The 56,960-nt window shown below is 62.9% G+C and carries 54 protein-coding genes and 1 pseudogene (2 of these 55 only partly in view); 23 read left to right on the top strand and 32 right to left on the bottom strand.

Translation table 11 applies throughout. The features are described 5' to 3' along the window. A protein-coding gene (gene alaS / locus G4D79_RS20355) for an alanine--tRNA ligase (protein ID WP_030536427.1) crosses the window boundary here: on the bottom strand, positions 1–440 show its beginning. The gene continues 2,233 nt to the left of window position 1, outside the view; only the first 440 of its 2,673 coding nucleotides appear in the window; it begins with the start codon at positions 438–440; the stop codon falls past the left edge of the window. 77 nt (positions 441–517) lie between these two features. Next, positions 518–1,957 carry a replication-associated recombination protein A gene (locus G4D79_RS20360; protein WP_370852743.1) on the bottom strand — a complete coding sequence of 480 codons (1,440 nt, stop codon included), beginning with the start codon at positions 1,955–1,957 and terminating at the stop codon, positions 518–520. A gap of 96 nt (positions 1,958–2,053) precedes the next feature. Between G4D79_RS20360 and G4D79_RS20365 the strand changes: the two genes are divergently transcribed. Then, positions 2,054–2,434, top strand: coding sequence for a nuclear transport factor 2 family protein (locus tag G4D79_RS20365; protein ID WP_003944973.1), 381 nt, complete (start codon positions 2,054–2,056; stop codon positions 2,432–2,434). A 71-nt stretch (positions 2,435–2,505) separates the two neighbouring features. Here G4D79_RS20365 and G4D79_RS20370 read toward each other — a convergent pair whose 3' ends face one another. The 3 genes from G4D79_RS20370 to aspS all read right to left on the bottom strand — a co-directional run bounded on the left by G4D79_RS20370 (position 2,506) and on the right by aspS (position 6,671). After that, positions 2,506–3,687: a kinase gene (locus tag G4D79_RS20370; protein ID WP_047270379.1), complete on the bottom strand. Its 1,182-nt coding sequence runs from the start codon at positions 3,685–3,687 to the stop codon at positions 2,506–2,508. A gap of 191 nt (positions 3,688–3,878) precedes the next feature. After that, positions 3,879–4,844 carry a DUF389 domain-containing protein gene (locus G4D79_RS20375; protein ID WP_214514311.1) on the bottom strand — a complete coding sequence of 322 codons (966 nt, stop codon included), beginning with the start codon at positions 4,842–4,844 and terminating at the stop codon, positions 3,879–3,881. A gap of 18 nt (positions 4,845–4,862) precedes the next feature. Continuing rightward, positions 4,863–6,671 carry an aspartate--tRNA ligase gene (gene aspS, locus G4D79_RS20380; protein WP_050656336.1) on the bottom strand — a complete coding sequence of 603 codons (1,809 nt, stop codon included), beginning with the start codon at positions 6,669–6,671 and terminating at the stop codon, positions 4,863–4,865. Between the two features lie 163 nt (positions 6,672–6,834). Between aspS and G4D79_RS20385 the strand changes: the two genes are divergently transcribed. The 3 genes from G4D79_RS20385 to G4D79_RS20395 all read left to right on the top strand — a co-directional run bounded on the left by G4D79_RS20385 (position 6,835) and on the right by G4D79_RS20395 (position 9,181). Next, positions 6,835–7,758 carry a neutral zinc metallopeptidase gene (locus tag G4D79_RS20385; RefSeq protein WP_042448761.1) on the top strand — a complete coding sequence of 308 codons (924 nt, stop codon included), beginning with the start codon at positions 6,835–6,837 and terminating at the stop codon, positions 7,756–7,758. Between the two features lie 74 nt (positions 7,759–7,832). Next, positions 7,833–8,462 (top strand): helix-turn-helix domain-containing protein, encoded by a 630-nt coding sequence (locus G4D79_RS20390; protein ID WP_007728048.1) that lies wholly within the window; start codon positions 7,833–7,835, stop codon positions 8,460–8,462. A gap of 2 nt (positions 8,463–8,464) precedes the next feature. Continuing rightward, positions 8,465–9,181 carry an SRPBCC domain-containing protein gene (locus G4D79_RS20395; RefSeq protein WP_214514312.1) on the top strand — a complete coding sequence of 239 codons (717 nt, stop codon included), beginning with the start codon at positions 8,465–8,467 and terminating at the stop codon, positions 9,179–9,181. A 4-nt stretch (positions 9,182–9,185) separates the two neighbouring features. On the opposite strand, the gene G4D79_RS20400 is transcribed toward G4D79_RS20395, so the two are convergent. From G4D79_RS20400 to G4D79_RS20415, 4 genes are all read right to left on the bottom strand, one after another. Continuing rightward, entirely contained in the window at positions 9,186–10,586 is a 1,401-nt protein-coding gene (locus G4D79_RS20400; RefSeq protein WP_003944964.1) for a DUF2252 domain-containing protein, read from the bottom strand. 31 nt (positions 10,587–10,617) lie between these two features. Further along, positions 10,618–11,037, bottom strand: coding sequence for a DUF1622 domain-containing protein (locus G4D79_RS20405; RefSeq protein WP_007728052.1), 420 nt, complete (start codon positions 11,035–11,037; stop codon positions 10,618–10,620). 51 nt (positions 11,038–11,088) lie between these two features. Continuing rightward, positions 11,089–12,120, bottom strand: coding sequence for an ABC transporter substrate-binding protein (locus tag G4D79_RS20410; protein ID WP_308252596.1), 1,032 nt, complete (start codon positions 12,118–12,120; stop codon positions 11,089–11,091). Positions 12,121–12,221: 101 nt separating this feature from the next. Next, positions 12,222–12,575, bottom strand: coding sequence for a zinc ribbon domain-containing protein YjdM (locus G4D79_RS20415; RefSeq protein WP_172403451.1), 354 nt, complete (start codon positions 12,573–12,575; stop codon positions 12,222–12,224). Between the two features lie 104 nt (positions 12,576–12,679). Here G4D79_RS20415 and G4D79_RS20420 point away from each other — a divergent pair, with 104 nt between their 5' ends. The 4 genes and pseudogenes from G4D79_RS20420 to G4D79_RS34630 form a co-directional block, all read left to right on the top strand. Next, entirely contained in the window at positions 12,680–13,312 is a 633-nt protein-coding gene (locus tag G4D79_RS20420) for a TetR/AcrR family transcriptional regulator (RefSeq protein ID WP_003944787.1), read from the top strand. A 41-nt stretch (positions 13,313–13,353) separates the two neighbouring features. Further along, positions 13,354–14,925 carry an MDR family MFS transporter gene (locus G4D79_RS20425; RefSeq protein ID WP_003944867.1) on the top strand — a complete coding sequence of 524 codons (1,572 nt, stop codon included), beginning with the start codon at positions 13,354–13,356 and terminating at the stop codon, positions 14,923–14,925. A 17-nt stretch (positions 14,926–14,942) separates the two neighbouring features. After that, positions 14,943–15,539: a CHAP domain-containing protein gene (locus G4D79_RS20430; protein WP_214514313.1), complete on the top strand. Its 597-nt coding sequence runs from the start codon at positions 14,943–14,945 to the stop codon at positions 15,537–15,539. Between the two features lie 293 nt (positions 15,540–15,832). Next, a pseudogene (locus G4D79_RS34630) lies at positions 15,833–16,156 on the top strand (HD domain-containing protein); the annotation flags it as partial. Positions 16,157–16,476: 320 nt separating this feature from the next. On the opposite strand, the gene G4D79_RS20440 reads toward G4D79_RS34630, so the two are convergent. Continuing rightward, positions 16,477–16,848 carry a cupin domain-containing protein gene (locus G4D79_RS20440; RefSeq protein WP_003945018.1) on the bottom strand — a complete coding sequence of 124 codons (372 nt, stop codon included), beginning with the start codon at positions 16,846–16,848 and terminating at the stop codon, positions 16,477–16,479. Positions 16,849–16,937: 89 nt separating this feature from the next. Between G4D79_RS20440 and G4D79_RS20445 the strand changes: the two genes are divergently transcribed. Then, complete coding sequence (locus G4D79_RS20445; protein ID WP_042448738.1) at positions 16,938–17,756, top strand: AraC family transcriptional regulator; 819 nt, start codon at positions 16,938–16,940, stop codon at positions 17,754–17,756. 95 nt (positions 17,757–17,851) lie between these two features. Here G4D79_RS20445 and G4D79_RS20450 read toward each other — a convergent pair whose 3' ends face one another. Both G4D79_RS20450 and G4D79_RS20455 read right to left on the bottom strand, forming a co-directional pair. Next, on the bottom strand, positions 17,852–18,307 hold the full coding sequence (locus tag G4D79_RS20450) for a hypothetical protein (protein ID WP_250887553.1): 456 nt from the start codon (positions 18,305–18,307) through the stop codon (positions 17,852–17,854). Continuing rightward, positions 18,304–19,359 (bottom strand): LacI family DNA-binding transcriptional regulator, encoded by a 1,056-nt coding sequence (locus G4D79_RS20455; protein WP_250887554.1) that lies wholly within the window; start codon positions 19,357–19,359, stop codon positions 18,304–18,306. The genes G4D79_RS20450 and G4D79_RS20455 overlap by 4 nt, the downstream gene beginning before the upstream one ends. A 70-nt stretch (positions 19,360–19,429) precedes the next feature. Here G4D79_RS20455 and G4D79_RS20460 point away from each other — a divergent pair, with 70 nt between their 5' ends. Then, positions 19,430–20,659: an MFS transporter gene (locus G4D79_RS20460; protein ID WP_039972887.1), complete on the top strand. Its 1,230-nt coding sequence runs from the start codon at positions 19,430–19,432 to the stop codon at positions 20,657–20,659. Here the strand turns inward: G4D79_RS20460 and G4D79_RS20465 are convergent. Genes G4D79_RS20465 through G4D79_RS20480 form a run of 4 tightly spaced genes read right to left on the bottom strand, consistent with a single transcriptional unit; the run spans position 20,620 to position 26,364 of the window. Then, positions 20,620–21,288, bottom strand: coding sequence for a bifunctional 2-polyprenyl-6-hydroxyphenol methylase/3-demethylubiquinol 3-O-methyltransferase UbiG (locus G4D79_RS20465; protein ID WP_007728073.1), 669 nt, complete (start codon positions 21,286–21,288; stop codon positions 20,620–20,622). The two genes, G4D79_RS20460 and G4D79_RS20465, sit on opposite strands and share 40 nt — an antisense overlap. A 36-nt stretch (positions 21,289–21,324) precedes the next feature. Further along, on the bottom strand, positions 21,325–23,868 hold the full coding sequence (locus G4D79_RS20470; protein WP_214514316.1) for a polynucleotide kinase-phosphatase: 2,544 nt from the start codon (positions 23,866–23,868) through the stop codon (positions 21,325–21,327). Next, positions 23,865–25,289 (bottom strand): 3' terminal RNA ribose 2'-O-methyltransferase Hen1, encoded by a 1,425-nt coding sequence (locus G4D79_RS20475; protein WP_214514317.1) that lies wholly within the window; start codon positions 25,287–25,289, stop codon positions 23,865–23,867. Before G4D79_RS20475 ends, G4D79_RS20470 begins: the two co-directional genes overlap by 4 nt. A 37-nt stretch (positions 25,290–25,326) precedes the next feature. Continuing rightward, positions 25,327–26,364: an Rv2578c family radical SAM protein gene (locus G4D79_RS20480; protein ID WP_003944842.1), complete on the bottom strand. Its 1,038-nt coding sequence runs from the start codon at positions 26,362–26,364 to the stop codon at positions 25,327–25,329. A 98-nt stretch (positions 26,365–26,462) separates the two neighbouring features. Between G4D79_RS20480 and G4D79_RS20485 the strand changes: the two genes are divergently transcribed. Genes G4D79_RS20485 through G4D79_RS20500 form a run of 4 tightly spaced genes read left to right on the top strand, consistent with a single transcriptional unit; the run spans position 26,463 to position 30,028 of the window. Continuing rightward, a complete protein-coding gene (locus tag G4D79_RS20485; protein WP_019748335.1) occupies positions 26,463–26,828 on the top strand; it encodes a RidA family protein in 366 nt (121 codons plus the stop codon). 53 nt (positions 26,829–26,881) lie between these two features. Beyond that, entirely contained in the window at positions 26,882–27,766 is an 885-nt protein-coding gene (locus G4D79_RS20490; RefSeq protein WP_214514629.1) for a DUF5995 family protein, read from the top strand. 49 nt (positions 27,767–27,815) lie between these two features. After that, complete coding sequence (locus tag G4D79_RS20495) at positions 27,816–29,249, top strand: putative nucleotidyltransferase substrate binding domain-containing protein (RefSeq protein ID WP_250887555.1); 1,434 nt, start codon at positions 27,816–27,818, stop codon at positions 29,247–29,249. Continuing rightward, positions 29,246–30,028 (top strand): Fic family protein, encoded by a 783-nt coding sequence (locus G4D79_RS20500; RefSeq protein WP_075833101.1) that lies wholly within the window; start codon positions 29,246–29,248, stop codon positions 30,026–30,028. Before G4D79_RS20495 ends, G4D79_RS20500 begins: the two co-directional genes overlap by 4 nt. Before the next feature lie 115 nt (positions 30,029–30,143). Here G4D79_RS20500 and G4D79_RS20505 read toward each other — a convergent pair whose 3' ends face one another. Genes G4D79_RS20505 through G4D79_RS20520 form a run of 4 tightly spaced genes read right to left on the bottom strand, consistent with a single transcriptional unit; the run spans position 30,144 to position 35,168 of the window. Continuing rightward, positions 30,144–32,126, bottom strand: a complete 1,983-nt coding sequence (locus G4D79_RS20505; RefSeq protein WP_214514318.1) for a 5-oxoprolinase/urea amidolyase family protein — start codon at positions 32,124–32,126, stop codon at positions 30,144–30,146. After that, positions 32,123–32,776: an urea amidolyase associated protein UAAP2 gene (locus tag G4D79_RS20510; protein WP_007728099.1), complete on the bottom strand. Its 654-nt coding sequence runs from the start codon at positions 32,774–32,776 to the stop codon at positions 32,123–32,125. The genes G4D79_RS20505 and G4D79_RS20510 overlap by 4 nt, the downstream gene beginning before the upstream one ends. Beyond that, on the bottom strand, positions 32,773–33,606 hold the full coding sequence (locus G4D79_RS20515) for an urea amidolyase associated protein UAAP1 (RefSeq protein ID WP_030536446.1): 834 nt from the start codon (positions 33,604–33,606) through the stop codon (positions 32,773–32,775). The genes G4D79_RS20510 and G4D79_RS20515 overlap by 4 nt, the downstream gene beginning before the upstream one ends. A gap of 2 nt (positions 33,607–33,608) precedes the next feature. Continuing rightward, positions 33,609–35,168, bottom strand: coding sequence for an amino acid permease (locus G4D79_RS20520; RefSeq protein ID WP_042951823.1), 1,560 nt, complete (start codon positions 35,166–35,168; stop codon positions 33,609–33,611). Between the two features lie 197 nt (positions 35,169–35,365). Between G4D79_RS20520 and G4D79_RS20525 the strand changes: the two genes are divergently transcribed. After that, positions 35,366–36,097, top strand: a complete 732-nt coding sequence (locus G4D79_RS20525; protein WP_214514319.1) for a TetR/AcrR family transcriptional regulator — start codon at positions 35,366–35,368, stop codon at positions 36,095–36,097. 12 nt (positions 36,098–36,109) lie between these two features. Here G4D79_RS20525 and G4D79_RS20530 read toward each other — a convergent pair whose 3' ends face one another. Next, complete coding sequence (locus tag G4D79_RS20530) at positions 36,110–36,664, bottom strand: transglycosylase family protein (RefSeq protein ID WP_003944949.1); 555 nt, start codon at positions 36,662–36,664, stop codon at positions 36,110–36,112. Positions 36,665–37,106: 442 nt separating this feature from the next. Here G4D79_RS20530 and G4D79_RS20535 point away from each other — a divergent pair, with 442 nt between their 5' ends. Beyond that, positions 37,107–37,754 carry a hypothetical protein gene (locus G4D79_RS20535; protein ID WP_083057267.1) on the top strand — a complete coding sequence of 216 codons (648 nt, stop codon included), beginning with the start codon at positions 37,107–37,109 and terminating at the stop codon, positions 37,752–37,754. A gap of 17 nt (positions 37,755–37,771) precedes the next feature. Here the strand turns inward: G4D79_RS20535 and G4D79_RS20540 are convergent, their stop codons facing one another. From G4D79_RS20540 to G4D79_RS20550, 3 genes are read right to left on the bottom strand one after another with little or no spacing between them, the layout of a single operon-like run. After that, positions 37,772–39,454: an ATP-binding cassette domain-containing protein gene (locus G4D79_RS20540; RefSeq protein WP_030536450.1), complete on the bottom strand. Its 1,683-nt coding sequence runs from the start codon at positions 39,452–39,454 to the stop codon at positions 37,772–37,774. Positions 39,455–39,469: 15 nt separating this feature from the next. Continuing rightward, on the bottom strand, positions 39,470–41,218 hold the full coding sequence (gene kstD / locus G4D79_RS20545; RefSeq protein WP_214514320.1) for a 3-oxosteroid 1-dehydrogenase: 1,749 nt from the start codon (positions 41,216–41,218) through the stop codon (positions 39,470–39,472). Next, on the bottom strand, positions 41,218–41,838 hold the full coding sequence (locus tag G4D79_RS20550) for a TetR/AcrR family transcriptional regulator (protein WP_250887556.1): 621 nt from the start codon (positions 41,836–41,838) through the stop codon (positions 41,218–41,220). Before G4D79_RS20550 ends, kstD begins: the two co-directional genes overlap by 1 nt. A 466-nt stretch (positions 41,839–42,304) precedes the next feature. Here G4D79_RS20550 and G4D79_RS20555 point away from each other — a divergent pair, with 466 nt between their 5' ends. The 3 genes from G4D79_RS20555 (at position 42,305) to G4D79_RS20565 (ending at position 45,207) form a co-directional block, all read left to right on the top strand. Beyond that, a complete protein-coding gene (locus G4D79_RS20555) occupies positions 42,305–43,360 on the top strand; it encodes a serine/threonine protein phosphatase (protein WP_214514321.1) in 1,056 nt (351 codons plus the stop codon). An 81-nt stretch (positions 43,361–43,441) separates the two neighbouring features. Next, complete coding sequence (locus tag G4D79_RS20560) at positions 43,442–44,416, top strand: ABC transporter ATP-binding protein (protein WP_042919882.1); 975 nt, start codon at positions 43,442–43,444, stop codon at positions 44,414–44,416. After that, positions 44,416–45,207, top strand: coding sequence for an ABC transporter permease subunit (locus G4D79_RS20565; protein ID WP_003943323.1), 792 nt, complete (start codon positions 44,416–44,418; stop codon positions 45,205–45,207). Before G4D79_RS20560 ends, G4D79_RS20565 begins: the two co-directional genes overlap by 1 nt. Before the next feature lie 199 nt (positions 45,208–45,406). On the opposite strand, the gene otsB is transcribed toward G4D79_RS20565, so the two are convergent. Next, positions 45,407–46,195, bottom strand: a complete 789-nt coding sequence (gene otsB, locus G4D79_RS20570) for a trehalose-phosphatase (protein WP_228232714.1) — start codon at positions 46,193–46,195, stop codon at positions 45,407–45,409. A 173-nt stretch (positions 46,196–46,368) separates the two neighbouring features. Between otsB and G4D79_RS20575 the strand changes: the two genes are divergently transcribed. Next, complete coding sequence (locus tag G4D79_RS20575; protein ID WP_037130770.1) at positions 46,369–46,698, top strand: type VII secretion target; 330 nt, start codon at positions 46,369–46,371, stop codon at positions 46,696–46,698. Further along, entirely contained in the window at positions 46,695–47,930 is a 1,236-nt protein-coding gene (locus G4D79_RS20580) for a hypothetical protein (RefSeq protein WP_308252597.1), read from the top strand. Before G4D79_RS20575 ends, G4D79_RS20580 begins: the two co-directional genes overlap by 4 nt. Before the next feature lie 12 nt (positions 47,931–47,942). Here the strand turns inward: G4D79_RS20580 and G4D79_RS20585 are convergent, their stop codons facing one another. The 4 genes from G4D79_RS20585 to G4D79_RS20600 all read right to left on the bottom strand — a co-directional run bounded on the left by G4D79_RS20585 (position 47,943) and on the right by G4D79_RS20600 (position 51,585). Next, positions 47,943–48,932, bottom strand: a complete 990-nt coding sequence (locus G4D79_RS20585; RefSeq protein WP_204855792.1) for a malate dehydrogenase — start codon at positions 48,930–48,932, stop codon at positions 47,943–47,945. A gap of 66 nt (positions 48,933–48,998) precedes the next feature. After that, complete coding sequence (locus tag G4D79_RS20590) at positions 48,999–49,628, bottom strand: hypothetical protein (protein WP_007732974.1); 630 nt, start codon at positions 49,626–49,628, stop codon at positions 48,999–49,001. After that, a complete protein-coding gene (gene hisS / locus G4D79_RS20595) occupies positions 49,618–50,889 on the bottom strand; it encodes a histidine--tRNA ligase (protein ID WP_007732972.1) in 1,272 nt (423 codons plus the stop codon). The genes G4D79_RS20590 and hisS overlap by 11 nt, the downstream gene beginning before the upstream one ends. Positions 50,890–50,904: 15 nt before the next feature. Next, the gene (locus G4D79_RS20600) at positions 50,905–51,585 is read right to left on the bottom strand and encodes an MBL fold metallo-hydrolase (protein WP_214514322.1); all 681 of its coding nucleotides are present in this window, start codon (positions 51,583–51,585) and stop codon (positions 50,905–50,907) included. A gap of 195 nt (positions 51,586–51,780) precedes the next feature. Here G4D79_RS20600 and G4D79_RS20605 point away from each other — a divergent pair, with 195 nt between their 5' ends. Both G4D79_RS20605 and G4D79_RS20610 read left to right on the top strand, forming a co-directional pair. Beyond that, positions 51,781–52,662, top strand: a complete 882-nt coding sequence (locus G4D79_RS20605; RefSeq protein ID WP_214514323.1) for a peptidylprolyl isomerase — start codon at positions 51,781–51,783, stop codon at positions 52,660–52,662. After that, positions 52,662–53,474: a peptidylprolyl isomerase gene (locus G4D79_RS20610; protein ID WP_370333875.1), complete on the top strand. Its 813-nt coding sequence runs from the start codon at positions 52,662–52,664 to the stop codon at positions 53,472–53,474. Before G4D79_RS20605 ends, G4D79_RS20610 begins: the two co-directional genes overlap by 1 nt. A 52-nt stretch (positions 53,475–53,526) precedes the next feature. Here the strand turns inward: G4D79_RS20610 and G4D79_RS20615 are convergent, their stop codons facing one another. From G4D79_RS20615 to G4D79_RS20625, 3 genes are all read right to left on the bottom strand, one after another. Next, positions 53,527–55,938: a bifunctional (p)ppGpp synthetase/guanosine-3',5'-bis(diphosphate) 3'-pyrophosphohydrolase gene (locus G4D79_RS20615; protein WP_003943344.1), complete on the bottom strand. Its 2,412-nt coding sequence runs from the start codon at positions 55,936–55,938 to the stop codon at positions 53,527–53,529. A gap of 98 nt (positions 55,939–56,036) precedes the next feature. Next, on the bottom strand, positions 56,037–56,615 hold the full coding sequence (locus G4D79_RS20620) for an adenine phosphoribosyltransferase (protein ID WP_165638376.1): 579 nt from the start codon (positions 56,613–56,615) through the stop codon (positions 56,037–56,039). Then, positions 56,612–56,960, bottom strand: partial view of an ABC transporter substrate-binding protein gene (locus G4D79_RS20625; protein ID WP_214514324.1) — the end only. It continues 1,382 nt past the right edge of the window; 349 of the gene's 1,731 nt are visible here — the last part of the coding sequence; the start codon falls outside the window, past its right edge — the gene reads right to left on this strand; its stop codon occupies positions 56,612–56,614. The genes G4D79_RS20620 and G4D79_RS20625 overlap by 4 nt, the downstream gene beginning before the upstream one ends.

A 56,960-nucleotide genomic window follows, 5' to 3' on the forward strand; every position in this document is an offset into this window, starting at 1 on the left:
TCGGGCACTCCTACCTCGTCGCGCCAGATCGAGAATGCTTCGTCGTCGTCGAGGTAGACGGTGGCCCACAGGCGCGTGGGATCGATGCCGTATCCGCCGTCCTCGACCGAACCTGTCAGCAACTGCCAGGCGTGGGAGATGGCTTCCTTCTTGAAGTAGTCACCGAAGGAGAAGTTGCCCGCCATCTGGAAGAAGGTGTTGTGGCGGGTGGTGATGCCGACCTCTTCGATGTCCAGGGTGCGGACGCACTTCTGCACGGACGTCGCCCGTGAGTAGGACGGCGTCTGCTGCCCGAGGAAGAACGGCACGAACGGAACCATGCCCGCGTTGACGAACAGAAGGTTCGGGTCGTCGAGAATCAGCGAGGCGCTGGGCACCTCGGTGTGGCCGGCCTTGACGAAGTGGTCGAGGAATCGCCTGCGGATCTCGTGGGTTTGCACTAACCGGTCCTTACCTTCAAGAGCGTCGAGCTATGGGTGTCCAGACTAACGCGTCGGCCGGTGGAACCTGGCAGGCGTCAGCCACGAACTATTCGGCGAAGTTTGCTCACCCGATCGGCGATCTCCCGCTCGTTGCCGTGCGCGGTGGGCTGGTAATAGTCGACACCTACCAGATCGTCCGGTGGATACTGTTGCCGCAGAACACCATCACGTGTGTCGTGCGGGTACTTGTATCCGACTGCGTTGCCCAATTGCTCGGCGCCCTTGTAGTGCCCGTCACGCAGGTGCGGCGGTACCAGTCCGGATTTTCCGGCGGCCACGTCGGCCATGGCCGCGCCGAGTGCGGCGATGACCGCACCCGATTTGGGAGCCGTCGCCAGATGAATGGTGGCCTGTGCCAGCGCCAGACGAGCCTCCGGCATACCGATCAGCTGCACTGCCTGCGCCGCGGCGGTGGCAGTCTGCAGCGCCATCGGATCAGCCATGCCGATGTCTTCGCTGGCGTGAACCACCAGACGCCGTGCGATGAAGCGAGGGTCTTCGCCCGCGGTCAGCATCCGTGCGAGGTAGTGCAGGGCGGCGTCGACGTCTGATCCACGAATGCTCTTGATGAATGCACTGATGACGTCGTAGTGCTGATCTCCGGCACGGTCGTACCGAACCGCGGCCTTGTCGACACTGGCCTCGACGGTCGCGAGGTCGAGCACCACCGGGCCCGAAGCGTCACCGGCCGTGTCCAGTGCAGCTCCGGCGGCAGCCTCGAGTGCCGTCAGGGCTCGGCGGGCGTCGCCGGCCGCCAGACGAACGAGGTGTTCCATCGCGTCGTCGTCGATCGTGATCGCTCCGCCGAACCCGCGTTCGTCGGCGACAGCGCGCTCGAGCAGTTCCTGGACATCCGCAGCGGTGAGCGATTGCAGTTGCAGGACCAACGAGCGCGACAACAGAGCGGAGACGACCGAGAACGACGGGTTCTCGGTGGTCGCGCCGACCAAGAGCACGATGCGGTTCTCGACCGCGGCGAGCAAGGCGTCCTGCTGGGTCTTGGAGAAGCGATGAACCTCGTCGATGAACAAGACGGTTTGTTCGCCGTTCAGCAGGCGGCGGCGCGCGAGTTCGATGACACCGCGGACTTCTTTGACTCCGGCGGACAGAGCCGACAGAGCCTCGAACCGGCGGCCGGTAGCACCCGAGATCAACGATGCGAGCGTGGTCTTGCCGGTGCCGGGAGGTCCGTACAGAAGTACCGATGCGGCGCCGGACCCCTCGACCATTCTGCGGAGTGGCGCGCCGGGCCCGAGTAAGTGCTGTTGACCGACAACTTCACCAAGAGTGAGCGGACGCATGCGGACAGCCAGAGGAGCTCCGGGCGGCACCGAGGACAGGGCGCGCTCGGCTACAGACACGACATCTGGTTCGTCGACGATCGCGGATTCCTCCGGAGTTGCCTCGAACAGGCCGTCTTCCGCCACCACGCCGTCTTTCGCCCCCACACTGTCTTCCGCTTGCCAATCGCTCACGAATCGACGCTACTAGAGACCACCGACGCCCGACACAATCCGCTGTTCCGCCAGCCCTCACCCAGTCGTGAATCCGCATTGGATAGCGTTGTCGCCATGAGCACCTCCGAGATCGCCACCGTCCTCGCGTGGCACGATGCACTCAACTCCCAAGACGTCGACACTCTGCTGCAGTTGTCGAGTGACGACATCGAGGTAGGCGGCCCCAAGGGCGCGAGCCAGGGACTCGCTGCCCTGCGCGAGTGGGCCACCAACGCCGGCATCACGCTCGTCCCCGGAAAGATGTACGTCCACCACGGCGTGGTCGTCGTCGAACAGACCGCAACGTGGGCGGCCGAACCGGACAAGTCCGCGACCCTGGCCTCTGCTTTCCGAGTCGTGGCCGACCAGGTGACGTCGACGTTCCGGCATCCCGATCTGGCGACGGCGCTCGCGGCGACGGACCTGTCCGAGAACGATCTGGTCTCCGACAACTGAGCGGACTCGACCGAGAAAGGGCGCTCGTGCTTCGTGCACGGGCGCCCTTCAGTGTGTGATCGGTCAGGGCCTCAGCTGAACTCGGTCCGCAGCGCCGCCACGACGTCGCGGGCGTGTGCCTCGACGGCGGCGTTGCCGGCGAGCTGAGCCGAGCGTGCGAGCCTGGCCCAGCGTCCGACCAGTGCGTCGGCGCGTGGAATCGAGAGATAATGTTCGCGGACGGCGGCGATACGCGAATGATCCTCGGGCAGGTACAGATAGGTACTGAGCCAGACCCAGATGAGTTGGGCCTCGACAATCCGGCGGCCCAATTCGGCCTCGTCGGCCAGGGCGGGCCACATCCCCACTACCTCGGCCCGCCAGGCATCGACCATCGCCGACGCCCGCTCTTCGGTCAGGTCGATGTTGCACAGGCAACCGGGGAAAGACACCAACGCGTAGGTGATGTCGAGGAGGGCATCGCGGTAGCCACCCCACTCGTAGTCGAGGAACTGCACGCCGTCGTCGTTGACGATGATGTTGTCGGGGCACAGGTCCGACGGACTGAAGGCACGGAACCGGCCACCGCTGAACAGTGTCTGCGCATGCTGAACCTGCTCGAGAATGTCCGAACTCACATCGATGCCGAGACTTTCCACCAGCATCGCGGGAACACCGGCCACGGCACGTCCCACCTGATCCGCAACTTCATCGGAGCAATGGGCAACCTCGGCTCGACGCAGCAGTGCGGTGAAGTCGTCCTCCCGGCCGACGGTCGCGGCGTGCATGCGTCCCATTGCCTGAGCCATGGCCATCAACGTGTAAGTGACGGTGTCCGGGTCGGAGTCTTCGAGTCGGACGCTGATTGCGGTGGCGTCGCCGAGATCACTCAGGATCAGGAGGCGAGCATCGAGGTCGGACGCCAACAGTTCGGCGCCGGGGCGTGCGTCCTTGGCAAGCGCGTTGGCGAACTGATACGACACCGCTTCACGAAGGAATGCGGTCTCGACGTCGAAGTCACCTTCGGACGCGGCCGGGAGCGCAATCGCTGTTTTGGTAGCTCCCTGGAAGTTGTCGCGGACCTGCTTGATCACCAAAGTTCGGGGCAGGGAGAACGGGTTCTCGGCGACGCGAACGCGCAGCACGACGGTGCGGCCACTCCCCCCGAGATCTACGGGATCCACCAGGGTTACGGGTGCCCCTGTGCGGCGTGTCAGCAACTGCTCAGCAGCTGCGACGACTTCGGAAACGGGGTCTGCCAGTAATGCGGTCATCACCGACCAACTTACCCGTTAGTGACTCCGATCATGCCCAGCTCGTCCGCTCGCAGCGGAGAATTCAAGGCCTCACAGCAACAGAAATTGCCGACTACCTGCGGCGATGACAAAAGTCCCCAATCGCCACATCGGCACACAGTTCTCTCGAGAATTTTGCTGTCGGTGAGCAGAACTCCGAACCTGCGACGTCATGGAGTCTTGTCCTCGTCGACAAATCGAGAAATGCCTTTCAACGCTGCTTCGAATTCCTCGTCGGCCCGGGTTCTGAGCCAGAGAACAAGCACGCAGGCAGTGACGATCCCGAGCAGGTTGACAGCCAGTTGCAGAGACGACAACCCGGCGATCCGCCATTCTCCGTTTGCTGCCGCAACCACCGCGAAACCGGCGGCAGGAACCGTGGTGACAGAGATGAACACCCCGACCAAGGCAGCGGACTTCGACGAGACGAGTGCCAGCATCCCAGCCGCACCGGCAAGAAGCGCGACGACAAACGAAATGGGCCCGACCTTGTATACGAAATCGACCTCGTGGAGTGACTCGAGACTGACGACGTCCATCCATCCGAAGAACTTCACCACGAACGTTGCGGCAAGCGTCACGCCCATCGCGATGGGGAATCCGACGGCAAGCGCGAGAATCGAACGCCGACGCAACCGTCGATCCCGCCGTACGAGTGCGACTGCCAAAGCAGCCAGCGGACCGAACTCCGGACCGACGACCATGGCGCCGACGATCGTGATCTGAGAGTCGGTGACGACGCCGATCGCGGCCAGCAGACACGCAATGGTCAGGAACGCGACGAACAATCCGTTGAGAGTCGACTCTTCGCGAGTGCGGGACAGCAATTCCTCCCACACGACGGAATCCGCGGGATCACCAGGCACGTCACGCTCGGCTTTGCGCGCCGCCGCCGACAACACCGTCTCGACCGGTACGAGCGTCATTCCGCCGTCCTCGGCGACGCCGAGTTCGTTCAGGGCATCGACGACGTCGTTTGCCGCCTCACGGGCGACGTCGGCCTCCACCATGTCGCCGGCAGGATGAACCGCGACGTCGCGCATCACGACGATGTGTGTCGCGCCCCGCTGCGACGCGAGCGCACCGAGAACTTGCTCGGTGCGCTCGATCGGGCAGATCACCCGCAAATGCAGCATGGCGATCCGGTGTCGGCTCTACTTGGCTTCGCCGGTGTCGCCTTCGGACTTCTTGTCCTCTGACTTCTTCTCGGGCTTCGCGTCGATACCCGATTCCTTGCGCTGCTGAGCCGAGATCGGTGCCGGAGCATCCGTCAGCGGGTCGACGCCGCCGCCGGACTTCGGGAACGCGATGACCTCACGGATGGAATCCATGCCGGCGAGGAGCGCGGTGATGCGGTCCCAGCCGAATGCGATTCCGCCGTGCGGCGGCGCACCGAAGGCGAAGGCGTCGAGGAGGAAGCCGAACTGCTCCTGCGCCTCGTCCTCGGAGATACCCATCACCTTGAACACTCGTTCCTGAATGTCCTTGCGGTGGATACGAATACTGCCGCCGCCGATCTCGTTGCCGTTGCAGACGATGTCGTACGCGTAGGCGAGAGCGGAATCCGGATCGGTGTCGAACGTGTCGAAGAACTCCGGCTTCGGCGACGTGAACGCGTGGTGCACGGCGGTCCACGCGGAGTGGCCGAGAGCGACGTCACCGGATGCAGTGGCGTCGGCGGTCGGCTCGAACATCGGAGCGTCGACGATCCACACGAAGGCCCACGCGTCAGGATCGATGAGGTCCTTCTTGCGGGCGATCTCACCACGGGCAGCGCCGAGGAGGGCGCGCATCGGCTTCGTTGCACCAGCTGCGAAGAAGACGCAGTCTCCCGGCTGAGCTCCGACGTGGGCGGCCAGGCCCTCACGCTCGGCGTCGGTCAGGTTCTTGGCAACAGGTCCACCGAGAGTGCCGTCTTCACCGACCAACACGTACGCCAGACCCTTGGCCCCACGCTGCTTGGCCCATTCCTGCCAGGCGTCGAGTTGCTTGCGCGGCTGGCTTGCACCGCCGGGCATCACGACGGCGCCGACGTACTCCGCCTGGAACACGCGGAACGTCGTGTCCTTGAAGAAGTCCATGCACTCGACGAGTTCGATGTCGAAACGCAGGTCCGGCTTGTCGCTGCCGTAACGACGCATTGCCTCGGTGTAGGTCATGCGGTCGATCGGCGTCTTGATCTCGTGGCCGACGAGCTTCCAGAGCGCCGTCAGGATTTCCTCGGCGAGCAGGATGATGTCGTCCTGGTTGACGAAAGCCATCTCGATGTCGAGCTGAGTGAACTCGGGCTGGCGATCGGCGCGGAAATCCTCGTCGCGGTAGCAACGTGCGATCTGGTAGTAGCGCTCGATGCCGCCGACCATGAGGAGCTGCTTGAACAGCTGCGGGCTCTGCGGCAGTGCGTAGAAGCTACCGGGCTGAAGGCGCGACGGCACCAGGAAGTCACGGGCACCCTCGGGCGTCGAGCGCGTGAGCGTCGGAGTCTCGACCTCGACGAACTCGTGATGCGCGAGAACGCCGCGCGCTGCAGCACTTACCTTGGAGCGCAAGCGAATTGCGGAGCCGGGGCCTTCACGACGCAGGTCGAGGTAGCGGTACTTGAGGCGCGCTTCTTCGCCGACCTGATCGTCGAGCTGGAACGGCAGCGGTGCGCTTTCGTTGAGAACCTCGAGTTCAGTGGCGTTGACCTCGATCGCTCCGGTGGGGATCTCGAAGTTCTGGTTGCCCTCGGGGCGAACCTCGACCGTTCCGGTCACGCGAACGCAGTATTCCGCGCGCAGACGGTGCGCCTGCTCGGCCACGTCACCTGCCCGGAAAACTACCTGCGCAACTCCGGATGCATCACGGAGATCGATGAAGATCACTCCGCCGTGATCACGACGCCTGGCTACCCAACCGGTGAGCGTTACGGTCTGCTCTGCCTGCTCGGGTCGCAATGAACCGGCGAGATGTGTGCGCAGCACGGGATTCCTTTCGAACTACTTCCAATAACCGACGACCGACTACTTTGCCTGCGATCCTACGGAGCGAACTGCACAGAGCGGAAACGCGGACCCGCATCGCATGCGAAGCTATCTCCAGAAGTGACGGCAAGCACTTGTTCACGACAGCAGAAAGCGGACATAGATGACCTTCAACGAGGGGGCCCGCGGCGAAGCGGGACGCGTTCAGGTTCAAGGCGGCGGGGGTGGCGGTGGCCGCGGCGGCAAAATCGCGATCGGCGGTGGCGCGGGCGGCATCATCGTTCTGATCCTGGCGCTGTTGTTCGGCGGCGATCCCGGCTCATTACTGGGCACGTCCACCGAGACTTCGAGTTCGTCGACCGGACTGTCGTCGGTCGACGAGTGCACCGGCGCTCAGGCCAACGCCGATGTGAACTGCCGAGTAACGCTGACCGTCGGAAGCCTCGACGACGTTTGGGAACAGCAGTTGGTGAAGCAGACCGGCACGGCGTACGTGCGTCCCGAAGTTGTCTTGTTCAGCGGTTCGGTCAACACCGGTTGCGGCCAGGCGTCGAGTGACGTCGGTCCGTTCTACTGCCCGGCGGACCAAACGGCGTACTTCGACACGAGTTTCTTCCAACTACTCGTCGACCGTTTCGGTTCCAGCGCCGGACCGCTCGCACAGGAGTACGTGGTCGCGCACGAGTTCGGACATCACATCCAGAATCAGCTCGGCGACATCGGCCGCGCGCAGGCCGACCCGCAGGGTGAGCAGTCGGGTGCGGTTCGCACCGAACTCCAGGCCGATTGCTACGCCGGCGTCTGGGCACATTTTGCGGACACGATTCCCGACGAAGCGACCGGTCAACCATTCCTGAAGCCCTTGTCCGAGAGCGATATTCGAGACGCCCTCTCGGCGGCGTCATCGGTGGGCGACGACCGCATCCAGAAGTCCACGACCGGTCGGGTCAACCCCGAAGGCTGGACACACGGCTCCTCCGCACAGCGGCAGGCGTGGTTCAAGACCGGATACCAGACCGGCCAGATTTCGTCGTGTGACACGTACTCGGCGCGGGATCTGAACAACCCGCCCGACCTCAAGCGATAGCGAACCTCCGAAACCATCCCACCGACAATTTTTTCTGTCTTGACAGATTCAGTTGTCGGTGGGATGGTTTTCTCATGTTGGACGTAGCAGTCATCGATCGCCCCGGAGCTGCCGAGGCGTCGCTCGATCCGATTCGGCAACGGATTCTGGCCGAATTGGCGGTGCCGGGATCGGCATCCTCGCTGGCGCCCCGGATCGGGCTGACACGCCAGAAGGTGAACTATCACCTGCGCACTCTCGAAGACCACGGACTTGTCGAGCTCGTCGAGGAACGCAAGCGAGGCAACATGACCGAGCGAATCATGCAGGCCAGCGCCGCGTCGTACGTCATATCCCCTGCCGCCATGTCGGCGCTCGCCCCGGACCCGGGCCGGTTCCCCGATCAACTCTCGGCGCGCTGGCTCGTCAGTCTCGCAGCGCGGATCGTCCGAGAGGTCGGCGAACTGATCGCCGGAGCAACTGCAGCCGGAAAACCGTTGGCGTCCTTTGCCATCGACAGCGACATCACCTTTGCCACGGCGGCCGACCGTGCCGCCTTCGCCGGCGAACTCGGCGAGTCGATCAACTCACTCGTCGCCAAGTATCACGACGGCAATTCCGAAGGCGGACGCAAACACCGCCTCGTTGTCGCCCTGCATCCCAGCCTCACCACACCCCAAACCATCACAACCCAAGCGATCGACGCGCCCGAAACGGAGAAGTAGCAATGTCCGAGAAATTCGAAATCCGCCGCGAGGTGGTCGTCCCAGGAACCCCCGAGCAGATCTGGGCCGCCATCTCGGCCGAAACGGCCGGCTGGATGTTCCCCTCCCCTCTCGAGATCCCCGCCGACGGCAGCCGCCCGGACAGCCCGATCATCGCCACGTGGGAGCCACCCCGCGAACTCGCCATCCACATGCAAGGCCCCGACGGCTGGTTCAACAACCTCGAATACGTCGTCGAGGCCCTCGACGAGAGCACCGCCGTTGTCCGCTACGTCCACGCCGGAGTGTTTGCCGATGACTGGGACAACCAGTACGACGGCGCGAGCAAGCACACGGACTTCTACCTGCACAGTCTCGGCCAGTACGTGCGGTACTTCGCCGGCAGGCCCACCACCTATGTCTCGGCTGAAGGCCCGGAATCCTCTTCCGCGCCGCAAGCGATGGGAACGCTTCGCAGCGCCCTCGGAATCACCTCGGGCGCCGCTGTCGGTGACTCCGCGTCGGTGGAAGTCCCCGGAATCGGAACCGTCGACGCGATTGTCGACTACATCAACGACTGGTTCATCGGCTTGCGCACCCAGGACGCATTGCTGCGGTTCTACGGCCGAAATGCTTTCGGCGGCACCGTCGACGCGGCCCATCACCTCTTCGCAGAGGGTGCTGACGGTGGATCAGCAACGGCAGCGTGGCAGGGCTGGCTCGACGGCGCGTTCGCCTGAGTCGTCACACTCCCCGCTCTGCTGACACGCGACCGTCGTCGATCGCGGTCAGCAGAGCGGCGTGATCGCGAGCATTGCGCTTGGCGTAGGCAGCCGCGAACTCCCCGATCGCGAAATCGAATTCGGTTCCGTCACCGAGATATTCGGCGATCGCTATCCGATCGGACGAGCGAGCGTGTGCGTAGGCAAGGACCCTGGCGCACAGGCGCCCGTAGAGTTCCAGCCCCTGCGGCACCATCTCTTCGATGACTGCCGACCCTTTACCGTCACGCAGTTGACGAATGTAGAAATCGTGCTCACCCTCGTCGAGCCCCGGCCCTCGTTCCCAGCCGAGAAAGATGTCGCTTGTCGCTTGCATCAAGCGTTGCCCGTTGACGACGCGTTCCCCTTCGTTCTTGAAGGTCGGACCATCGACGTAGCCGGACAATACCGAGGGTTGAGCTTCCTTGACCTGCAGGATCAACGGATCGTCGTCGTCGACTCCTTTCATGAGGATCATCCATGCGCGTGTTCCGACGCTCCCGACACCGACAACCTTCCGCGCAATGTGCGTCATCTCGAAGCTTTCGAGCAACACCCGACGGTCCCACTGCAGCGTGCTCCGATACGACCGAACGCGCTGACGTAGCAACTCCTCGATCTGCGTGAGATCGGTCCCTGCGAACAACTCGTTTGCGGGCACGATCAGCGGCGGATCACTGATGAATTGCCGCCGGCCGTCGACGATTTCGGTGAACTTGCCTGCCGCCTGCACACTGTCGCGGCGACGAGCCTTGTCCAGCGTCGCTTGTGTGCGAGCAAGCATGCGCTTCTTCAGGTCGATCTGGAGAGCCTCGAGCCCGTCCTCGGGTGCGATGTGCGAGTACCAGACTGCAAGATTTCCCAATCCTGCCTGGGTGATCATGGTTTCCCGATACTCGGCCGCGCATCCGCGAACGATCTTCTTCCGCTCCTTGCCCGAAAATCCGTTGTCCTTTGCGGCGATCACCAAACTTGCGGCCAGTCGTTTCACGTCCCATTCGAACGGTCCCGGGTACGTTTCGTCGAAGTCGTTGATGTCGAACGCGAGCTTTCGCTCGGGCGTCGCATAGATACCGAAGTTGCTCAGGTGCGCGTCGCCGCAGAGTTGGCTGGCAAGACCCGAATCCGGACTGCGTGACAAATCGTCGGCCATCACCAGTGCAGCGCCGCGGAAGAACGAGAACCGCGATGCCGACATCCGCCCGTATCGGATGGGCACCAGGTCCTGTACCCGCGACTTCGCCTGCAATTCGAGCAGTGATATCGGATCACGTTCACTCTCTGCCAGATCCGCGAGCGCGGCCAATGGCGTATCTCTACGCGCCTGACGGCCGCGCGCCCGCCTTTCGTCGACCGTGAGATGCTCGGTACGCACTGCTGTCATCTGCCCGACCTTTCACTCGCAACGGCTATCGCTACGAACTCGACGCGTCGGGCGTCGTGCGGCCTCCTGATCCGCGCGCTGCGCGTACCAGGAGTTCCGGACTTGACACCAACGCCTTGCGCCACGGAAGTACCCCGTCGATCTCGATCTGAATCGACAGGCTCAGCACGGTCCGAATAAGAACGATCATGCCCAGAACTGCGGCGTCTGTCAGCGACGGCGACGACGTCACCGTCTTCACCAGATCAGCGGCGACAAGGATCTCGAGGCCGAGAAGGATGACCGCGCCCATGGTCTCGCGCAGAGTACGAAACGCCGAACTACCGTCCCGCGTTCGACTCCATGCGCGCCCCGCGATCACGAATGCGAACACGAACCCGAGAACCATGGCGACAACACCGAGTACCTCGAACCATTCGGTGACCAGCTCGAAGAACCTGATTTTGTCCATGGTCATGATTCTCGAGGTAATGCACCGATAAGTCGAGGTGACACGACGGCGTCAGCTGAAGATCCGCTCGATGTCGTCGAGTCGCAGCTCGGTCGCGCGGGGAGAATAGCCCGAGCCCCACAGGCTGTCGTCGACGTAATGGACGTTCCCCGAGCGGACAGCGGGAAGACGCTCCCAGAGCGGGTTCATCGCCAACTGCGCGCGGACGTCCTGCTGGTCCTGGAATGCGCCCACGATGATCACGTCGCTGGTCACCTGATCGAGTTGCTCCGCTGTGAGTGTGCGCGTGAACTCCTCCGATGTAGCTCGATCGCCGGGGAAACCGAGGGCGTCGAGAAGAGCGTCGACCTGGTTGTAGACGACACCGTTCTCGCCGGTGCGGAGGAGGGTCACCGACGGCAACGAACCGAGGGCGGAGAGTCGATCCTTGATTGTGAGGAGGCGCTCTTCCGTTCTCGCGTTCAATTCCGCAGCAGCGTCTTCGCGTCGGACCGCGACGCCCATCGAGGTGACCAACTTCTTCATCTCGGCCCACGTGAGGTACCCGTTGAAGCCGGCGAATACTGGAACACCGGTCGCGGAGAGTTCGTCGTAGGACTTTGCCGCATAAGCATTTCCGGCGGTCAGGAGCATGACGATCAGATCCGGCGACGCGCCGATGATCGCTTCCTTGTTCCACGTCCCCGCCGTGCCGAGGTTCGGGATGTTCGCAGCCTCCGGCATCGTACGCAACACCGCGTCACCGCTCACACCCTCGAGACCGAAGAAGCCGCCGACGATCTTCTCCGGCGGCACACCGAGGTCGAGCACCGTCGCCATGGCGCTGACATGGGCGATGACCATTCGCTGCGGATCCGACGGAATCTCGACACTGCCCGTCTCATCCTGCACTGTGACGAGACCACTTGGCGCCGAGCCGTTTTCGTCGCTGCTGCACGCTGCCAGCAATGTCGCGGCCGCGACACCGAGCCCGGCGCCGAGGAAACCCCTGCGCGTCAGCGCATCGACGATGCGTCTCCACTGCTCGTCTGTATCGAGTGCGGTGTTATCGAGTGCGGGCACCAGGCAGATCGAGTTCGGCACAGTTCGGTCCATTCGTTCGAGCGGTCGAGAATCACCTCGATTGTGGCTATCGAACCGTCGAAACTGAACAGGATTTCGAGCCGACAACTATCGCTGTCCGGTCACACCTTCTTGACGACGCTCGACTTCAATTGCATCGGTCCGATGCCGTCGACCTTGCAGTCGATGTCGTGGTCACCAACACCCTGAACAAGGCGGATGTTGCGAACTTTCGTACCTGACTTGATGCCGGTCGGACTGCCCTTCACCTTGAGCGTCTTGACGACCGTCACCGTGTCGCCGTCCGCAAGAATGTTGCCTACGGCATCTTTCACCACACCCAGGTCCTCGCCGGCACTATCGGTCAGCGCCCACTCGTGCGCGCAGGACGGGCAGACCATCAACGCGCCCATCTCGTAGGTGTATTCGCCGGCGCATTCAGGGCAAGGGGGCAAGGTGTCTTCCACGCGGTTCATCCTATCCACCAGGCACCCGATCCCCATTTTTGCATTTCATGAGGCATTCTTGGGCGAAATATTGCATTCGATGAAACTTTGCACTCTGTGCAATTATGGATGAAATGGGAACCGAAACTCTCGGATTGCGCGAACGAAAACGAATTGCGACGAGGCAGCTGATCGAGCACACCGCCGTCGAACTCGTTCTCGACCTGGGCTATGACGAAGTGACCGTCGAGAAAATCTGCGAAGCCTGCAATCTGTCGACCCGCACGTTCTTCAACTACTTCCCCACCAAGGACGCAGCGATCGGTGGGCTCATGCTCGTCGTGCCAAGTGAGACGACCATGCTCACGCTCATCGGCGAGCACCCGGACGATCCGCTGCGCGGCGCTCTCGCGGTATTCGAGGCGGCGATGCAAATCGTCGACGAGCGACCCGATCTGCTCGCGCATCGACGCGAATTGTTCGAGCGTCATCCCACGCTGTTGCAACAACATCTGGCCACCTTCCACGATCTTGAAGACACGCTCACCCGGATCCTCACGCGGGAGTTGTCGAACAGAACCGAGTATCGCCGCCTGCACTCGGACACAGCCGCTGCCGACGAAGCCACAGCAACGGTCATCACCGCAGGCGCCGCGATGCGTTACGTCTTCCGAAAATGGCAGAACAGTGAACGGGCAAGCCCCAGAACAGATTTGCTCGATCCGGCACTACTCCTGATGGCTCGAATACTGAGGTCCGAGAGCTGATCCACACTCTCGCACCCGCCGTCACTCAACTAAGGAACTACATGTCCACTCGAGAAGCTGCGACCGTCGAGCCCGACGGCACGCATACCGACACCGAGGCCTCGCCGGACAAACGGTCGATCATCCTCGTTTTTGTCGGGCTGATGATCACGATGCTTCTGGCTTCGCTCGACCAGATGATCTTCAGTACCGCTTTGCCCACCATCGTGGGCGAATTGAACGGCGTCAACCACATGGTCTGGGTGACGACGGCATACATCCTCGCCTCGACCGTCATGATGCCGGTGTACGGAAAACTCGGTGACCTGATCGGCCGCAAGGGCCTCTTCATCGGCGCCATCAGCATTTTCATCGTCGGTTCGGTGATCGGCGGTCTGTCCCACGACATGACCACACTCATCGCTGGTCGAGCCGTGCAGGGACTCGGCGGCGGCGGATTGATCCTGCTGTCCCAGGCGATCATCGCCGACGTCGTCCCCGCCAGGCAACGCGGCCGGTACATGGGTGCGATGGGCGGGGTGTTCGCACTGGCTTCGGTTGCCGGTCCCCTACTCGGCGGCTGGTTCACCGAGGGCATCGGTTGGCGTTGGGCCTTCTGGATCAACATCCCCCTAGGCCTACTCGCCATCGCGAGCGCGATGGCATTTCTGCACCTGCGGAAGCCGAACCTCGGCAAGCCTCGCATCGACTATCTGGGCATGGTTCTCGTCGCGACGGCAGCGACGTGTCTGATCCTGTTCACTACCTGGGGCGGAAACACCTACGCCTGGGGATCGGCCGTCATCATCGGGTTGATCGTCGGCTGCGTCGTGACGGCAGTGGCTTTTGTCTTCGTCGAAAAGCGTGCCGACGAACCGGTGATTCCGATGCACCTGTTCGCTCAGCGCAACTTCGTGTTGACCACCGTCGCCGGCCTGATCATCGGAATCGCCATGTTCGGTGCGCTCGCCTACCTGCCGACCTACATCCAAATGGTGACCGGCAAGAACGCCACCGAAGCTGGATTGATGATGATTCCCATGATGGCGGGCCTGCTCGTCGCCTCCATCGGGTCCGGCCAGCTGGTCAGCAAGACCGGCCGCTACAAGATCTTCCCCATCGTCGGAACATCCATCGTCGCTGTTGCTCTGGTCCTGCTCTCACGTCTGACGCCGTCGACCTCACTGCTGGTCTTCGGTTGCTACATCGCACTCATGGGTATCGGACTCGGCCTCGTCATGCAGATCTTGATCTTGATCGTGCAGAACACCTTCCCCGCGGCCGAAGTGGGAACGGCCACCGCGTCGAACAACTTCTTCCGCCAGATCGGTGCGTCGTTGGGCAGCGCGATCGTGGGCAGCCTGTTCGCCTCGCGTCTGACCAATCTCCTGGCCGAGCGACTCCCGGCGAATGGCGGCGCGGTCGGTGGTGACGAGAACTCCTTGACCCCGGGAATCCTCTGGAAGTTGCCGAGCCAGGTTCGCGAGATCATCGTCGGTGCATACAACGACGCGCTGGCGCCGATCTTCCTGTACCTCGTCCCCTTGGTCATCGCGGCGGTTGTCCTGTTGCTCTTCGTCAAGGAGAAGCCCCTCGCGACGACGATCGATCGCTCGGCGCCCCCGCTCGAGTAATTGACTATCGTGGCGTGATGTCGCACGCACCGAATACGCCCAGACGCACTCTCGCTGTTCTGGGCGTATTCGGCGTTGCGGTGGTCGTAGTTGTCGCCGGCGCACTGTGGTGGTTCGCGCGCGACGACGACGCTCTTGCCGGCGAGAATCTCGATTCGTTCCCGGCCGTCGACCACAGCATTCTCAGCGCTCAGCAGAGTGCGCTACTGGGCGTCCTCGAGCAGGAATGGGAGTCAGGGAGTCCCGGCACCAAGTACGCCGAGGGTGTCGAAGAATCGTGGTGTGCCGATTTCGTGAGCTGGTCGATGAACCAGATCGGCACGCCGTTCTCGAACCCCAACTCAGGGTCGTGGCGCATCCCCGGGGTGTACACGCTGCAGGAGTATTACGAGTCCGTCGACGCCTTTGTCCCCTACGGTCAGGACTACCAACCCAAGGTCGGCGACACGATCCTGTACGGCGACTCGAGCCCCTTCGGCCAACACGTCAACGTCGTTCTGGTCAACGACGCCGGCACTCTGACGACCGTCGGCGGCAACGAGAACAACAAGGTCATGCTCCATCGCATCGTCCCGTCGGAAGTCCCGGGGATCGTCGGGTTCGGCGTCATCTGAGCCCGAGCCCCACCGTCGTTGCTTGATGGTTCTTGCGAAGTGCAGAGGTGAGGCTACAGATTCGGGGTTGCCGTTGGATGGCACTTACTATCAACCAATATTCGGATAATTCCGTGTTTCCGTCTTCGACAGATATACATATCGAACGAAGGATCAGACCTGGCAACTAGATTCATATCCAGCTGTCCCCTACCTCAGACAGGAATTCGATGCGCCCTGGTGAGCTGACCACCCTCGAGCAGATACAGCTCATGGCCCGCGCTGCTGCTGCGCAGGTCATGAGCACGCCGTCGATGCTCCGACTGCGGCTCGGCCGCTACCCCACTCGCACACCCGAGCTGCGCAAACGCCCACTCCCCGACACCAAGCTGTGCAGCGAAGCGCTCGATCACGCCAGAGGAACCCTCTCCCCCGCGGTCTTGAACCACAGCCTGCGCTGCTGGATCTGGGCCGACGCCTTCGCGCAGATCGATGCGATCGAGTACGACCCCGAAGATCTCTTCACCGCGTGCGCCCTTCACGATGTCGGACTGGGCGCAGAAGGATCGGCCGAGCACGGGTGTTTCACCTACATCAGTGCCGCAGACGCAGAAGAACTCGCGACCAGAGTGGGAACTTCGGAGAGGTCGGTACAGCGAATCGGCGAAGCGATCCGTCTGCACATGGATCTGACCGTCGACCGCGGCGCGGGCGCTGACGCCTACCTACTGCATGCCGCAGCGCATTTCGACGTTGCCGGTCGGCGTGCGCCCGAAATTCCGCGAGCAACTGTTGATGCAACAATCGCGGAGTACCCGCGAACAGGGTTCACCGACGAGTTCGCGCAGTCGATGCGGCGCGAGGTCGAGCCGTCCTCACTCTCGCGCGGCGACGCTCTGGAGATCGGGAATGGCCTTGCCGTTGCGTACCAATCCCCTGGATTGGAAGAGCCGGTAAACTACGAAAAGTCCTCGAGCACTGCGGTTCGCGCCCCTCCAACGTTCCCGGTATTCACCACGCCAACGGGTTCGATCAACATCACCTCCGCTTCGTCCTCGGCGATCGGGCAATGTTCGACTCCGCGAGGTACCACGAACAGTTCACCGGGCCCCAGTGGAACATCTCCGTTTCGGAGTTGGATTCGAATCTGCCCCTTCGTCACCAGGAACATTTCGTCGGTGTCGGTGTGGGAGTGCCAGACGAATTCACCTTTGATCTTGACGATCTTGATCTCGTAATCATTGAGGGCCGCAATCTTCTTGGGCGACCAGTGCTCGGTGAACTGACCGAACTTCTCGCGGAGCGATACCGCTGTTGCCGAACTGTTCATGTTGTTCCTCCCTCGGGCGCGCCACCACCGCGATGACGACCCCGCCACTCTTCGTCACCCAAGGCAGCTGCGTCTTGTACGTTTCTGACATGGATCCCCGCGGCGCACAGATCACCGCGTGGGCACCGAGCCTCGCGGGAATCACCGAGGTCTTCCATGCCGATTTCGTCGGACACGCCTATCCCAAACACACGCACGATCAGTGGTCCCTGATGCTCGTCGACCGCGGCACGATTGCATACGACCTCGATCATCGCGCTCATGGCGCAGCACCAGAGATCGTGACTCTGTTGCCGCCAGGCATCGCACACGACGGAGTTCCGGTCACCGAGGCCGGATTTCGTCAACGCATCCTCTACCTCGACACGTCAGTTCTCGGCGAGGTCCTCATAGGCCCGGCGGTGGACAGCCCCGAGATTCGAGACCCTCTGCTGCGCCACCGCATTGATCAACTGCACTCTGCACTCGGCCCACACGGCGAATCACTCGAAGCCGAAAGTCGCCTGGGGTTCCTCGCTGAAAGATTGAACGAGATCCTCACACCGGCCACAGGTCGATCCCTTCACACGCCGACCGTTGACGAACGCGTTGCCGATCAACTTCGGGACCTGCTCGATGCGCGACTCACAACAGGAATCACGATGCGGGAAGCGTCGAACATCCTGCAACGGAACCCCACGTATCTGATCAAGAACTTCGCGAAGCATTTCGGGCTTCCGCCTCACAAGTACGTGACGGGACGTCGAATCGATCTGGCGCGACGCGCAATCCTCGCCGGGCGCGAATTGGCGGACGTGGCCGTCGACGTCGGATTCCACGATCAATCCCACCTGTCGCGGCACTTCGTCAAGCATGTCGGGGCGCCGCCCGGTAAATACGCACTGAACGTGGTCGGCAGAGCGCGCTAGTCGAAGCACCTGGCACCGGTTTCGTCGAGCAGACACTGACTCCGATCAGCTGGAGTCTGTGTCCACTGAATGAAAACGGTGTCAGGTCCCAACGATCAAGCAGCCGTCTCGAGGTCGACCAGGAGGAAGTCCTCGCGCCGTGGCCCGTATTCACGATCGGTCAGCTGATACGAGCGCAGCGCACGAGGTGCACGGGCCAACTCGTAGAAGCGCTCGGACCCGGGCACGAATTGCCTCGTAGCCCAACCCCAGTTCGGGCCGTGCGGAAACTTCGGGTCGGGCAGCATGTCGGACTCCATCGACATCAGCCGTAGACGGCGAACCACTCCGGTAGTGGAGGCATTATCGTCGAAATCGGTCCACGCCTGACGTGCGTTAATGTCGTCACGAGGAGTTCCGGCGCGTAGTTGCAAAGCGCCCGCGGCTTCGGCAACCGCCCACCGGCGCGGGTTGTCGACATTCCAGGAGAGTCCCCACCGGACGGTCTCCCCCAATTCTGGAGGAACAAACCACCGAAAACGCAGACCGTCGATGACTACCGGCGTGATCATCGCGTCGAGGTTCGCCGACGCACCGACCATTCGACCGGCTCGACCGCATCGTCGAGCCCGAGAACCACGCGAGCTGCGTTGCGCCCTTGATCGAACAGGGACTGGCGAACCGTTGTCAGGCCGGCGTCCGATGCGGCTGTTGTGTCGTCCCATCCGACGACTGCGACATCGTCGGGCAGCGCGAGGCCGAGTTCACGGATCGCGTCCAGAACCCCCAGAGCCAGTTCGTCACTCATCGCCAAGATGACATCGGGCCTTCGGCTCTCGGGAACGTCGAGCAGGGACCGAGCCATCCGCGCACCCTCGCTCCGCTCGTTGACAGTGACGACCCCTACCCGCACCGAGGGCCAATCGAGGCCCGCATCGCGGACGGCGCGCTCGTAGCCCTCGAGCCGATGGCGGGACACCGGAAAGAACGCTTCACCTGGATCCACGTCCATCCGAATCTCGGACCGACGCTCACGATCCCACGGAAGGCTGATCACCGCAGGCCGCTGCGCCCCCGACAACCCGACTGCCGCGATCGCAACGGCGCCGGCAACATCGTCCATCCCGACGAGATCCACACCCTCGTGCAACGGACCACCCTGGATGCATGCGGGTTTTCCGGTGCCGACAATCGCGTCGAGGATGGGATCGTCGAAGACGGTGGTCCAGACGACAAAACCGTCTACTGCCGCGTCGCGAACTCTGTCGACGTCTCCGGCTTTCCCCGAGTTCGGCAGCATCATCAGCCCGGCGTTCGCATCCAGGCACGCTTCGGCGACTCCCGAGAGGAATCGCCGAGCTACTGCGTCTTCGAAGGCGTACGTCAGCTTCTCGCTGAAGACGACCGCGATGTTGTTGAATTTCCCGCTCCGCAAGGACTGCGCCGCCCGGTTCGGGCCCGCGTACTCGAGCTCTTCGGCGGCGGCGAACACCTTGGCCCGCGTTGATTCAGACACGCGCTCGGGCTGCGCGAAGGAGTACGACACCGACATCACCGACACGCCTGCGGCCTTGGCGACGTCGGCCATCGTCGGACGACTCGAACGCTGCGCACGTATGGCCATGAGCATCAGCATAGCGAGTGAAAAATATCCATTGCGCAGGTGTGTATCGATACATGTATCGTTACACAGCATGAGTGCTCGACTGCCGAAGGCAACCACGCTACGGCTGATGACACTGGCCGGAGCAGCCTTCGCCTACGTGACGGCCGAAATGCTCCCCGTCGGACTGCTCAGCGAAATCTCGACGGACCTCGACGTCACCGAAGGGCGTGTCGGCCTACTGCTGACCTTCTACGCATACGGTGTCGCGGTCTTGACGCTTCCGCTGATCGGAGCGGTCAAAACCTGGCCGCGACGACGCGTCGTCGTTCTGACGGTGGCCACCCTCGCGGTGTCGCAACTGGTCGCAGCATTGGCCGTCAACTATCCGATGCTGGTGATCGGACGATTGCTCTGCGCTGCGACGCACGGAGTGTTCTGGGCTGTCGTTGCCCCGGTCGCAGCCACTCTGGTTCCGCGCGGACAACAGGGCAAGGCCATCGCGATGGTGTATGCCGGTACGTCTCTCGCATTTGTTCTCGGAGGTCCACTGTCTTCGGCGATCGGCCAGTCCTGGGGTTGGCGGACCGCATCGGCGGCAATCGGTGTGGTGGCAGTGGTCATTGCTTTCTCACTGCATCGTGCGTTGCCCGAAATGCCGGTCGATCAACACCATCGGAGCAAGCGAGACAAACCGAAGCCGACACCGGCGATGAAACGGGCACTCGCCGTCATCTGCGCGGCAACGCTGTTTGCCGCCCTTGGGCAATTCGCTTCGTACACGTTCTTCACACTTCTGGTGGAGGAAAGCCTCGGCTCGTCCGGTGGCATCCGTACCGCGATGCTTCTGGTCTACGGCGCCGCCGGCGCCGTCGGAGTGTGGGTCGCCGGCAAGTACTACGACCGCCGACCGCGCCTCTTCACGCTCATCTCGATCGCGACGGTGGCAGGCGCGCTGGCCATCTTCTGGCTCTTGGCGCCGTCGATGGGGGCGTTCGCTGTCGTCGCCACGATCTTGTGGGGTGCGGCGTTCACCACCGTTCCGATCTGCCTCCAGTCCTCGGTTCTGCGCGCCGTCCCTATCGGGACCGACCGTGCCTCGGCCATCTACGTCGTCGTGTTCCAGATCGCGATTGCAACGGGCGCTCTGCTCGGTGCGGCCGTCGTCGACAGTGGCGGGCTCTCACATCTGGCGGGCATCGGGGTCGCTCTGATGATCGCTTCGTTGGCGATAGTCGGGTTCGGCCGACGCGCGTTTCCCCAGGAACCGGAACGGTCTACTCACTCCCCCACCGACGCGCCGGCCGGACTCTCGTCGTAGATCAGGGTGTATCGCCAGAACAGTCGTCTCCTGATCCGGCTACCTGGCAAATACAACGCGGCCGCGCGTCGGACGTCAGCCATCGACTCACCCGGTTCCGCGGTGGGAGCTGTCATCGCCTTCAGTGGCTCGGAGGCAACCCGTCGATGCTTGACGACGCCGACGACGGGATTGCACACGGTCGCCAACACCGACAGGAGTGCGTCGGTGGCTGTGGTCGATCGATAACACCCGACCACGACGAGCCGCCCGCCCGGTTCGAGCAGGCTACTCAGCTGCTTCATCGATTCTTCGAGTGGAAGATGATGCAACGCTGCGACGACTGTGATCGCGTCGTACTTCGCCTCGGATGCAAAGTCCTCGATCCGCTGCGCGTCGATGATCACGTTCCCGTCGTCGACAAACCTTGCGCGCACGGCGGCCGAGGTTGTCAGGTCGGGTTCCACACCGACCACCACGTCGAACCGCCGACGCAAGAGGTCGATCAGATTGCCGGTCCCGCTCCCCACGTCGAGAGCGCGACCGGACCTGACCCCGCTCAGATTACGTAGAACCCACCGGCCATAGTGATCGTTGTGACTCCACGGATGGCGTCGATTGAAACCGTCCAAGCGAGCAATCACACCCATACCCGACGGTATCAATCCGAGCCCGCGCACCGGCCGTCACAACCGCGGGTCGACCGGCTCCGATTCGAGAGCCAGCACCGCGAACACGGCCTGGTGCGCTCGCCACAAAGGTTCACGGTCGACGAGCCTGGATACCGCCTCCATGCCGAGCGCGTACTCGCGCAGCGCCATCGACTGCTTGTGTCCGAGGTTGCGGTTACGCAATCTCGCAAGCGTCGACGGTTCGAGGTAGTCGGCACCGTAGATCAATCGCAGGTACTCCCGGCCGCGGACCTTGATCCCCGGCTGAACCTTCGCGTTGTACCCCCGCGGTCCGTGAATCTGATTCGCCAGCGGTTTGACGACCATCCCCTCACCACCGTCGCCGGTGAGCGACTCCCACCACTTCGTCGCTTCGAACACCGAGTCCTCGGAACCGAGATCGACCACCAGGCGACGTGTAGTGGTAAATCGACTCGGGTCGGCCGCGGCCAGGCGGTCCGAAATACCGAGGTGCCATTCGTGATCCCGTTCCCCGTACGACTGGCCCTCGGCCGCCAGAATCTGGAACGGCGCGATGGTGACGCCGTCCAGTCCGTTCGTCGGCCACACGTACCGTCGGTACGCCTCGCCGAAGCGCTCGATACTGGCGGCCCGAACAGTTGTCTGTTCGAACATCTCCGCCACGTCCAGGCCCCGCGACCCGGCCCGCGCCAGCACGGCCTCGCGAGCTGTGAGGTCTGATCGCCCGGCCGCCGCGACCGACGCGTACTGCGAGCGCAGCAGACCTTCCGCTTTGACGTTCCACGGCAACAGTTCGCAGTCGAGGAGCAGCCAGTCGGTGCCCAGCTCTTCCCACAACCCAGCGGAGGTGACTGCGGCGGCGATGTCGTCTATCAACTGCTGAGTCAGGTCGTCGTCGAAGAACTGGCGGCCGGTGCGGGTGTGCACCATCCCGGTGAGCGCATCCGGTGCGTCGAAGCGGGACTGAGCAACCGATCGATCACGGCACACGAGCACCATTGCCCGCGAACCCATGTGCTTCTCTTCGCAGATCACTGTTCCGATTCCGCCGGCCCGGTATGCGTCGAACGCGGTCGACGGGTGTTCCAGATAGTCATCGGATTGGGCGCTCGCGCAGGGCGCCATGGTCGGCGGTAGGTACCGCAGCCATTGCGGCGCGACCGCGAATCGGCTCATCACTTCCAAGGCGCCGGCAGCGTTGTCGGTGCGAACGGACACTCGACCGCGCAGTTCGGTGTCGACGCCGGTCGTTTCGAGGACGTCGGCGAGATCGAGCACATCCGGATCACGAGTCGGCGGTGCCAGCGGTACCACCGGCTCGTACCAAACCTGCTCCGCCGGAACCGACACGATCTCTCGTTCCGGGTATCGAAGGGCGGTGAGGGATCCACCGAAGACGCACCCGGTGTCGAGGCACGCGGTGTTGTTGATCCATTCCACCTCGTGCACCGGCGTGTGACCGTAGAGGACCGTCGCTGATCCTCGGTAGTCCTGCGCCCACGGGTATCGAACGGGTAAGCCGAATTCGTCCGTCTCACCGGTAGTTTCACCGTAGAGCGCAAAGCTCCGGACTCGACCGGATGCCCTGTTGTGGTAGTCCTCCTTGAGACCGGCGTGCGCGACAACGAGTTTGCCGTCGTCCAGGACGAGGTGCGCGACGAGGCCGTCACAGAAGTCGACGACGCTTTCGCGGAACTCCGCCGACTCGGTGGCCATCTGCTCGAGGGTCTCGGCGAGTCCGTGACTGGCCGTGACCTTCTTACCGCGCAAGGCCTTGACGAGTTTGTTCTCGTGGTTACCCGGAACCGCTATCGCATGTCCCGCCGCGACCATCCCCATGACCAGACGCAGCACACCGACCGAATCCGGTCCTCGATCCACGTAGTCACCGAGGAAGACGGCAGTTCGCCCTTCCGGCGGCACCGCATCGACAGCTCTGCCGTCCGTCCCGTAGTCGACGGTGTAGCCGAGTTTCACGAGGAGCGTCTCGAGCTCGCTTCGACATCCGTGGATGTCACCGATGACGTCGAACGGACCACGCTCGACACGCAGATCGCTGCGGAGCGGGTGGCGCAAGAATGTGGCTTCGGAAACCGCGTCCTCACCTCTGAGGATGTGAACCGAACGGAAACCTTCCTTACCCAGCCCGCGGAGCGAGCGAGTCAGCTGTTGGTGCTGGCGGCGAATCACGTCGCGTCCGAACGTCCGGTCAGAGCGTGCGTCGTTTCGTGCAGAACAGACCGATTCCGGAACATCGAGCACGACTGCCACCGGCAGTATGTCGTGCTCGCGAGCCAACGCGACGAGTCGCTTGCGCGCGGCGGGCTGGACGTTGGTCGCGTCGACCACCGTGAGGCGTCCGCGTCGCAAACGCTTGGCCGCGACGAACTCCAGCACTTCGAAAGCATCGGACGTCGACTCCTGTGAGTTCGGATCATCACTGACCCACCCTCTGAATGTGTCACTCGAGAGGGTTTCGTACTCACCGAAGTGGCGCGCTGCAAAGGTCGACTTTCCCGAGCCACTGACGCCGATGAGTACTACCAGGGCGAGATCTGGAATCTCGTACACCGTCATGACGTTCGTGCCTCCTTCGTGAAGATTGCCATCTGTGTCGGCCCGCCAAGGACCGGATCAATTGCTCCGATAAATTCGAACTCCACGCAATAGCCGTGGACTCGGGCCGTTTCGGTTGCCCAGTCGCGGAATTGGGTTCGGGAGAACTCGAACCTGTGATCGGGGTGCCTGAACTCTCCCGCGGCCAATGCCGGATACAGCACGTTGTAGTCGGCATTCGGAGTAGTCAGCAGCACATACTGCGGTGCTGCGTCCACGAAGACCGATCTGACCAGCGCCGGCAGGCGCGCCGTGTCGACGTGCTCGACCACCTCCATCAGCACGGCTGCGTCGAAGCCTTTCAAGCGTGCGTCGCGGTACGTCGCGGACGACTGCATCAAAGACACACGTTCACGTTGGGCGTCGGACATTTCGGTGAACTTCAATCTGCGTTGCGCCCGTGTCAGTTCGCGCGCGCTCACATCGACGCCGACAAGTTTGTCGAATTGAGCGTGCGGCATCAGCACCTCGATCAGTTTGCCTTCGCCGCAACCGATGTCGACAATCGTTCTGACGTGCAGTCGCTGAAGTGTCGCCAAAACTGCGTCGACGCGAAGCCGTGCCAGCGGCGGATCCGGTCGCGGTACTTCGATCTGCGCCTCGGCTTGTTCGGGAATCAGTCGATCGACCACCGATTCGACCAGGTCGCGTCGACGCGCCAGGTAGCGGGACATGATCAGCGCGGAATCCGGATGCGACGCCAACCACTCTCCAGCGACGCGGATCAACTTGTCTGCCTCGTCGGGTCCCACCCAGTAGTGCTTCACGTCGTCGAGGACCGGCAACAGCACGTAGAGGTGCCGAAGGGCACTCTGCACCGTGTGTTCCCCGGTGAGCGTCAACGACACGAAGTCGGAGTTTCCCCACGTCGGCAGGTGCGGATCAAGCTGCACCGGTATCGCGGTCACATCCCAGCCCAGCGGCTCGAACAACCGACGAGGCAATTCCGCATCGCCGCCGCACGGAACCACCGGAATCGAGACGGTCAACGCGAGTTCGGTTCCGACGAGTTCCGGGTGCGACTTGCACGTTCCCGTCAACGCGGTGCGAAACAGCTTCGACAGAGCAACCGAGAGTATGGACGACGCCGCATACGGCCGATCGTTGACATACTCACCCAGCGAAAAGTTGTCGCCACTCTTGCCGCGTCGATACCTACTCTGCACAAGTTCAATGGGGTCGACGTCCACAATCACTGCCACCGTGGTCTTTTCGGCCGAGGCCTCCGGGTACAGAACCGTGGCGGTGCCGATCGCCAAGTCGAAGCTTTGCACGCGGTCGGGATGTTTGTGCAGCAGGTAGCTCAACGCGGTCGCATCAGGAGTCTGCGGGGTCGGGGTGGACGTCAGTGTGAGTAGCACCAGGCGAATGTAGCCCGGCAAACGTCCGGGGCGCCTCCGATTTACGCGCCCGCGGCCGTCAGAACAAAGTGAGAGCTGCTCCCGCACCCACCAGTTCCCGGGGCGCCTCACGCGGCTCACTGCCAGCTGCACTGACGTCTCGATGCTCCGAACGACCACCCAACCCATGGCGCTCGACCAATGGCTCGACACGGCTTGCGAGCCAACGCTTGTATTCGGGAGTGACATACGCGCCCCGCCCGTACAGCTCGCGGTAGCGACGGATGAGCGCCGGATGTTCCTGAGCAAGCCAATTCATGAACCAACCCCGAGTACTCCCCCGCAGGTGCATCGGGAAGACCGTCACACTCGTCGCACCGGCTTCGGACAGTGCCTCGAACAGCCCGTCGAGATGACTGGTGGAATCGGTGAGGAACGGAATGACCGGCGCCACCATGACATTGCACGAGAATCCCGCGTCGGTGATGGCGCGGATCATCTCGAGACGCGCCCGCGGCGACGGGGTACCAGGCTCGATCTGCTTCTGAAGTGCAGCGTCGTTGATCGCCAACGACACACCGATTCCGACGTCGACCTGCGCTGCCGCCATTTTCAACAGCGGCAGGTCCCGTCGGAGCAGAGTTCCCTTCGTCAGGATCGAGAAGGGAGTTCCGGATTCGGTCAACGCGCGAATAATGCCGGGCATCAAGCGGTATCGGCCCTCGGCTCGCTGATAGGGATCGGTGTTGGTACCCAGTGCCACCGCCTCCCGTTTCCAGGACTTTCGCGCCAACTCTTTGCGGAGCACCGCGGCAATGTTCGTCTTCACGACCACTTGGGAATCGAAATCCGCGCCGGCGTCGAGGTCGAGATACTCGTGACTCGGTCTCGCGAAACAATATCGGCATGCGTGCGAACAACCACGAAAAGCGTTGACGGTGAAGCTGAACGGCAACGTCGACTCTTCGGGCATCTTGTTGAGCGCGCTCTTGCAGAGCACCTCGTGAAACGTGATTCCCTCGAACTCGGGAGTCTGCACGGAGCGAACCAACCCGGCCCGTTCGAGTCCGGGTAGCGCTCCGTCATCTGCATCCAATGCCTGACCCGACCACCTCATGGCCCCAAGTCGAACACTTGTTCTAAGGTATGTCAAGATGGAGCGAATACCCGACCGTGCCGCACCACGGCCGGGAAGTTGTTGGCAGAATTCGGTGCATGTCGAACAGAATCAATATTTCGTCCGGTTCCGAATGGGAACCCAAGATCGGTTACTCCCGTGCCGTGCGCATCGGTAACCAGATCGCAGTCTCCGGCACCACCGCTCCTGGTGAGACCCTCACAGATCAGACCCGCGCAGCGCTCGAAACTATCAAGGCAGCACTGGCCGAGGCCGGCGCCTCGCTCGACGACGTCATCCGCACTCGCATGTACCTGCGCGACATGACGCAGTGGGAGCAGGCCGCTCTCGCGCACGGTGAAGTGTTCGGCGAGATTCGTCCCGCCACGACGATCCTCGAGGTCAGCTCGCTGATCGACCCCGCTCTGCTCATCGAGATCGAGGCCGACGCGGTTCTCAGCTGATCGCCAATCCGGACATTTGTGAAATGGGCGCCTAGTCTGAGCCGATGAAACCGATGCGGCTGTATCCGTTGACGCTCGCGCTCGGCATCACCGCCGCTTTCCTCTCGCCCGGTTCTGCACTCGCAGAACCGGGCGAGAGTCTTTCGACGGCTTGCGGCAGCCAGTTGAGCAATGCCGAGGTGGGCCGGATTGCCGAACTCAGCGACGTCACGACCCTGAACGGTGCCGGACTGCCTCGGCTCGAGACCGCTGTCAAACGTCATCGTGAGATCACGTCGATCCTCGTCTCACACCACGATTGGCGAGGCTTGTTCTCCATCGGCCTCGACGCTGTCGAACACGAGGCGGTGATGCCGCTGCAGCGAGACCCTGCGGCCTTCGCCGATGACGAGTGGGCCCATTCCGTCAGCTTCGAATTGCTGCGCAGGTACCTGGTGAACGTCCATGCGGAGTTCACCGGTACTACCACCGATCCGGCGTGGAGCAACTACTTCGCCCTGACACGTCAGTGCGACGCCAGTCCAGCACGGGTCGCCATGGCCGGCTACAACGCGCATCTCACCGTCGACCTCGCTCACGCCGTCGCCACGTCCGGAACCACTGCGGAGGATGTCCCCGATTTCTACAAGATCGTCGATTCCATTGCCGTCAAGGGTGGTTCGATCGTGACCCTCACCAAGGCCGAGTACGACGCCGATCTCGGGCCCCTCTGGCGCTTCTACTTCGTCGGCGAAGGACTCGACCGATTGGCCGGAAACTCGCAGCCCTCGGAACTGTTGCTCCGCGCCGCCGACAGCGGATACAACACCATCACGCTGGCCAACGGGTTCGCCCTCCAGAATCCGCAGACACGTCCCGGCGCAGAACACGAGATCGACGCGCTCTGGCGTACTACAGATTCCGCTCTCGACGTACTCTCGCGACTCGGTGGTCTCTGACATCTCACCCTCCGCTGCCTGAAACGGACACACCTGAGACAATGACCCCATGACGGGGCACTCGGCAGGGCAAGGCATGCAGAGTCCCGCCATGCGCCGGGTACGAGACCTGTTGCGCGGACCCGCAATTGTCTGCAGCGAACAGGCCACCATCCGCGAGGCCGCGAAGTTGATGACCGACGCGGGCCGCCGCGCTGTCGTGATCCCGACGGCTACAAGCGGTTTCGGAATCTTCACCGAAGGTGACCTACGTGCTCGCGTGGTAGTCGGTGGTATCGACAGCAATCAGCCGGTATCAACGGTGATGACGCCGTCAGCAGTGACAGTCGATCCGGATCGATTGGGCGCCGACGCCGTGACCGACATGCTCGAGTACGGATTGCGCCATCTCCCGGTCGTGACCGAGGCAGGCGCACTGATGGGTGTGCTCGAACTCAGCGACCTCCTGACTTCGGCCACCAATCAGGGTTTCGAACTGCGCGCAGCGCTCGCCACAGCACAGGACGACGCCCACCTCGTCGAAACAGCCCGCGCGGTCCCTGTTCTGGTGACGGAATTGGTGGCGTCACGGGTCTCTCCGCTCGACATCGGCGCGACGCTGGCCGTGCTGATCGACGTAACGGTCAGGCGAGCCATCGAATTGGTGGTGGGCGGAGACGAGCGACCGGATTTCGCGTGGCTGTCGCTCGGCAGCGTCGCCAGGCGTGAAGCGCTCCCCTCTTCGGATATCGACAGTGCGCTGGTGTGGGGCGGCGAATCTCATCACGAGGGAGCCGACGCCGCGAAGACCATCCACGACATCCTCGATCTCTGCGGGTTCCCTCGCGACACCAAGAACGCCGTCGCGACCCAGGCCAGGTTTGCTCGGACGCTCCCACAATGGCGCACTGCGCTGCGGAAATGGGTATCCAATCCGTACCAGGACCAAGCCCTGGTCATGTTGTCGATGCTGGCGGATGCCCGCGTCGTCGCGGGCGATCCGGCGTTGGATCCTCGTCCTGCGGCGTTGGATCAACTGCGACTGCATCCGGCCGTCATGCGACTGCTCCTTCGCGAAGCGGTCGGCGACAAGGCAAAGCTCCATTCGTTCAAGGACGTGATGACGCGTCGGACCGGAACCGTCGACCTCAAAGCCAGCGCCGTCCAACCGATCGTGAACATCGCTCGTTGGGCGGGGATTTCCGTGGGCGCCCGCACGAGTTCGACACTCGAACGCCTCAAGGCTGCAGCGGGAAGCGGTTTCCTACTCGACGACGACGCCCAGGTACTGATCGAATCTTTCGAGGTGTTGCAGCAGATTCGTGTCCGCCACCAGACCGATCAGTTCGCGGCAGGTCGGCCACCGACCGACGAAGTCGTGATCTCCGAACTCACTCCGCTCTCGCGGAGCTTGCTGAGCAATGCAGTGCGCGAGGTCGCAGGTGTGCAACGACGACTCGAATATGCCGCGTCCGCGTCGGCGCTACCCGACATCGATCCGTGAATCGCACTGCGCTCGAACAGGTTCTGGCGGCGGAGCGCCTCGAAGGCTGGGATCCGAGCGATGAACAGATCGCGGAACTCGAGGCCGTGATGATCGGGATGCTTTCTCGGCGTGAGTATTTCGAGCAGGAATTGGCGCGAGCCGTCGGCCTCTCGTCTGCGATTCCCCCGCGGATCCGCTGGCGAAGATCAGCGCCGTACGTCTATCGCGGTACATCGGTGCTCGCGAACAATTTCGACGTACGAGATCCCGCCGCACTGCAATCACTCGAGTTCGCGGCGACCGCGCTTCGTCTGGGTGAGGCGCATCTCGGCAGCGACCTCGTACCGCACACGCGAGACACAGCCGAACTTCTCCTACTTCACCAGCACGTTTTCCAAGATCTGTACCAGTGGGCCGGACACATCAGAACCGTCGACATCAGGAAAGGTGCGGCAACGTTTGCTCCGGTCTCGGCGATTCGGAACTACCTGTCCGAGGTCGAAGAGATCATCGCCGCCGTCGATTGGGTAGCACTCGATCACGGCGCTGCGTCGTTCGCGCTCGCATCGGTGTACTCGACGCTCAATCATGCCCACCCGTTTCGGGAAGGAAACGGGCGAACCGGAACCCTCTTCCTGCACCGACTCGCCGCGGACACCCGGTATCAGCTCGACTTGTCGCGGGTGAGCAGAACCGAGTGGGTATCCGCGTCGAGGGATTCTGCGCCTTTCCGGCCCACCGGAACCCCGTCGCCTCGCCCGTTCATCGATCTGTTCAATCGCGCGCTGACTCGCTGACGCAAACATCTGCTGCCCGTTCCAGGCGGACTGAACACCGTTACTGCTGAGTGAGCACCGCTTCCGACACTCTGGAAGCGGTGCTCACTCGAGGAAAAGGGTGCTCACTCGACCATCAACCGGGCAGCGCGAACTCCCCTGCGTCGGACCAGCGCTGACGCTCGGCCCCGAACGCGACGGACTGCATCGCGCGGAACTCCTCGATCGAGCGCGAGTTCGACGCGAGGAACTCCTGATGCTCGGCCAGCGAGAAGCTGCCGTCCTCGATCTCGACGCCCCCGCCGCGGCCGGCGGCGGTGTCCGCGCGCAGATCCATCAACTCTTCCGGCTCGACGGGGTACCAGGAGATCCGGTCGAAGAATCGCAGCAACCACGGAGTGCCCTCCTCGAACGGCCCGGACTTCGCGGGGTGGCGGTGATTCCACACCTGCGTCGTACGTCCGACGAACTGGTACCCGCCTGGGCCTTCCATGCCGTAGATGCAGAGGTACGCCCCACCGATCCCGACGGCGTTTTCGGGGGTCCAGGTGCGGGCGGGGTTGTACTTGGTCGTGACCAGACGATGACGCGGATCGAGCGGCGTCGCGACCGGCGCTCCGAGGTAGACGTCACCGAGTCCGAGCACCATGTATTCGGCGCCGAAGACGGTGTCGAACACGTCGTTCACGGATTCGAGACCGTTCATCCGGCGGATGAACTCGATGTTCCACGGGCACCACGGCGCGTCGGCGCGAACCCCGTGCATGTACCGCTGGATCGCTTCGCGCGTAGCCGGGTCGTCCCACGACAGTGGCATCCGCACAGTGCGACTGGGCACAACGAGTTCGTTGGCCGCCGGCAAGGTGTCCTCCGCCTCGGCGAGCATTCCCATCAGCTTGCGGACGGGCAGCACGTCCGGGTCAACGCGGACCTGCAGGCTGCGGATTCCCGGGGTGAGATCGAGTAGTCCGGCCGGCTTCTCGGCTTCGAGTCGCTGATGCAGTGCATGAGCACGCGCACGTAACGCCAGGTCGAGATTCATGTCGCCGTATTCGACCAAAACGTTGTCGTCGCCTGAGCGCCGGTACGTGACCGTGGTGTCGCCGTCACGACGGGCTATGACGCCGTCGTCGCCGTCACCACCGGAGGAATGAACAACCGAATTGGACGCTCGACGCGATACTCCGAGGTCACGCCGGGAGGCTGCCCGTTCGGCGCGGACCGGCACGAAGCGAATCTTGTTCCCGGGAGCCAACTGTCCGAGCTTCCAGCGATCAGCGGACACCACCGTGATCGGGCAGACGAAGCCGCCGAGGCTCGGTCCGTCTGGTCCGAGGAGGATGGGCGTGTCGCCGGTGAAGTCGAGTGCACCGATCGAATACGCGTTGTCGTGGATGTTCGAAGGGTGAAGTCCGGCTTCGCCGCCGGTGGTTCTGGCCCAGTCTGGTTTCGGACCTATCAACCGGACACCGGTGCGGTCGGAGTTGAAGTGGACCTCGTACTCGGTCGCGTACAGCGTGTCGATGTCGGAGCGGGTGAAGAACTCCGGCGCCCCGTGCGGGCCCTCGGTCACCGCAAGTTCCCAGCACGTGTGTATCGCCGGAACATGCTCGGCGGGAACAGCTCCCGCGACCCCGGTCGCCTGTCCGAGTTTGAGAACGTCTCCTGCCCGCAGAGTCCTACCTTCGTGTCCCCCGAACCTGCCCAGGGTGAAGGTCGACGCACTGCCGAGATAGTCGTCGGTCTCGATTCCGCCCTGTACGAGTACGTAGATGCGCAGTCCCGGGCCGCTGACCGTTCCGACGTCGAGCACCGATCCAGCGGGGACGAGAACGGGACGCCACTGACCGTGTACGACGCCGTCGACGGTCACCGACACCGGGGCACCTGTGATGCAGACCGTGGTGTCTTCGTCGAACGTCATGGCAGGTCCGGCCATCGCGTATTCGATGCCGGGGGCGCCTTCGGGGTTTCCGAGTGCGGTGTTTCCCAACCGAAACGACAGGTCGTCCATCGGGCCCGATGGTGGGACTCCGATCTGCCAGTATCCGACGCGTCCTGGATAGTCCTGAACCGTCGTCAGCATTCCGGGACGCACGATGGTCAGTTTTGCGTTCATTCGTCTGCTCCCGGCCGTGTGACGATCATGCGGACGGCCGTGGGATCGAAGCCGTTGCACGGGTTGTTGATCTGCGGGCAGTTGGACACGAGGACGAGCACGTCACGTTCGGCACGCAACGCGAGCCGCTTGCCTGGTGCCGACAGTCCGTCGACGATTCCGAGTGTGCCGTCGGGGTCGACCGGGACGTTCATGAAGAAGTTGATGTTGGACACCAGGTCCCGCTTACCGAGCCCCCATTTTGCGCCCTCGACGAGGAAGTTCTCGACGCACGCGTGCTGATGCTTGGTGTGGTGGCCGTATCGCAGGGTGTTCGATTCCTGTGAGCACGCGCCGCCGACGGTGTCGTGGTTTCCGACCTCGTCTGCGACCAGGGTCATGAGTGGAGTTCCGTCGTCACTGCGGAGCACGGAGCCTGTGGACAGAAACAGGTTCTTCTGGGCTGTGACCGTCGCTGCTGCCGAGTACCGAACGCTGTGATCGTCACCGGCGTAGACGAGGGTGTCGACGGCTTGATTTCCGTGTAGATCGACGATGGTCAGAACGTCACCGGCACGGACAACTGCGGACCACGGCCCGAATGCGTCAGCAATCTCGTCGAGGATCACCGTTCCGGGAACGAGGGCGGGGACATCCAAGGTGGTGGTCATGCGATCTCCTCCAGGTTCGAAGCCGTCCAGGCATCTTCGGTATTGAGCACTGCGCGTTGGTATTCCGGCCCGAGATCGTCAAGGCTGCCGAGTTCGTCGGCGGCCTTCCACGCGAGCACTTCGAGGGACGTGGTGGGAAACTGCGGCGCCGGATCGAGTGGGTGCGCGGTGTTGGCGATCATCACGATGACCGGCAGGTGGATCAGAAGATCGACCGTCGCGCCGGCGCCGGCGGAACCCGTACTGGTGAGAGCGCCGTCCGCCTCGACGCGGACACCATGGAAGAAGGACAACGGAGGCGCGATGTCCTGCGGCCCGAGCCCGTTCTTCGCGGCAGCGACGGTGAACAGTTCACGACCGGCGGGTGAGGCACTGTGCAGCGAACCCTGCCCGTACTTCGCCTCGTTGGTGGCGCGTGACGTCGTTCCGCAGAACGCGTCGTGGTGACCCGACGTGTCTGCGACCACGGTCGCAAGTACTCGCCCCTGATCGGAGAGCAACGGGTGCCCGACGCCGAGATAGGCCTGCCATGGCACCTTGACGGTATCGGCGACGTTGAGACGCTCCCAGGGGGCGTCGGCGCGATAGAGCAAGATGTTTGCGCAGGCGCTGCCAGCGATGTCGCGAAGTCGCAATCGGGTTCCACGTGCGAGAACCTTGGTCGTGTACCGCCCACCCGGCACGGTCTCAGCCCAGGTCAGACGTTCGGGAGCGACGTCTTCGGGTGGGTTCGGCCAACGCGTTGCCGGCAATACGGGCATGGAATCGGTGATCGTTCCAGCTTGAGACCGGGCATGCTCGCGCGCTCCGGCGGTGGTCTGAGTACTCATGGTCAGGCTCCGATCGTGACGGGATTCGGGGTGGCGCGGCCACGTGGGAAGCAAGCGACTCCCAGCCCCACGACCAGCGCTACCGTGATGGGCGCGGCCCACTGCAGAATGGGGTACTCCCCGGTGGGGTTGAAGATCTCGGCTCGTGGCCAGGACAGGTTGATCACCATCAGCGCGCCGTACACAACCGCGGCGATGTTGACCGGAACTCCCCAGATGCCCAGGGAGAAAAGCTTTTTGCCTTCGGCGTCGAACTTGGGGCCGACTGCCGTGCGAGGCCATCCCTTGAGACGCTGAACCAGCAGCGGCACGGTCACCATGAGGTAGGCCAAGTAGATCAAGATGATGCATACGCTGGACAGGGTTGCAAAAATTGCCGAGTTGCCCACGTTGACGGCCAGGACGGCAATGCAGACCAGACCGATGAGGACGGACGGCGCGATAGGTGTTCCGGTGCGGGGGTTGACCTTTGCCAGTACCTGCGAGGCAGGAAGCCGCCCGTCGCGGGCCATCGAGAACATCAGCCGTGAAGCAGCAGTCTGAATGGCCAAGGTGCACACGAACACTGCGATCGAGACGTCGATCAACAAGACCGTGCCCCACGGGGAACTGAGAATCGATGTCAGTACGTACGGCAAACCTTCCGTGGCCAGGCGTCCGTCGGTCAGTGAGGGCGCTGCCATCAACGCGCCGAGGATCATCAAGCCGCCGCCGAGCGCGGAAGCGGACAGTGCAAGCCGGATCGTACGAGGTGCGACGCGTCGGGGGTTGCGGGTCTCCTCGGCCAGTTCGCCTGCCGAACCGAAGCCGACCATGACGTAAGCAGCCATCAGTCCGGACATGATCCACGCCCAGGCGTATCCGGGCTGACCGCCGGCACTGCCGGTGTCGAAGACGACGTCCGGTCCGCGCTGAGCGTGGGTGAAGAACATCCCGATCACTGCGATGACACCGACGATTTCGCAGGTCACGCCGATGTTGTTGATACGCGACATCCAGTTGACGCCGATGCAGTTGATAAAGGTGGTCAGAACCAGAAGTACCGATCCGAGCAGCACGGCGTTGGCGGCACCACTCGATGAGGTGAGTGCGCTGTCCTCGCCGATGATCTGGAACCCGCTCCACACATTGGGGAGCACGACCTGCAAGGCGATCGCGGCGGCCGATGCAGTGACGATCTGAGCGAGAATCATGAACCAACCGGCGAACCAGCCGACGATCTCACCACCCATCCGCCGCGACCACTGGTAGATGGCACCCGAAATCGGATATCTGGCAGCAAGTTCCGCGAAGTTGAGAGCGACCATGAACTGACCGATGAAGACGACCGGCCACGTCCAGAAGAATGCCGGACCCGCGAAACCGAAACCGAGGCCGAACAATTGGAAGATCGTGGTGAGGATGGAGACGAAGGAGAAGCCCGCGGCGAAAGACGCGAACTTTCCCAGCGATCGATGCAGCTGCTGCTCGTAGCCGAACTCCGCGAGGTCACCGTCGTCGTGAGGCGAAGAGGCGAGTGCGGAAGCGGTGGTGGGCTGCGCAGCCGGGGTTGTTGCACTCAACGGCGTACTCCTTCGGCGAAGCGATTCAGAGGCGAATAACTGTCGATTGATAGTTTTCGCGAAATCCACTCGCCGCAGGTGACGCCCGCGTATACGATTCGCCTGATTCTGTAACAGGCTCGTTGAGTACGTTTCGAGCACGTGACCGAATGCTCACAGCGGCGGCCATCCCGCACGTAAGGCCGCAGCCTGCCACTATGGAAGGCGTGACCAACGCCGGCCCCGGAAGACCCCGCCTGACCGCTCGCCGACGCCCGGGTGGCACTGCCCGGGCGGAGATCTTGGATGCAGCCGCTGAACTGTTCACCATCCGAGGCTTCGCCGCGACGTCCACACGCCACATCGCCGAAGCAGTCGGAATGCGTCAGGCGTCGCTGTACAACCATTTCGCCACCAAGGACGACATTCTGGTTGCACTTCTCGCCGACACCGTGACGCCGGCGCTCGACTTCGCGGAGAATCTCAGGCCACTCGACACCGCACCCGAGGTCAAGCTGTACGCACTTTCGTACATCGACGCGGCACAACTGATCACCGGACGGTGGAACCTCGGCGTCCTTTATCTCTTACCGGAACTGAGAAGTGACAGGTTCATGTCGTTCCGAGCCGATCGCGATCGGCTTCGCGAGCAATACCGGGCACTCGCCCAGGATGTGCTCGACGCGATTGACGATCCATCATCAACGCACCTGGCCGAGCTTCCGTTTCGCCTGGTAGAAAGCGTGATCAGCGCGCGAGCCGACGCGCTCGAAGGCACCCCGATTCCCGACGCCGCCGTCATCGCCGGGTCGGCGCTGCACATTCTTGGGTGGCGCCAGGATCTTGACCCCATCCATACGGAAGCGGCAACGCTCATTGCGAACGCAGAAACGCCGAAATTGCCCGGGGCTGCATCAGCTCCGGACAATTTCGACGCATTGAGGACCTAAACGGCCACGAGACTAGACCGAGAGGGACTGTCCCGGGAAGATCAGGTTGATGTTCGGAACCTGGCTGGCGAGGTTCTCGAGCGAGATGCCGTGTGCAGCAGCGATCTTCGACAGGGTGTCGCCTGCCTTGACCACGTAGTTGCCGCTTCCGGTGCTTGCTGCCGGAGCCGACTCGACGGAAGCCTCAGCGGTGACGGGGGCGGCTGCGGCCTCGTAGTTGCCTGCGGTGGTGCCGGTGGTCAGGTACTGACCGCAGACGGGCCATGCGCCGACGCCCTGGCCTGCGAGAACGTTCTCGGCGACACGGATCTGCTCGGCCTGGCTGGCGTTGGCAGCGTTGCCCGATCCACCGAATGCGTTCCAGGTGCTCTGCGTGAACTGCAGACCACCGTAGAAGCCGTTTCCGGTGTTGGCGGCCCAGTTACCGGAGGACTCGCAGTTTGCGACTCCGGACCAGTCGTGGCCGGCTGCCGAAGCGGTGCCGGTGCTCATGGCGAGCGGGATCGCGACGACTGCGCCTGCGGTTGCAACTGCGCCGAGGGCGCGCTTGAAGGTGATGCTGGTCATTGGGTAAATCCTCTCCGCTACCGCGGACGAGGTCGGCCCGGACGCTTTCACGTCTCGTCGATCGACTCGTCTGTTTCACTCCTGCCCCGCGAAGGTTTCGGGAGTACCGGACCCGCGGGGCAGAAGCACGCAGTTGCGGGTCGGTGTTTGCCCGGTAGTTTCGGGCTGTCAACGACCGTAGGTGATGGTCACGGATTGGTCACGGGGCAGTTTACCGGCACTGCCGTACCAGATTCAGTCGAGTTTCAAGAAATAACCACAGGTCAACTAGTTGATTCGAGGTTCAACCATACCGATCGTTATCCGTCCGTTATGTGTCAACCGTCACTGCGATTTTGTGACCCACCGCACCGAAAAAGGCCGTGTCGGACCACGAAGGAGCCCCCCCTTCGGATGTTAAGAGATTCCTGGCAACGGGCAAAAACCAACCGCCCCAATCGTTATGGAGAATCAACTGGTGATCATCGCAGTAGAAGGACCCAGCGCCGCCGGCAAGACCACTTGGTGCCGAGCCCAGATGACGAATGAATCGGTCGTCGAGGAATTCGTGGCCGAATATCAGCCCACCGGGTTCGAACCGGATGGAACCAACCTCGAAGTGCAGGCAAGTTACTGGACAACGGTCAATTCGAAGCGATGGTCGCAAGCGGAAGATCTCGAAGCGAGAACCGGTATCGCGCTCTGCGACAGCGACCCGCTGAAACTGCACTACAGCTGGTGTCTCGCTGCGGTGGGCGCAGCACCTCGGGAGCGATTCGAGTACGAGCTCGCGGCAGTCGAGACAGCTTTCGAGCACCTCGAACTGGGTTTCGCGGATCTGACCGTCATCTCGATACCGTCACCGGGGCAGCTTCTACTTCAGCGCGAAGGAGACCCCAGCCGCCGACGACGGCATTTCGAGCTTCACGCGGCGCTCGCCGAGCCCCTCACCCACTGGTACTCGGCGGTGAACAGGGTAGATCCAGGTCGCGTTGTGTGGCGCTTTCCGACACAGCTCGATCTTTCGCGCTGTCCCCCGCCTCGATCGGATCGCAGCGATCTGGGCCTTCTTCGCGCGGTGATCGACGAGCTGCCGCCTCTCCCCAGGTAGGGAGCGGCTGCTCGATCTCAGCGCGCTCGTTCGACCCTGGCCTCGTCCCACACCGGCGACTCGCTCTCGTACACGTTCCCGTCCGATCCGAAGACGAGGAACCTGTCGAACCCGCGCGCGAACCAGCGATCGTGCGTGACCGAGATGACCGTGCCGGCAAACTGAGCAATGCCCTGCTCGAGCGCGTCAGCCGAATGAAGGTCAAGGTTGTCGGTCGGTTCGTCGAGCAACAACATCGTGGCGCCGGAGAGCTCGAGGAGCAGGATCTGCAATCGTGCCTGCTGACCGCCGGACAGGTCGTCGTACTTCTGTTCCGCAGCTTGGGACAATCCGTAACGGTCCAGCGCGCGGCTCGCCGCTTCGCGTCCCATTCCGCTGCGGTGTTCGTCGCCCATGTGCAGGATCTCGAGCAGCGTGTTTCCGGTCAGATCGGGCCTGGAGTGTGTCTGCGCAAACAATCCGGGACGTACCCGGGCACCCAGCGTCGCATTACCCCCGTGCTCGACCGGCGCGATGTCGAGCGCCTCGACGGGCAGATGCTCGCTCCCCGGATCGGTCCCCCCACCCGCCAAGAGCCGAAGGAAATGCGACTTTCCGGATCCATTGGAGCCCAGCACGGCAACCCGATCTCCGTACCAGATCTCGGTGTCGAAAGGCTTCATCAATCCGGTCAGCTCGAGATCTTGACATACCAACGCGCGCTTGGCGGTTCGCCCGCCCGCCAGCCGAACCGTCACCTTCTGCTGAAGTGGAATCGCTTCGGGTGGCCCTGCCTCCTCGAACTTCGCCAACCTGGTTTGCGAGGCGTGATACCGCGCAGCGACGCCGTCGTTGAACTTGGCCTTTTCACGCAATCGCAGAACCAGGGCACGTAATTTCGCGTGCTCCTCGTCCCAGCGTCGGCGCAGTTCTTCGAATCGAGCGTTGCGATCCTCGCGGGCTTGGTGGTAGCTGGCCAGCCCAGCGCCGTGGGTCCACGACGTTGCGCCGCTGATTCCGGGCTCGAGCGTCACGATGTGGGTGGCCGCGTTGGCGATCAGTTCGCGGTCGTGGCTGACGAACAAAACCACTTTCGACGATTCCGAGATCGTCTTCTCCAGCCATCGCTTGCCCGGAACATCGAGGTAGTTGTCCGGCTCGTCCAGCAGGAGTGCGTCGTCGGGCCCAGCGAACAGTGCTTCGAGAACCAACCGTTTCTGCTCGCCACCACTGAGGGAGTTGGCCGCGCGCCACTTCGCACGGTCATAGGGAACACCGAGAGCCGCGGTAGTGACCTTGTCCCAGAAGTCTTCGGTCTCGTAGCCGCCCACGTCGGCCCAATCGGCCAGCGCATGCGAATACTTCATTTGAGTTGATTCCTCGTCGCGCTCGATCATCGCGTTTTCTGCCGTATCGAGCGCCAGTGCTGCGTCCCGGATCCGTGCCGGCGAGACGGACAACAGAAGATCGCGCACGGTGGACTCGTCGCGAACCTGGCCGACGAATTGCCGCATCACGCCCAGTGTTCCGGATCGAGTGACAGCGCCCTCGTCGGCGACGACGTCTCCGGCGACAATGCGGAGCAACGTCGTCTTACCAGTCCCGTTGGGGCCTATCAGTGCAGTTTTTGCACCGTTGCCGACCCGAAAGCTGACACCGCTGAGCAGTTGCCGACCATCAGGGAGAAAGTAGTCGACGTCGGCGATGTTGAGGTGGGTCACGCTGTCAAGAGAACCCTACCCACGGCGATCTGCCAAACCATTATTCCTGCCTTCGGTCTCGAGTCCACTACCGTTCTGGGATCGTCCGACCGCATCTAGCGCCGCCAGATATCCGAAAACCATTGCGGGACCGATAGTTGCACCTGGACCGGCATAGGTATGACCCATCACCGGTGAGCTGGTGTTACCTGCTGCGTAGAGCCCGTCGATGACCGAACCGTCGGCGCGCAACGCTCGCGCGCGAGCGTCCGTGTTGATGCCGCCTTTGGTCCCCAGGTCTCCAGGCACCATCTTCGCGGCATAGAACGGACCCTTCGTGAGTTCTCCGAGGCTGGGATTGGGCTTGTTGGTGCAATCGCCGTAGTAGTGGTCGTATCTGCTTGTCCCACGGCCGAAGTCGCGATCGACTCCGTCGCGCGCGTGACTGTTGAATCGTGTGATGGTCGCGGACAGCGCATCGCCCGGCACTCCGATCTCGGCAGCGAGTTCGGCAATCGATCCAGCTCGCACGATCGCACCCGATTCGATCCACGACCGAGGTATCGGCCTGCGCGCCGGAACCCCCGCGAACAGGTAACGGTCACGGTACGTCTGATCGAAGATCAGCCAAGCCGGGATGTTCTCAGCGGGTCCTTCACCTCGGCCGTACTTTCCGCCGAACATGGCGTGTGCCGCTTCGACATAGGGAAGTGACTCGTTCATGAAGCGCTGACCGCTGGCGTTGACCATGAGGCTGCGAGGCAACGAGCGTTCCGCCAAGGCGAACCACGGGCCTTTGGGCAGTGGAATCGACGGGGCCCACCACGCGTCGTCCATGTACGAAATTGCGGCGTCGACGCGTAGAGCTGCACGGATGCCATCCCCGGTATTGGTCGGTGCCCCGAGAGTCCACTGCGCGCTACTCGGCCGTCGCTGGTACTCGCCTCGCATGTCGTCGTTGTTGTCGAACCCGCCGCACGCGAGGATGACACCGCATCGAGCGTGCATGGTGGTCTGCACTCCCCCGGACTCGAGTCGCACACCCACGACACGATCACTGTCGGTCACCAAATCCACAAGCCTCGTCCCGAGCTCCACCGTCACTCCGGCGTCCCGAACTCCGAGCATCAGTTCGGCCATGAGCGCCGGCCCGAGCCCGATCAGCTTCTTCCTCCGAGCTCTTGCGGCCAGAGATCTCATTCCTACCCGAAGCATCCGCACCGGACCCCGCCAATGCCGGATCCCCGTGCTCAGCCAACGGTAATCAGATTGTTGGACAACCATGTTGAGCGGAACCTTCATGTACGGCGGATGAAGTGTCGCAAGATCGTCGCCCAGAGCTCGCGCGTCGAACGGGCGCGGCTCGCACGAGCGGCCGCTTGCACGTCCGCCAGGTGCCTCGGGAAAGTAGTCGGAGTACCCCTTCACCCATTCGAGCTCCAACGCAGAGTGACGAATCAGGAAATCGAGGGCTTCCGGACCCCGATCGATATACGTGTCGATTCGGTCGGCGTCTGCATCCTCTCCGACAATGCTCTTCAGATATGTTCGCGCAGAGTCGATATCATCTGTCGGTGCCTCGCGGCGAAGTATCGAGTTTCCCGGAATCCACACGCCGCCCCCGGACCGGGACGACGAACCGCCCCAGTATTCGGACTTCTCCACGAGTATCGTCGAGAGTCCGTTGCGGGCTGCGGTGATGGCTGCGGACATGCCGGCAGCCCCCGATCCGACAACAACGACATCCACTACGGGCGGCGCGGCGCCCTGAGAGTTCTCGTCCATCACTGGTCACGACCTTTCGTGTCATCTTCGTCCTGCGTGTGCCACCGGGATCCCCGAACTGCGTCGAGCGCCCCCTCGACGCACACGGGAAGTGATGCCCCGCGCTTGTGAGGGTTACGTATCCATTGCCGATAACCGAACTCCGCCGCTGCCAACATCAAATGAACGAGAAGTCCTGGGCGGCTGTCGTTTTCCGGATCGAGTTGCATACGTTGCGCCACCAACTCGACCAACCGATCACGATGCTCGGGCGCGATCAGAGCGACACGATCCATCAGGTGCGGCGCGGTACGGAACGCCGATCGCCACTGATCGATCTCCGCGGACTCGAAAGCATTGGAACGCTCGAGGATTGCCCGTGATATCGCAAGATCAGCCGACTCGGATGCCGGGCGATCCTCGAGCAACGTCACGATTCCGGCACCGCCCTGCCTGACCGGATCCAACAGCAGATCCTCCTTGTTACGAATGTGCCGAAAGTACGTACTCGCCGACACCCCCGCTGCCGCCGCAATCTGCTCGGTGGTCACGTCCTCGAAACCGTCACGCGCGAACAGATCGAATGCCGCACGTTGAATGTCGGCTCGCACCTGCAACCGCTGTCTCTCCCGTAGTGACATCAGCAACGTCCTCCCGCCTCGGCCGAGATCCGGCCGTTCTCGATAATGCGAGTCTCACCTATTGTGACAGTCACTGTCAATATCCAATTCTCTGTCAGATATCAGCAGACCCGGGCATTTCGTTGACAGGGCATTCGATGCCACGACAAGCTTCGAAGATGAAGCGATGGGGACCGAATCGAGACGTTTCTCCAAGAATTTGTCGATGCGGGGCTTCAAGGCGCGGTCACCGAAGCGTATTTCGGTGGTCCGCTCTGGCGCATGACCCTGCTCGCCCGTTTCGACGACCGAGCCCTCGGCCCCGACGGCGCCGTCATCTATCGAAATCGAACAGTGCTTCTCGTTCGGACCAAGTGGGAAAGATCATCGAGCAAGAGGACTACTACGAGGACACCGCCAGAATCGGTGACTTCGACAGGCGGCTCCGCGAAATCGAAGCCGGACGAGCCTGTGGCACAGTCGTGGAATGACAGACGTCAGGATTGACCGCCACCGAATGCTGTCGGCGTTCCTGTCTTCCCAGAACGATGTCGAACTGGCCCGACTGGTCGACGCCGTTCAAATCTCGAGTGTCGGCGTAGGTGGCGCCGCAGGAGTGATCAGGGTCTATGACAACAGGCTCAACGGCGTTCCGGTATTCACCAAACGCATCCCACTGAGCGTGCGGGAAATCGCCGAGGTGGGCTCTACTTCCAACCATTTCGATCTGCCGACGTTCTGCCAGTACGGCATTGGTGGCCCAAGCTTCAACGCCTGGCGAGAACTGGCCGCGAACATCGTGGTCACCGATGCCGTTCTGGCCGGCGAAACACAGTCGTTCCCAATGCTTTACCACTGGCGGATACTTCCCGGACGTTCGCCCGTTGCGGCCGAACACGCCGACATCGATTCCGTTCACACCGCCGGCGCCAGCCGTGAAGTGCGGACCCGTCTCGAAGCGCTTGCCGCTGCGCCGTGCAGCCTCGTACTGTTCTGCGAGTACATCGAACACCCGATCTCGAATTGGCTGGAAGACAACCCGTCCGCCAAAGCTGCCGAAGTCGAGCGACAGTTTTCGGAGATCGTGGCATTCTTGCGCGATCGACAGTTGCTGCACATGGACGGACATTTCGGCAACATGCGCACCGACATGGAGCGGATCTATCTCACCGACTTCGGACTGGCCACATCCCCACACTTCGACCTGTCGACTGCCGAGCACGACTTCGTCCGGCGCCACGCCACTCATGACGCCGACTACGCCGCCATGCTTCTGGTCAACTGGCTGGTGACCGAGGTCTGCGGGGTACCGAGGCCGACGAGCGGCGGACCAGTCGCCCGCAACCAGTACGTACGACGATGCGCCACAGGTCATATTCCAGGTGATGTGACACCAGAGGTGGCCGCGATCGTGACACGGCACGCGCCCGCCGCTGCGAGGATGAACGACTTCTACTGGCGATTGTTCGACGGCGACTTCGATGCGCCCTACCCGCAGGCCGCGCCAGTTCCGCCTTCCGGTCGAGCACAGGGTTTTCCCTGAACTGCCGTATTCACATCTCAGGGTTCATGTCATCCTCGGGACCGATGTGCTGGTCAGTGCCGGTAGGGCACAGTTCTCCTCATGATTGAACTGAGGGGATTGACCAAGGTTTACGGACCGACGAAAGCGGTGGACGATTTGTCGTTCACGGTCAAGCCGGGCATCGTGACGGGCTTCCTGGGCCCGAACGGTGCCGGTAAGTCGACGACGATGCGGATGATCCTGGGTTTGGATCAGCCGACGTCGGGTGCGGCGTTGATCGAGGGCAAGCCGTACCGGGAGCTCAAGACGCCGTTGCGGACGGTGGGTGCGTTGCTGGATGCGAAGTGGGTGCACCCCAATCGCAGTGCGCGTGCGCATCTGCAGTGGATGGCTGCTTCGAACGGGATCCCGAAGTCCCGCGTCGACGAGGTGCTCGGGTTGGTCGGGTTGTCCGAGGTGGCGGGCAAGAAGGCCGGCGGGTTCTCGCTCGGTATGTCGCAGCGTCTGGGGTTGGCGGGTGCGTTGTTGGGGGATCCGAAGGTGTTGTTGTTCGACGAGCCGGTCAACGGTCTCGATCCGGAGGGCATCGTCTGGATTCGTAAGTTCATGCAGCGGTTGGCGGCCGAGGGCCGCACGGTGCTCGTGTCGAGTCACCTCCTGTCGGAGATGGCGCTCACGGCGGAGCAGTTGGTGGTGATCGGTCGGGGTCGGTTGATTTCGGATTCGACGGTCGCGGAGTTCGTGGATCGTTCGTCGGAGTCGACGGTGCGCGTGCGCAGCCCACAATTGGACGCTCTCCATGCCGCATTGACTGCCCAGGGACTGACTGTCCGCGAGGAACATTCAGGATCGGAGCCGGTGTTGGTGGTCGTGGATTCGACCACCGATGTGATCGGTGGGTTGGCTGGTTCGCAGGGAATCGTGTTGCACGAGTTGGCTTCTGTGCAGGGATCGCTCGAGGATGCGTTCATGAAGTTGACCGGGGACGATGTCCAGTACCACGCATCCGGTATCGATCCGGGCGCCGGAGCCCACCACGCAAACACACAGCACGCTATGGGAGGTGCACTGTAATGGCTGTTCTCAGTGCTGAACGTATCAAGATCACCACGACCAAGTCGCCGCTGTGGTGCACGATCACAATCATCGTCCTAGGGTTGGGCGTCGCCTGGATGATCGGGCGTTCGTCGAGTTCGAGCATTCAGGCGTACAACGACGAAGCCGCATCAGGAACTCCTGATTTCGAGAAATTCCTCCCCACGTTCAACGACGCGGGGCTAGGAGTATCCGGATTCGGCGTCATGGTCCTGATGATCATGGCGGCGCTCGCGATCACCAGCGAGTACCGCTTCGGCATCATCCGTACCACCTTCCAGGCCATCCCGAGTCGGGCTTCGGTTCTGATCGCCAAAGCCGGCCTGATCGGGGCTTTCGGCGCGGTGCTGTCCTTCGTTCTCATGCTCGGCGCGGTATTCATCACCAAAGCTGCGGCAGGCTCTGAAGGTTCCACCAATCTGGCACTGGACAACGCCGACGCCTGGCGCGCCGTTTACGGCGTACCGATCTTCGCGTTCCTCTGCGTTGCCCTTGCCATCGCCGTCGGAGCACTCCTTCGTCAGTCCGCCGGCGCCATTGCACTACTGCTGCTGTGGCCACTGCTCATCGAGAGCCTGTTCGGCATGTTCGGATCCTTCGGCAGAAACGTCACACCGTTCCTCCCGTTCGCCAACGCCGACCACTTCCTCTCTTCGGGTTCGAGCACCAATTTCCATTGGGGCCCTTGGGGAAGCTTGTTCTACTTCGCAGCGTTTGTGCTGGTGATATTCGGAATCAGCATCGCCGTCGTCAACAAGCGCGACGCCTGACCGAGTCGCAAACCGACCAAGACCAAAACTGGCCGCACCGGAGCCCTTCCGGTGCGGCCAGTTTCGCGTTGACAGAACCCGCAGCGCTTGTCGATCACGCCAAGGAACAGGGCACCCGCGGGTTCGCGTCACTCTGCCCCGCGGACGCGGCACCTCGAAATAAGACCTGGTCGAGTTCCTGGCAGACTGACCTTACGCGTCAGCGTTCCAGTTGCGCGGCAAGCTCTTTCATCCAATCGAGGAATGCCTGCGGGCCGTCGAACTGGACGCCGTCGACAGCAGCCACTTCCGGTGCGATGTCGTCGCCCTTGACCACCAACGCTTCTCCACCCGAGGCAAGGACAGCGGCAAAGGCCGGTAGGTCACCCCGGTCGTCGCCCGCGTACGCGACGACGTCGACCCCTGCGGCCGCGATCGCGCGAAGGAGGCCTGTCCCCTTGTCCTCCTCAACTGGTGGGCGCAATTCCTCGACCAACTTGCCGGGCTCACGCCGCAACCCGGTCCGGCTCGCGATTTCTGTCGTCGCTGCTTCCACCAGGCGCTGCGCGACCGCACGATCCGCGGCCCGACGCCAATGCACGGCCACCGCAAGGCCTTTGCTCTCGACATGGATGCCAGGAACTGCCGGAGAGTCGAACAAGCGTCGCAATTCGGCTTCTGCTTCGGCGACAGCATCACTGAACGCCGCGACGGCCGGAAGCACGTGGATTCCGTCGTCCGTCCAGGTCTCGACGCCGTAGGAACCCATGAGCACAACGGAATTCAAGCTGAGCCGCTCTCGCAAGAACGACACAGGCCGTCCCGAGAGCAAGCCGACAACACCGAGATGCTCGGCCAGGGTCGCAAGCACGTCTTCGGCGCCGGGCAGTAGCGCACTCGCCGACGGATCGTCGACGATGGGTGCAAGCACGCCGTCGAAATCCATCACCAGTCCACAGCGAGCTGGATCGGACGTGAGTCGGAGGATGACGTCCGAAGCGGTTCGCATGGTTCGAGTGTGCCAAATCGATCGCACTCGTAATACCAACACCGGAGCCGAATGTAATCTCTGCCACTTCGTCCAGGTTGTCCGGAACCGCTGAGTAGGTCGCGTCGTCTCCCTGTAAGGGCCCACAGTGGTCCGCTAAAGTTCTCACGACGCTTACCAACTGGGGGGTTATGATGAGCGAATTGACTGTCGCCACTGACGGCATCCGAAAGTACGGCTCGACGTCGACCGAAGCGGCAGGACGCATCGCGCAGGCCGCCGCCGTCGATCTGGGTGCAAACATCGCAGCAGTCGCACCGGCCGTGGGCCCCGTCGGGATCGAATTTCTCGAAGCATTCGCGCGCGCTCAGGCCACACACACCAAAGATGTTGCAGCACTCGCCACGTTCTACGCCGGCAACGCCGCGACGGCCGGTGCAGCCGCGCAGGCCTACGACACCACAGATCATGCAATCGCAACAGATCTGACCGCTGCGGCCGGATCGACGGGCGCGACCGCGTGAGCACCGAAGACGACTCGACGACCGTCATCGAATTCCTTCACGGTGGCGCTCCTGCCCCGGTACTGCCGAACAATGTGGTCGAATCGATGCTCGCCGGCATACCGGTACCGGCACTCCCCGGAATCGAAGATCTGTTCGCGCCCTTGATCGAACTCGGGAAGAGTCTCGGCACAGGCACTTTTGCGGGCATCGATCCCGTCGGCATCTTCGATCAGGCGTCCACTCTCATCGACCACGCCATGGGACTGTCCCGAAGCGCGGTCGCCGACGTGGGCCAGACCTGGAACAGCACCGGCAGTGACGCCGCGACCGAACTGTCGCGATCCGCCCAGAGCAGCGGCGCAGAATTGAGCGAACGCGGAACCGCGATATCGAAAACTGCTGCCGCCGCCGCGGAATCGGTGCAGCGAGGCAACGCGAATCTCGCGGCAATCGCGCAGTCCTTCGCCACCACGGTTGCAGCTGCCGCGCCCATCGCGTGGACACCACCAGGACAGGCGATGTTGCTTGCCTCGGCAGCTGAACACATGCAGGCAGCCGTCGCGGCGGTGACTCGGACGCGTGGGGAGATGCTCGGGCACACCGCAGCCATGAACGCCCTTGCCGGACCGATCCCCGTGCCGACCCCACCGACCAGTGAGGCACTCTCCAACCTGGTCACTGCGGAGGCAATCAACAACGCCGCCCGTCAGATCGCCCAACCTCTTTCTGCCTCAACCGATGCCGGTGATGCGCCGTACTCCACCCACCCGGACTCCACTCAGCCAGGCACCGAGGCTGTTCGAACCTCGGCTGCACAGGCCGGCGCCGGGCGTCCGACCGGCGTCGACAGGCTGTCGGGCGCAGGCAATCCGTCGACGTCACTCGCAGCCGGCGCGTCGCCGTCACCCAGTGCGACGGCAAGCTCTGGCGGAGCATGGGTGAGCGGAAGCGGTGGCACTACCGGCGGAATGGTGAGGGGTGCAGCGGGAGTAGCTGCAGTTCAACCGGTTCCGGTAGCAACGCCCGGCCTGGGTGCACCATCGTCGACAGTCGGCAGTAGCGGCATGTCGCCGGGCGGCATGCTGGGCGGTGGACCCCGCGGATCTCGGGACGACGAGTCGTCACGCACTATCCCGAGGTATCTCGTCACTGCCGGCGACGAGAATTCGATGGTCGACGATCTGCCGATGGTGTCGCCGCCCGTGCTCGGGGCTGACGATCCCGATCAGTACCTGTTCCGAGATCTCTGATCAAGACAAACCTCAGACGAAGCCCAACTCCCGCACCGCCGCACGCTCCTGCTCCAGTTCGCTGACGGACAGGTCGACCCGTTCGCGTGAGAAGTCGTCGATCGCGAGGTCGGGCACGATAGCGAACTCGCCATCGGCACAGGTCACAGGGAAGGACGAGATCAATCCTTCGGGCACCCCGTAGGAACCGTCCGAACAGACGGCCATGGATACCCAGTCGTCCTCGGCGGTACCGATCACCCAGTCGCGGACGTGGTCGATCGACGCGCTGGCCGCACTCGCCGCAGAGGACGATCCACGCGCAGCGATGATGGCGGTGCCTCGCACCTGCACAGTCGGGATGAAATCGTTCTCCACCCAGTCGCGGTCGTCGATCACCGCGAGTGCAGGCTCACCTGCGACAGTCGCGTGGGACAGGTCCGGGTACTGCGTCGCCGAATGGTTTCCCCAGACGGACACCTTGCGCACCGACGACGCACGAACCCCGGTCTTCTTCACCACCTGCGCGATCGCTCGGTTGTGGTCGAGACGCGTCAGTGCACTGAACCGAGTATCGGGCACATCCGGTGCATTGTTCATCGCGATGAGCGCGTTGGTGTTGGCCGGATTTCCCACGACCAGCACCTTGACGTCCGAGGCTGCGTTGTTGTTGATCGCCTTCCCGTGGGCTGTGAATATCGCGCCGTTCGCACTCAGCAAGTCGGCACGCTCCATTCCCTTGCTCCGCGGACGTGCGCCGACCAGCATCCCGACGTTCGCGCCGGAGAAGGCGACATCGGGATCGTCAGTGATGTCGATGGAGCTCAGCAACGGAAATGCGCCGTCTTCGAGTTCCATCGCAACGCCTTCGGCAGCGGACACGGCGGCAGGAATCTCGAGCAGTCGAAGTTTGATCGGGACGTCAGCGCCGAGCATCTCCCCCGCAGCTATGCGGAAAAGCATTCCGTATGCGATCTGACCCGACGCTCCGGTTACCGTGACGGTTACGGGCGCAATACTCATTGCCGACTCCTCACCTGCCGTTTTCACGACTGTCCGTTCTACAACGCTGTAAGAACGGTTTCCACGCTAGTCGAGTAAACCGGCCACTTCGTGGTCTGTCAGTGTGGTTCTCGGCACTCGTCCCTCCGCCGTCACGAGTTCGACGGCGCGGTAGAGCGGACGCTCGGCGAGTCCGGCGCCGCGGGCTTCGGCACGCAACTGTTCGATCAGCACCGAGGACAACGCGGCAGCCGGTACCAACTCGCTGGCCGCCAGCGCGTCGGCGAGCTTGCGGAGTGCAAGGATCTCCAACTCGCGCCCACCCCCCGCGGTATACAGCGCGAGCGGGATCCGCACGGTGGACCGTCCGTCGCCGAGCGTCAAGCTGACTTCGCTGATCCGGCCGGATCGCACCGTCAATGCCGCCGTGAGTACCTCGGCCACGTCGACGACGTTGGTTCGAAAACCAGCTTGCGCACGAACTCTGTTGCCGTACAACGTGATGTGCCGGCGCAGCGTCATCAGGATCGCAAGTGACGTCGGCACCGCGATGACGGCACCGACGATCACTCCAACGGTCGCCGTCGAGAACACACTGACGATCAACCCGACGACCACACCGAACACCACGACAACAACGGCGAATTTCTTCAGCCGCGGCGCGATCAACGCCACGGGAACCAGATCGAGCGAAACCGGTTCGGCCTCAGTGCTCAACGAGTTCCCCGAGCTTGTCGACAACCTGGTCGAGCGCCACTGTCTCCTGCTCACCTGTTGCCAACTGTTTGACAACGACAACGCCCTCTTCGAGTTCACGCTCGCCGAGAACCAAAGCGATCGCGGCACCCGAACGATCAGCTGCCTTCATCGAGCCCTTCACGCCACGGTTTCCGTACGCCAGGTCGACGCGAATCCCATTGGCACGCAACTGATGTGCGATCTTCACCAGTGCGGCCTTCGCCTCGGCACCCATCGGTACACAGAAGACGTCGACACGCGCCGGTGGCGCAACGGACTTGCCCTCGGCCTCGAGCGCGAGAACCGTGCGGTCGACGCCGATTCCGAACCCGATGCCCGAGAGCGGCTGTCCACCCAGCTGTTCCATCAGACCGTCGTAACGACCACCACCACCGATTCCGGACTGCGCACCCAGTCCGTCGTGCACGAATTCGAAGGTTGTCTTGGTGTAGTAGTCGAGGCCGCGGACCATGCGCGGGTTGACGACGTACGGAACGCCCAATGCGTCCAGGTGCGCTAGCACCTCGTCGAAGTGCGCCTTGCAGCTCTCGGACAGGTGATCGAGCATGAGCGGTGCGCCGGCCGTCATCTCGCGTACATCTGGGCGCTTGTCGTCGAGCACGCGGAGCGGGTTGATCTCGGCGCGTCGACGCGTGTCCTCGTCGAGTGGGAGTGCAAAGAGAAACTCCTGCAGCAGTTCGCGATACTGCGGCCGGCAGGTGTCGTCACCGAGAGAGGTGATTTCGAGGCGGAAGCCGTCGAGCCCCAACGACCGGAATCCGGCGTCGGCGATCGCGATGACCTCAGCGTCGAGCGCGGGGTCGTCGATCCCGATGGCTTCGACGCCGACCTGCTGCAACTGGCGGTAGCGACCGGCCTGCGGGCGCTCGTAGCGGAAGAACGGGCCCGCGTAGCTGACCTTGACCGGCAACTGTCCACGATCGAGGCTGTGCTCGATGACCGCACGCATGACTCCGGCGGTTCCCTCGGGACGCAACGTCACCGAACGGTCACCGCGGTCGGCGAATGTGTACATCTCTTTGCTGACGACGTCGGTCGACTCACCGACACCGCGAGCGAACAGGCCGGTGTCCTCGAAGATCGGCAATTCGATGTGGCCGTATCCGGCCAACCTCGCGGCGCGCGTCAAACCGTCACGAACGGCGACGAATTCGGCTGACTGCGGCGGAACGTAGTCCGGAATGCCCTTGGGTGCAGAGAAGGTGCTGGCTTTACTCACGAGAGGTACTTTTCCTTATTCTTGTGCGCTGAGTCCAACGAGAAACGGATTCGAGCTTCGCTCGGCGCCGATCGAACTGTTGCCGCCGTGCCCGGGCAGGACCACTGTCTCGTCACCGAGTGCCAATAGCTTGCGGGCGATCGAAGCGAGCAACTGCTCGTGATTTCCGCCGGGCAGGTCGCTGCGCCCGATGGAACCCTGGAACAGGGTGTCACCGGTGAACGCCAAATCCACGGGCCCGCTCTCGGTGTTCGCCTGGGTGCGGAACACCACCGATCCCTGCGTGTGCCCGGGTGTGTGGTCCACGACGAACGTCATTCCGGCCTCGGTGATCTTGTCTCCGTCGGCCAGTTCGATCACCTCGTCCGGCTCCACGAACGTCATGCCTTGAATGAATTCCTTCATCGTCGGGCCGATCCCCCGTGCCGGATCGCTGAGCATGTAGCGATCCTCGGGATGGATGTACGCGGGTACGGAATACCGCTCACAGACCTCGCGGGCCGACCACACGTGATCGAGATGACCGTGCGTCAGGAGGACCGCCGTGACCGACATGTCCTTGGAGTCCAGATATTCGAAGAGCGGCTCAGCTGCATCCTGACCCGGATCTACGACTACGCACTCGCACGCGTCGTTCTGAGCGAGTATGTAGCAGTTGGTTTGGAACATCCCGGCCGGAAAACCAGTGACGAGCACGGGGGCAACTCCTCTTCGAAGGGTGGAAACGAACAACACGCTGTCGGTTACAGCCTAAGCTGCTGCCCCGCCAGTAAGTTCTCAGGTTGCAATGGGAGACTCTGACGACGAGTAGAGCCGCTTGCCGAAGCCGACCCCCAGGGTGTCGCTCGGCCGGCCGACCACGATCCACCCGCGATACGGAGGACTACAGCAGTGCCGAGTAACGAGCAACGCCGCGAGGCGGCGAAACGCAAGCTCGAGCGTCAGCTCGAACGTCGCGCAGAACGTGCCCGCAAGCGCAAGCAGATGACGATAGCCGGAACTGCGCTCGGCGTGGTCGTCGTAGTCGGCGTCGTCGGTGGACTCATCTGGCTGAGCAATCGCAGTGACGACGACGCGAACACCACCAACACTGCTGCCGACGACTCGAGCCTCACGCCACAGACCGCGGGTGCAATGCCGGCCGGTCTGTCGACGCCACTGGCCGACACGGTCTCCTGCTCGTATCCAGCCGACGGCGCTACCGCGTCCAAGGCCAACAACCCTCCTCGTACCGACGGGATTCCCACCACCGCGCCGGACGCGACGCCGAGCATCAGCGTCGAGACCTCGCAGGGAAACATCGGGCTCACACTCGACGGAACGAAGTCTCCGTGCACGGTCAACAGCTTCGTGAGCTTGGCGCAGCAGGACTACTTCAACGACACCACCTGCCACCGCATGACGACGAGCCCCTCGCTCCAGGTGCTGCAGTGCGGTGACCCGTCGGGCACCGGCACCGGCGGACCGGGCTACGGCTTCGACAACGAATTCCCCACCACGGCGTATTCCACCACCGACCCGGCAGCGGAGGAGCCCGTCACCTACGCGCGCGGCACGGTTGCGATGGCCAACACCGGGGCACCCGGTAGCAACGGCAGCCAGTTCTTCCTCGTCTACGGCGACTCACAACTCCCCCCGCAGTACACGGTTTTCGGCACGATCGACGAAACCGGGCTCGCCACTTTGGACAAGGTCGCGGCCGGCGGATCGACGCCAGAGGGTGACGGCAAGCCGAATCTGACCACCGACATCAAGACAGTAAGGCTCGACTGATGCGACGTAATCCTGTGATGCGCTTTCCTGTAGTTATTGCCGCCGCAAGCGCCGCGGCGCTGCTTCTGGCTGGTTGTTCCAGTGATTCCGGTAGCTCGGACTCGCCGTCCAGCACCTCCAAGGCGAAGACGACAACGGCTGCCATGCCGCCGCTCGACATGTCACAGTTCGACGCACTCCCGCCTGTCCCGACTCCGGCCTCGGCGACCGTCGACTGCTCGTACCCGAGCGCGGCGGGTGCAGCAAAAACCGTCAATCCGCCGAACTCCACGGGTGTGTCCACCGAGGGAACCGTCAACGTCGCGCTCACGACTACGGCCGGCCCGATCGGGATGGAACTGAACCGGGCGGAAGCCCCCTGCACGGTCAACAGCATCGTGAGCTTGACCGAGCAGAAGTACTTCGACGACACCCCGTGCCATCGACTCGTCACCACACCCGGTCTACAGATCCTGCAGTGCGGCGATCCCTCGGGCAAGGGCACGGGCGGACCGGGCTACGGCTTCGACAACGAGTACCCGACCACTGCCTACCCGGCTAACGATCCGGCACTCTCCTTGCCTGCCGTCTACCCCCGCGGCACGCTGGCAATGGCCAACTCGGGTAAACCGGGCAGCAACGGCAGTCAGTTCTTCCTCGTCTACGAGGATTCGGTCTTGCCGCCCAACTACACGGTCTTCGGAAAGATCGACGACGCCGGCCTGGCGACGATCGAGAAGATCGCGGCCGACGGCGACGACGGTGGTATGGGAGCAACCGGCGGCGGTGCACCCAACACCCCGATCACCATCGAGACTGCAGTAGTCGCCTGACCCCCTGTGCGCCTTTATTAACCGCCCGCGGTTAATAAAGGCGCACAGCAGTTTACGAGGCAGAGGTCACGCGGTAGACGTCGTAGACGCCTTCCACGTTACGAACCACGTTGAGAACATGACCCAAGTGCTTCGGGTCGCCCATCTCGAAGGTGAACTTGCTGATCGCCACCCGGTCGCCGGACGTGGTGACCGAGGCCGACAGGATGTTCACCTTCTCGTCTGCCAACGCCTTGGTGACGTCGGAAAGCAACCGATGACGATCGAGCGCCTCTATCTGGATCGCGACCAGGAACACCGATGTCGCTGACGGTGCCCATTCGACGTCGATGATTCGCTCCGACTGATCGTGGAGCGAGTTGGCGTTGGTGCAGTCGGTACGGTGCACGCTGACCGCGCCGCCACGCGTGACGAAGCCCAGAATCGAATCGCCCGGTACCGGCGTGCAACACTTCGCGAGTTTTGCCACCGTGCCCGGTGCTCCGGGAACCAGAATTCCGGAGTCACCCGTACTGCGGGTGCGCACCGGCATGGTCGACGGCGTCGAACGCTCGGCCAGTTCCTCCTCGACGGCGCCGACGCCGCCCAGATGAGCAACCAGTCGCTGCACGACGTGGTGCGCCGACACCTGACTCTCGCCTACGGCCGTGTACAACGCCGAGACGTCGGGATAGCGAAGTTCGTGCGCGATCGTGCTCATCGATTCGGCATTCATCAACCGCTGCAACGGAAGTCCCACACGGCGGACCTCCTTCGCGATCTGATCCTTGCCGGACTCGAGCGCCTCTTCGCGGCGTTCCTTCGCGAACCACTGACGGATCTTCGCCTTGGCACGCGGCGAGACGACAAACGTCTGCCAATCACGGCTCGGCCCGGCGGTGGCAGCCTTCGACGTGAAGACCTCCACCACTTCGCCGTTTTCGAGAGTTCGTTCCAGCGCGACCAGTCGGCCGTTGACCCTGGCACCGATGCATCGGTGCCCGACCTCGGTGTGCACCGCATACGCGAAATCGACGGGGGTCGATCCGGCAGGCAACGTGATGACGTCGCCCTTCGGCGTGAAGACGAAGATCTCCTTGACCGCGAGGTCGTAACGCAACGATTCGAGGAACTCCCCCGGATCGGCCGCTTCACGTTGCCAGTCGAGTAGCTGACGCATCCACGCCATGTCGTCGACCTCGGCGATGTCGCCCGCGTGCTTGCCCTTGGTCTCCTTGTACCGCCAGTGCGCGGCGATACCGAACTCCGCGGTCCGGTGCATGTCCTGGGTCCGGATCTGGACCTCCAGGGGCTTGCCTTCCGGTCCCACGACGGTGGTGTGCAGCGACTGGTAGACGCCGTAGCGCGGCTGTGCGATGTAGTCCTTGAAGCGTCCGGCCATCGGCTGCCACAGTGAGTGGACAACGCCGACCGCGGCGTAACAGTCACGCACTTCTTCACACAGGATGCGGACGCCGACCAGATCGTGGATGTCGTCGAAATCGCGGCCCTTGACGATCATCTTCTGATAGATCGACCAGTAATGCTTGGGCCTGCCTTCGACGATGGCGTTGATCCGCGAGGCGGACAGGGTCGAGTTGATCTCGGCGCGAACCTTGGCCAGATAGGTGTCACGAGAAGGCGCGCGATCGGCGACCAGTCGAACGATCTCGTCATACTTCTTCGGGTGCAAGATGGCGAATGAGAGGTCCTCGAGTTCCCACTTGACGGTCGCCATTCCAAGTCGATGTGCAAGTGGCGCAATGACTTCGAGAGTCTCTCGCGCCTTACGTGCCTGCTTTTCTGGCGGCAGGAATCGCATCGTGCGCATGTTGTGCAGACGATCCGCGACCTTGATCACGAGCACGCGCGGGTCCCGCGCCATCGCGATGATCATCTTGCGGATGGTTTCGCCCTCGGCGGCGGTGCCCAGAACGACCTTGTCGAGTTTGGTGACGCCGTCGACGAGGTGAGCGACCTCGTCACCGAAGTCCTTGGTCAACTCTTCGAGTGAGTACCCGGTGTCCTCGACGGTGTCGTGCAGCAGGGCTGCGACGAGGGTGGTGGTGTCCATACCCAACTCGGCCAGAATGCTTGCGACGGCCAACGGATGCGTGATGTACGGATCGCCGGACTTGCGCCGCTGGCTCGAATGTCTGTCCTCGGCGACGTCGTACGCACGCTGGAGCAGCGCGAGGTCGGCCTTCGGATACAGCTCACGGTGGAGGCTGACCAACGGCTCGAGCACCGGGCGGATGGTGGCGTTGCGCTGACCGGTGATGCGTCGAGCAAGCCGAGCGCGCACCCTACGGGAGGCGGAAGCGGGCACGGCCAGATTCTGCCCACCCCGATTGCCGGTAGTTTGCGCAGATCCCGAATCGTCGGGCACCGCGGACTTCGATGGTGTCGTCTCCGGAGCCGGAACTGCACCCGTCTCCTGCGACACTGCACCCGAGTTCTGTGATCGATCAAGATTCGACGTCATGTCGCCACCTCCTACCACCGAGTTGGTTGAGGCAACCGCCCTGCATCGGGTAATTGCCCTGGAGGTCTAACTCGACCCCCAGGAGACAACTTTAATACTCAGACCTTCACCAGTGATGTCAGTGGGTACTTCAAGAAGCGATCTCGACCGCGCAGTTCCTCGATCTCGAGCACCACTGCGACGCCGACGACGTTCGCTCCACCCAACTCGACCAACTGTACAGCCGCCTCGAGTGTCCCTCCGGTAGCCAGAACGTCGTCGATCACCAGAACATTCCGCCCGGTGAGATCGAACCCGTTTGCGGGAATCTCGAGAGTCGAGGATCCGTACTCGAGGCTGTACGAACGAGAGAGCACCGGCGGCGGCAGTTTGCCGACCTTCCGCACGGCAACGACTCCCGCACCCATCTTCGCGGCCGCACCGGCACCGAGCAGGAATCCACGAGCATCGACGGCGGCGATCGTGTCGGCGTCCGGAGCACAGGAGACAAGGGCATCGAGCACGGCCCCGAACCCCTCGGCGTCGGCGAACACCGGAGTCAGATCGGCGAACCGAACACCGGGACCGGGAAAGTTGTCAGCCCAGCGGGTCAGCCGAACAACGGCGTCCCCGGCAGCCCGGTGGATTGCGATCAATTCTTCAGTCGTGTGCAAGGCAACACCATTCGAGACGCTCATCTGCGTAGTACCCATCTGTCCATGTTCCAGCCGGTAGCGGCCCGAGTCGGATTGACCAACACTGCCGACATGCCTGGAGCTACAGCGACAGTTCGTAGTTGATTGAACAGTGGAATCGTAGGCACCTGGGTCCACAGGATGTTCTCCGCCTCCACCGAGAGTCCCAATTGCGCACTCGTGCTCGCATCCACGTTCAACTGATCGATGATCTGATCGATCCTGGCATTTCCGTACGTACCGAGGTTTGCGCCGTTGCCCGATCGCAGCGCTCCACGCGCGTCGATCATGCTCGCTGTTCCGCCTGCGCCGACTTTGCCTGCCATACCGGAAAGCACGGCGTCGACT

Source organism: Rhodococcus sp. WY5, assembly GCF_018588185.1.
GTDB classification, from domain to species: Bacteria; Actinomycetota; Actinomycetes; order Mycobacteriales; family Mycobacteriaceae; genus Rhodococcus_F; species Rhodococcus_F qingshengii.

What these genes read in the sequence shown, in the direction of transcription:
- G4D79_RS20365 (WP_003944973.1), top strand. Translation starts at nt 2,054, where the DNA reads ATGAGCACCTCCGAGATCGCCACCGTCCTCGCGTGGCACGATGCACTC.
- G4D79_RS20370 (WP_047270379.1), bottom strand. Translation starts at nt 3,687, where the DNA reads ATGACCGCATTACTGGCAGACCCCGTTTCCGAAGTCGTCGCAGCTGCT.
- G4D79_RS20375 (WP_214514311.1), bottom strand. Translation starts at nt 4,844, where the DNA reads ATGCTGCATTTGCGGGTGATCTGCCCGATCGAGCGCACCGAGCAAGTT.
- G4D79_RS20385 (WP_042448761.1), top strand. Translation starts at nt 6,835, where the DNA reads ATGACCTTCAACGAGGGGGCCCGCGGCGAAGCGGGACGCGTTCAGGTT.
- G4D79_RS20390 (WP_007728048.1), top strand. Translation starts at nt 7,833, where the DNA reads ATGTTGGACGTAGCAGTCATCGATCGCCCCGGAGCTGCCGAGGCGTCG.
- G4D79_RS20395 (WP_214514312.1), top strand. Translation starts at nt 8,465, where the DNA reads ATGTCCGAGAAATTCGAAATCCGCCGCGAGGTGGTCGTCCCAGGAACC.
- G4D79_RS20400 (WP_003944964.1), bottom strand. Translation starts at nt 10,586, where the DNA reads ATGACAGCAGTGCGTACCGAGCATCTCACGGTCGACGAAAGGCGGGCG.
- G4D79_RS20405 (WP_007728052.1), bottom strand. Translation starts at nt 11,037, where the DNA reads ATGGACAAAATCAGGTTCTTCGAGCTGGTCACCGAATGGTTCGAGGTA.
- G4D79_RS20415 (WP_172403451.1), bottom strand. Translation starts at nt 12,575, where the DNA reads ATGAACCGCGTGGAAGACACCTTGCCCCCTTGCCCTGAATGCGCCGGC.
- G4D79_RS20420 (WP_003944787.1), top strand. Translation starts at nt 12,680, where the DNA reads ATGGGAACCGAAACTCTCGGATTGCGCGAACGAAAACGAATTGCGACG.
- G4D79_RS20425 (WP_003944867.1), top strand. Translation starts at nt 13,354, where the DNA reads ATGTCCACTCGAGAAGCTGCGACCGTCGAGCCCGACGGCACGCATACC.
- G4D79_RS20430 (WP_214514313.1), top strand. Translation starts at nt 14,943, where the DNA reads ATGTCGCACGCACCGAATACGCCCAGACGCACTCTCGCTGTTCTGGGC.
- G4D79_RS20440 (WP_003945018.1), bottom strand. Translation starts at nt 16,848, where the DNA reads ATGAACAGTTCGGCAACAGCGGTATCGCTCCGCGAGAAGTTCGGTCAG.
- G4D79_RS20445 (WP_042448738.1), top strand. Translation starts at nt 16,938, where the DNA reads ATGGATCCCCGCGGCGCACAGATCACCGCGTGGGCACCGAGCCTCGCG.
- G4D79_RS20450 (WP_250887553.1), bottom strand. Translation starts at nt 18,307, where the DNA reads ATGATCACGCCGGTAGTCATCGACGGTCTGCGTTTTCGGTGGTTTGTT.
- G4D79_RS20455 (WP_250887554.1), bottom strand. Translation starts at nt 19,359, where the DNA reads ATGGCCATACGTGCGCAGCGTTCGAGTCGTCCGACGATGGCCGACGTC.
- G4D79_RS20460 (WP_039972887.1), top strand. Translation starts at nt 19,430, where the DNA reads ATGAGTGCTCGACTGCCGAAGGCAACCACGCTACGGCTGATGACACTG.
- G4D79_RS20465 (WP_007728073.1), bottom strand. Translation starts at nt 21,288, where the DNA reads ATGGGTGTGATTGCTCGCTTGGACGGTTTCAATCGACGCCATCCGTGG.
- G4D79_RS20470 (WP_214514316.1), bottom strand. Translation starts at nt 23,868, where the DNA reads ATGACGGTGTACGAGATTCCAGATCTCGCCCTGGTAGTACTCATCGGC.
- G4D79_RS20480 (WP_003944842.1), bottom strand. Translation starts at nt 26,364, where the DNA reads ATGAGGTGGTCGGGTCAGGCATTGGATGCAGATGACGGAGCGCTACCC.
- G4D79_RS20485 (WP_019748335.1), top strand. Translation starts at nt 26,463, where the DNA reads ATGTCGAACAGAATCAATATTTCGTCCGGTTCCGAATGGGAACCCAAG.
- G4D79_RS20490 (WP_214514629.1), top strand. Translation starts at nt 26,882, where the DNA reads ATGCGGCTGTATCCGTTGACGCTCGCGCTCGGCATCACCGCCGCTTTC.
- G4D79_RS20495 (WP_250887555.1), top strand. Translation starts at nt 27,816, where the DNA reads ATGACGGGGCACTCGGCAGGGCAAGGCATGCAGAGTCCCGCCATGCGC.
- G4D79_RS20505 (WP_214514318.1), bottom strand. Translation starts at nt 32,126, where the DNA reads ATGAACGCAAAACTGACCATCGTGCGTCCCGGAATGCTGACGACGGTT.
- G4D79_RS20510 (WP_007728099.1), bottom strand. Translation starts at nt 32,776, where the DNA reads ATGACCACCACCTTGGATGTCCCCGCCCTCGTTCCCGGAACGGTGATC.
- G4D79_RS20515 (WP_030536446.1), bottom strand. Translation starts at nt 33,606, where the DNA reads ATGAGTACTCAGACCACCGCCGGAGCGCGCGAGCATGCCCGGTCTCAA.
- G4D79_RS20525 (WP_214514319.1), top strand. Translation starts at nt 35,366, where the DNA reads ATGGAAGGCGTGACCAACGCCGGCCCCGGAAGACCCCGCCTGACCGCT.
- G4D79_RS20530 (WP_003944949.1), bottom strand. Translation starts at nt 36,664, where the DNA reads ATGACCAGCATCACCTTCAAGCGCGCCCTCGGCGCAGTTGCAACCGCA.
- G4D79_RS20535 (WP_083057267.1), top strand. Translation starts at nt 37,107, where the DNA reads ATGGAGAATCAACTGGTGATCATCGCAGTAGAAGGACCCAGCGCCGCC.
- kstD (WP_214514320.1), bottom strand. Translation starts at nt 41,218, where the DNA reads ATGGACGAGAACTCTCAGGGCGCCGCGCCGCCCGTAGTGGATGTCGTT.
- G4D79_RS20550 (WP_250887556.1), bottom strand. Translation starts at nt 41,838, where the DNA reads ATGTCACTACGGGAGAGACAGCGGTTGCAGGTGCGAGCCGACATTCAA.
- G4D79_RS20555 (WP_214514321.1), top strand. Translation starts at nt 42,305, where the DNA reads ATGACAGACGTCAGGATTGACCGCCACCGAATGCTGTCGGCGTTCCTG.
- G4D79_RS20560 (WP_042919882.1), top strand. Translation starts at nt 43,442, where the DNA reads ATGATTGAACTGAGGGGATTGACCAAGGTTTACGGACCGACGAAAGCG.
- G4D79_RS20565 (WP_003943323.1), top strand. Translation starts at nt 44,416, where the DNA reads ATGGCTGTTCTCAGTGCTGAACGTATCAAGATCACCACGACCAAGTCG.
- otsB (WP_228232714.1), bottom strand. Translation starts at nt 46,195, where the DNA reads ATGCGAACCGCTTCGGACGTCATCCTCCGACTCACGTCCGATCCAGCT.
- G4D79_RS20575 (WP_037130770.1), top strand. Translation starts at nt 46,369, where the DNA reads ATGAGCGAATTGACTGTCGCCACTGACGGCATCCGAAAGTACGGCTCG.
- G4D79_RS20585 (WP_204855792.1), bottom strand. Translation starts at nt 48,932, where the DNA reads ATGAGTATTGCGCCCGTAACCGTCACGGTAACCGGAGCGTCGGGTCAG.
- G4D79_RS20610 (WP_370333875.1), top strand. Translation starts at nt 52,662, where the DNA reads ATGCGACGTAATCCTGTGATGCGCTTTCCTGTAGTTATTGCCGCCGCA.
- G4D79_RS20615 (WP_003943344.1), bottom strand. Translation starts at nt 55,938, where the DNA reads ATGACGTCGAATCTTGATCGATCACAGAACTCGGGTGCAGTGTCGCAG.
- G4D79_RS20620 (WP_165638376.1), bottom strand. Translation starts at nt 56,615, where the DNA reads ATGAGCGTCTCGAATGGTGTTGCCTTGCACACGACTGAAGAATTGATC.